Genomic DNA, 56,612 nt, shown 5'->3' with positions numbered 1-56,612 from the left:
CGCACGGCGCACTCCTCGGGGCCCGCGGCAACTCCGGGACCATCCTCTCCCAGCTCCTGCGCGGCATGGCGACCGTCCTCGCCGACGGATGTGACGGGGAACACCTCGCCCGCGCCCTCGCCGAGGCCGCGCGCGCGGCCCGGCAGGCCGTCGCCCGCCCCGTGGAGGGCACCATCCTCACCGTGGCGAGCGCCGCCGCCGAGGCGTGCGCGTCGGGCGGCACGCTCGTGGAGGTGGCCCGCGACGCCCACGAGGGGGCCGCGACCGCCCTGGCGGCCACCTCCGGCCAACTGGACGTCCTCGAACGCGCCGGAGTCGTGGACGCGGGCGGCAGGGGCCTGGTGACCGTCCTCGGCGCCCTCCTGGAGACCGTCACCGGACGGACCCCGGACCGGCCCGGGACCGCGCCGCTCCCGCCGGCCGCCCCCCGCGAGAAGTGCGCGGGCGAGGACGGACCCGCCTACGAGGTGATCTACCTCCTGGAAGCCGACGACACGGCCGTCGAACGGCTGCGCTCCCGCCTCGACGCCCTGGGGGAGTCCCTGGTCGTCGTCGGCGGCGACGGGCTCTGGAACGTCCACGTGCACGTGGACGACGCGGGCGCCGCCGTCGAGGCCGCCGTCGAGGCCGGCCGCCCCCACCGCATCCGGATCACCCACTTCGCGTCCGACGCGACGACCGGGACCACCGCCCCGGACCGGGGCCGGGAGGACGGGTACGAGGCCGGGGACGGGGAGCGGGGAGCCGTCGCGCACACCGGCCGCCCCGGCCCCGTCGACCCCACCGACCCCACCGACCCCGCCGGAGGCGCCCCCCGCGTCCGGCGCGCGGTCGTCGCCGTCGTCCCCGGCGAGGGCCTCGCCGGGCTCTGCGCCGAGGCCGGCGCGACCACGGTCCGGACCCGCCCCGGCGAACCCCCCGCCGAGGACGAGCTCGTCGAGGCCGTCCGGCGGGCGCACGCGCGCGAGGTCGTCCTCCTGCCCAACGACACCGATCTGCGCGAGACCGCAGCCGCGGCCGCCGAACGCGTCAGGGCGGAGGGCGTCCGCGTCGCCCTCGTCCCCACCCGGGCCGCCGTCCAGGGCATCGCCGCCCTCGCCGTCCACGAGCCCGACCGGCGCTTCGACGAGGACGTCGTCGCCATGACGGCCGCCGCCGGAGCCACCCGCTACGCCGAACTCGCCGTCGCCGAGCACCGGTCCTTCACCTCGGCCGGCGTCTGCCAGGCCGGCGACGTCCTCGGCCTCATCGAGGGCGACGTCGCCGTCATCGGCAAGGACCTCACCGAGACCGCCCGCACCGTCCTGGACCGGATGCTCTCGGCGGGCGGCGAGCTCGTCACCCTCGTCGTCGCCGACGACACCCCGCCCGGCCTCGCCGCCGACCTCGAACACCACGTCCGGCGCGGCTACCTGGCCGTCGACACCACCACGTACCACGCGGGCGCGGAGGCCCCGCCGCTGCTCATCGGGGTGGAATAGGCGCCGGTCCCGGGGGTCGTCCACAGGCCGCGTCCCGGTTGTCGGTCCCGTGGTGTGCAATGGAACGCGTGCCCGCGCTCGACGAACCACTCAAGAAGTCCCTCGGCCCCGCCACCGCCAAGGTCATGGCCGAGGCGCTCGACCTGCACACGGTCGGGGACCTGCTGCACCACTACCCCCGCCGGTACGCCGAGCGCGGGGAGCTGACCACCCTCTCCGAGCTGCCGCTCGAGGAGCACGTCACGGTGGTCGCGCAGGTCGCCGACGCCCGCGTGCTCACCTTCAACGGTTCCAAGGGGCGTGGCCAGCGCCTCGAAGTGACCATCACCGACGGCAGCGGCCGTTTGCAGCTCGTCTTCTTCGGCAAGGGCGTGCACAAGCCGCACAAGGACCTGCTGCCCGGCACCCGCGCGATGTTCGCCGGCAAGGTCTCGCTGTTCAACCGGCGCCTCCAGCTCGCCCACCCGTCGTACGAACTCCTGCGCGGCGACCGCGAGGAGGCCGTGGACGTCTGGGCCGGGGCCCTCATCCCGATCTACCCGGCCACCACCAAACTGGAGTCCTGGAAGATCGCCAAGGCCGTCGACGCGGTCCTGCCGAGCGCCGTCGACGCCGCCGACCCGCTCCCGGACGCCCTGCGCGAGGGTCGCGGCCTCGCCGAACTGCCCGACGCCCTGCGGATGATCCACCGGCCCCGCACCAAGGCCGACATCGCCGCCGCCCGGGACCGGCTCAAGTGGGACGAGGCCTTCGTCCTCCAGGTCGCCCTCGCCCGCCGCCGGCACGCCGACACCCAACTGCCCGCCGTCCCGCGAAAGCCGGCCCCCGACGGCATCCTCGACGCCTTCGACGCCAAACTCCCCTTCACCCTCACCGACGGTCAGCAGAAGGTCTCCGCGGAGATCTTCGACGACCTCGCCACCGACCACCCCATGCACCGCCTCCTCCAGGGCGAGGTCGGAAGCGGAAAGACCATGGTCGCCCTGCGCGCCATGCTCGCCGTCGTCGACTCCGGGGGGCAGGCCGCGATGCTCGCTCCCACCGAGGTCCTCGCCCAGCAGCACCACCGCTCCGTCACCGAGATGATGGGCGAGCTGGCCGAGGGGGGGATGCTCGGCGGCGCGGACCGTGCCACCAAGGTCGTCCTGCTCACCGGCTCCATGGGCGCCGCCGCCCGCCGCCACGCCCTCCTCGACCTGGTCACCGGCGAGGCCGGGATCGTCATCGGCACGCACGCGTTGATCGAGGACAAGGTCAAGTTCCACGACCTCGGCCTGGTCGTCGTCGACGAGCAGCACCGCTTCGGCGTCGAGCAGCGCGACGCCCTGCGCGGCAAGGGCAAGCAGCCCCCGCACCTCCTCGTCATGACCGCGACGCCCATCCCGCGCACGGTCGCCATGACCGTCTTCGGCGACCTGGAGACCTCCGTCCTCGACCAGCTGCCCGCCGGCCGCTCCCCGATCGCCAGCCACGTCGTCCCCGCCGCCGACAAGCCGCACTTCCTCGCGCGCGCGTGGGAACGGGTCCGCGAGGAGGTCGGGAACGGACACCAGGCGTACGTGGTCTGCCCCCGCATCGGGGACGAGGAGGACCGGAAGAAGAAGCCCGGGGCGTCCGCGGAGGACGAGGCGGAGAAGCGGCCCCCGCTCGCCGTCCTCGACGTCGCCGAGAAGCTCCGCACCGGCCCCCTCGCGGGCCTGCGGGTCGCCGTCCTGCACGGCCGCATGCACCCCGACGACAAGGACGACGTCATGCGCCGCTTCACCACCGGCGACCTCGACGTCCTCGTCGCCACCACCGTCATCGAGGTCGGCGTCAACGTCCCCAACGCCACCGCCATGGTCATCATGGACGCGGACCGCTTCGGCGTCTCCCAGCTCCACCAGCTGCGCGGCCGCGTCGGCCGCGGCTCCGCCCCCGGCCTCTGCCTCCTCGTCACCGAGATGCCCGAGGCGAGCCCCGCCCGGCAGCGCCTCGGCGCCGTCGCCTCCACCCTCGACGGCTTCGAGCTCTCCCGCATCGACCTCGAACAGCGGCGCGAGGGCGACGTCCTCGGCCAGGCCCAGTCCGGCGTCCGCTCCTCCCTGCGGGTCCTCACCGTCATCGACGACGAGGAGGTCATCGCCGCCGCCCGCGAGGAGGCCACCGCCCTCGTCCTCGCCGACCCGGACCTCACCGCCCACCCGGGCCTGCGCACCGCCCTCGACGCCCTCCTCGACAAGGACCGGGAGGAGTACCTGGAGAAGGGCTGACCGCCCACCGGTCCGACCGCGGCCATATCCTGAGACGTACGCACTGGACGACGCAGGACGAGGACACCGATGACCCGCGTGATCGCCGGTACGGCCGGCGGGCGGCGCCTGGCCGTGCCGCCCGGCAACGGCACCCGCCCCACCTCCGACCGGGCGCGCGAGGGCCTCTTCTCCACATGGGAGGCGCTCCTCGGCACCCTCGACGGGACCAGGGTCGCCGACCTGTACGCGGGCTCCGGCGCCGTCGGCCTGGAGGCGCTCTCCCGGGGCGCCGCCCACGCCCTCCTCGTCGAGACCGATCCCCGCGCGGCGCGGACGATCCGGGAGAACATCCGGGCGATCGGCCTGCCGGGCGCGGAGCTCCGTACCGGCAGGGCCGAGCAGATCGTGACCGGACCGGCCCCCGCCGCCCCGTACGACCTGGTCTTCCTGGACCCGCCGTACGCCGTCGAGGACGCCGGCCTCCAGGAGATTCTCCTCACACTGCGCTCGGGGGGCTGGCTGAGCGAAGATGCCCTCGTCACCGTGGAGCGCAGCACCCGAGGCGGAGAGTTCGGCTGGCCGGCCGGCTTCGAGCCCCTGCGGGCCCGTCGTTACGGCGAGGGAACGTTTTGGTACGGTCGCGCCGCCTCTACGTGCGAAGACGCACGATGACCGGACCGGAGAGCGAGGGACCCACGTTGCGCCGCGCCGTCTGTCCGGGGTCATTCGACCCCATCACCAACGGACACCTCGACATCATCGCCCGTGCCTCCAAGCTGTACGACGTCGTACACGTGGCCGTGATGATCAACCAGTCGAAGAAGGGCCTCTTCACGGTCGACGAGCGGATCGAGCTGATCCGCGAGGTCACCGCCGACTTCGGCAACGTACGGGTGGAGTCCTTCCACGGCCTGCTCGTCGACTTCTGCAAGCAGCGCGACATCCCCGCCATCGTCAAGGGCCTGCGCGCGGTCAGCGACTTCGACTACGAGCTGCAGATGGCCCAGATGAACAACGGCCTCTCGGGCGTGGAGACCCTCTTCGTCCCCACCAACCCGACGTACAGCTTCCTCTCCTCCTCCCTGGTCAAGGAGGTGGCGGCCTGGGGCGGCGACGTCTCGCACCTGGTCCCGCCGCTGGTCCTCGGACAGCTGACCGAACGACTCGCGCGGAAGTGACGCGCGGCCACCTCCGCTGACGCTCCGTCACCTGGTGTCGGACGGGCGCCGACTGCCCTTACAGTCGTCCCGTCCTACTCCGACCGGCTGTAGAGAGTGGCGAGCACCAGGTGGACGTGCAGAAGAAGCTCGACGAGATCGTGGCGACCGTACGGGGCGCCCGCTCCATGCCCATGTCGGCATCCTGCGTGGTCAACCGCGCCGAGCTGCTCGCCCTGCTCGAAGAGGTGCGGGAGGCCCTGCCCGGCTCCCTCGCCCAGGCCCGGGAACTGATCGGCGGCCGGGAGCAGATGGTCGAGGAGGCCCGCCGGGAGGCCGAGCGGATCATCGAGGCCGCCCACGCCGAGCGGGGCTCGATCGTCTCCGACACCCAGGTCGCCCGGCAGTCGCAGGAGGAGGCCGACCGGATCCTCTCCGAGGCCCGCCGAGAGGCCGAGGAGATCCGCGCCGAGGCCGACGACTACGTCGACTCCAAGCTCGCCAACTTCGAGGTCGTCCTCAACAAGACCATCGGATCCGTCGACCGGGGCCGCGAGAAGCTCCTCGGCCGCGGCCCGGGGACCGGGCCGGACGGCTACGCCGACGAGGACGCGCCCGAGTACGGCGCCGACGCGCAGACGCCGATCCACGGGGCCGACGACTTCATCGCCGCCAAGCTGGGCGCTTTCGAGGCGGTCCTCGGCAAGACCCTGGAGGCCGTCGGGCGGGGCCGGCAGAAGCTGCACGGCCGGATCGCCACCGACGCCCTCGGCGAGCACATGGCCGCCCAGGACGGCCTCGGCGGCACGGTCCACACCAGCGACGCCGACTACCTGGCCGGCCTCGCGGAGCTCTCCACGCCCGAGCCGGCCCAGGCACCGGCACCTGCGCCCGCACAGGTCCCGGACCCGCCGCGGCAACAGCCCGACCCGTACGGGTACCAGCAGCAGGACCCCTACACGTACCAGCAGGTCCAGCAGCAGCCGGACCCCTACGCGTACCCGCAGCAGGCCGACCCGTACGGGTACCAGCAGCAGGACCCCTACGCGTACCAGCAGCCGGCCCACCAGCCCCAGCAGACCGCCGCGCTCGACGAGACCAGCTTCTTCGACACGGGCATGATCGACCTGGACCAGCTGCGCCGGTACGAGCAGCAGTACGACCAGGGGCAGCAGCAGTAGGCACGGCGGCGGGAAGCGGCGCTCGGGAACGGGCGAAGGGCCCGGATTGGGCCCTGGGCGAAGCGTCCAGTATCCTGGCTCTTCGGTCACGCGTATGCCCGTGACCCGTGCTGCCCACGGTCGGCAGTTCACGAACCTTCCACGACGCAGAACGATCCGAAAGCAGGAAGAGCCCTGAGCACGCGCCTCGACCACCGCAACCCCCTCGTGTTCGACACACACGAGCTGGGGCGGCGTCCTGGTGCCCTGCAGCGGCTCTCGCGATCGGTCGAGGCCCCCGCGGCCATGGGCGTCGAAGGAGTGATCGGAGTGCCCGAGGGCGCCCCGATCGACATCGATCTCCGTCTTGAGTCGGTCATGGAAGGGGTGCTTGTCACAGGCACCGCCCGTGCGTCGGCCGAGGGGGAGTGCGTAAGGTGTCTGGAGCCCGTCGAGCTGGAGCTCGACGTGGACTTCCAGGAGATGTTCTCGTACCCCGAGTCCGACGACCGGGGCCGCTCCAAGGCGGCCGCGGACGACGAGGCCGAGGGCGAAGAGGACATGATCCCCCTCGAGGACGGCATGTTCGACCTCGAACCCGTGCTGCGTGATGCGGTGGTGCTCGCACTGCCGATGCAGCCGGTGTGCCGGGAGGACTGTGCGGGGCTGTGTTCCGAGTGCGGGACCAACCTGAACGAGAACCCGGACCACCACCACGACGCCGTCGACATCCGTTGGGCGGCACTGCAGGGACTCGCCGGTTCGCTGGGAACCGATGAGAAGGACAACATGAGCGGCAAAGCCTCTGACGGGGACGTCCGAAGCGCCGCCGAGAAGCAGGAGAAGTAGCCGTGGCTGTTCCGAAGCGGAAGATGTCGCGCAGCAACACGCGCCACCGCCGGTCGCAGTGGAAGGCTGCGGTCCCCACCCTGGTTTCGTGTGAGCGTTGCCAGGAGCCGAAGCTGCAGCACATCGCGTGCCCGAGCTGCGGCACCTACAACAAGCGCCAGGTCCTCTCGGTCTGATTGGGCTGGTGAGAGGCGCAATGTCTGAGTCCCGCAAGACGGACGACAAGACGGACCATGCCTCGTCCCACACGCTTCTGGAAGGGCGGCTCGGCTACAAGCTCGAGTCCGCCCTTCTGGTGCGTGCGCTGACCCACCGTTCGTACGCGTACGAGAACGGCGGTCTGCCCACCAACGAGCGTCTGGAGTTCCTCGGGGACTCCGTGCTCGGCCTGGTGGTCACGGACACGCTGTACCGCACCCACCCCGACCTGCCCGAGGGCCAGCTGGCCAAGCTGCGGGCCGCGGTGGTCAACTCTCGTGCGCTGGCGGACGTGGGCCGCGGACTCGAACTCGGCTCCTTCATCCGGCTCGGCCGGGGCGAAGAGGGCACGGGCGGCCGGGACAAGGCGTCCATCCTCGCCGACACCCTCGAAGCGGTGATCGGCGCGGTCTATCTCGACCAGGGCCTCGAAGCGGCGTCCGAGCTGGTGCACCGGCTCTTCGACCCGCTCATCGAGAAGTCCTCGAACCTCGGTGCCGGCCTGGACTGGAAGACCAGCCTCCAGGAGCTCACCGCGGCCGAGGGCCTGGGCGTTCCGGAGTACCTCGTCTCCGAGGAGGGCCCGGACCACGAGAAGACCTTCACCGCTGCCGCCCGCGTCGGTGGTGTCTCGTACGGCACCGGCACCGGCCGCAGCAAGAAAGAGGCGGAACAGCAGGCGGCGGAGTCCGCGTGGCGCGCGATCCGCGCGGCCGCGGACGAGCGCCTGGCGGCGGCGAAGGCCACGGCCGAGGCGGGAGCGGTCGCCGACCCCTCTCCTGCCGGGGACCGGGCCTCGGCCTGACCCTTCGTCCTGCTCGCTTTCCGAGCCTTCCGGGAACCCCGCCCCAGGGCGGGGTTCCCGTCTTTCGCGTGCTTTCCACGCGTGATCCGGACGGCAGTAGGGTGGTTCCGGCCGTCGAAGAAGTGATGAACGAGTCCGGAGGAGCACCGTGCCCGAGCTGCCCGAGGTCGAGGTCGTACGGCGCGGTCTGGAGCGCTGGATCGCCGGCCGGACCGTGTCCGAGGTCGAGGTCCTGCACCCCAGGGCCGTCCGCCGCCACTTGGCGGGCGGCGAGGACTTCGCGGCCCGGTTGAAGGGACAGCGGGTCGAGGGCGCGCGGCGGCGCGGCAAGTACCTCTGGCTGCCGCTGGCCGACACCGGCACGGCGGTCCTCGGGCACCTGGGCATGAGCGGCCAGCTGCTCGTCCAGCCGCACGACGCCCCCGACGAGAAGCACCTGCGGATCCGGGTCCGCTTCACGCCGTCCGACAGCGACTCCGTCACGGGGGCCGTCGGCACCGAACTCCGCTTCGTCGACCAGCGCACCTTCGGCGGACTCTCGCTCCACGACCAGAGCCCCGACGGGCTCCCGGACGTCATCGCGCACATCGCCCGCGACCCGCTGGACCCGGCGTTCGACGACGCCGCCTTCCAGAGCGCGCTGCGCCTGCGCCGTACGACGATCAAGCGGGCCCTCCTGGACCAGTCGCTGATCAGCGGCGTCGGCAACATCTACGCGGACGAGGCGCTCTGGCGCTCACGGCTGCACTACGACCGGCCGACCGCCACCCTGACCCGGCCGCGCTCGGCCGAACTCCTCGGGCACGTCCGGGACGTGATGAACGCGGCACTGGCCGTCGGCGGCACCAGCTTCGACAGCCTGTACGTGAACGTCAACGGCGAATCCGGCTACTTCGACCGCTCCCTCGACGCCTACGGCCGCGAGGACGAGCCCTGCCGCCGCTGCGGCACCCCGATGCGCCGCCGCCCCTGGATGAACCGCTCCAGCTACTTCTGCCCCCGCTGCCAGCGTCCGCCGCGCGTCGTCACGGTGTGATCCGGTCGCACGGACCCGGACACGGACCCGGAGCCGGGCCGGCGGTCGGGATCAGTAGCCGAAGTCCTGGGTCCACCAGGGCCCGCCGTCGCCGAAGTACACGCCGACGCCCATCGTCTTGAAGTCGCAGTTCAGGATGTTGGCGCGGTGGCCGTCGCTGTTCATCCAGGACTCCATCACGGCCGCCGCGTCCACCTGGCCGCGGGCTATGTTCTCGCCGGCCAGGGTCGGGACGCCCGCCTTCTGGGCGCGCGCCCACGGGGTGTCCCCGTCGGGGTCCGTGTGGTCGAAGAAGCCGCGGGCGGCCATGTCCGCGCTGAACGCGCCCGCCAGCGACGCGAGCCGCGCGTCGGCGGTCACCGGGGTGCAGCCCACCGTGGCGCGCTCGGCGTTGACCAGACGGAGGACCTCCGCCTCGGCGGCGTCGCTCCGGCTCGCGGTGGGGGCCGGAGCGGCCTTCCGGGTCGGGGCCTGGGTGGTCGGGTCGGGCTTCGGGGCGGGCGCCTCGGTGGTGGGGGCGGCCGAGGTCTTCGGGGCGGCCGTCCGCACGGGCTTCGGGGCCGCGGTCTTCGTGACCTTCGGCTTGGAGGACGGAGACGGGGACGGGGACGGGGTCGACGTCGGCTCGGCCTTGGGCTTCGGCTTCGCGCTCGGGGAGGCGGTGGTCCCGGAGGGCTTCGGGGTCGCCGTCTTCGTGACCTTCGGCTTCGTACCGGGCTTCGCCGACGAGGAGGCCGGCTTTTCGCCGCCGGTCCCCGTGCGCGTGGCCGCCGGGGTCTCCGTCGCCCCGCCCTGCGTGGTCAGCTGCGGGGCCTGCCGGGACGGCGCCCGGTGCTCGACCGTGTCGGTGCTGCCGACCGTGAGGGTGTCCCCGCCGGGCAGGAGGCCCGAGGCGACCGCGACCGCGCCGACCGCGACCGCCGCGGAGGCGCCGAGCAGACCGGTGCGCACAGTCCGCCTGCGGCGGTCACCCCGGTGCCGGCGGTCCGCGCCGGCCGCGTAGTCTTCTGCGGCGGGTGCGGCGCCGGAGCGACGGTGGCGTCCCATGGCTCTGCCCTCCTGCTGGTCTTTCCTGCTGACCTTTGCTGATCTTTGCGGTCGGCACCGTTGCGGTCCGGCCGTCGAACGGCACGCGCCCGAACGGGTGAGACACGTTCGTCGGGACTGTACGCGAGAGGGAAGCGGGGGGCGATGTGCTCTCCGCGCGGCATGCCCGTTAGCGTGCAGCCATGAGCGACGACGTACGGATGACCGCCTGGGTGCGCGGCCGGGTACAGGGAGTGGGCTTCCGCTGGTTCACCAGGGCAAACGCCCTGGAGATCGGCGGCCTGGTGGGCTTCGCCCTCAACCTCGACGACGGCCGGGTCCAGGTCGTGGCCGAGGGGCCGCGTGAGAATTGCCACCGTCTGCTCGACTGGCTCCACTCCGACGACACACCCGGACGCGTGGACGGAGTCACCGAGATCTGGGACACCCCGCGCGGCGGCTACGACGGATTCGCCATCCGCTGACGATCACTCTCCGACACCCTCTCCGGTGACCGGGAGGGGCGCCGTGCGAACGCGCCGTGACGGGCGTGTGAAGGGGAAAGCGCCTGGTGGTTGCCAAGAAGCGCCCGCCGTGGAAGGCTGCGCGGTGAGATCGAGCGCGACGCCCCGAGGCGCCGGGTCGAGAGGCGCCGCCGCCCCCTGAGCGGCCGCCGACTCCCCGGTCGTCCCCGTGAAGGGGGCGTGATCGTGTTGACCGTCAAACTTTTTGGTGAGACTCTGGAAGCCCCGCGCACCTTAGCTGTTGGGCAGTGGAACCGGCACAACACGTCACTGTCGAACACCGCGGGTGCGAATCCCTCACGACCCACACCGCTTCGGTCGGTCACTCATTGTGGAGGACCATCCATCATGGCAAAGGCGCTTCTCGGTTACGTCGGCGGCTCCGACCCGCGACTCCTCGCCGAGATGCGACGGCTCCAGCAGCGCGTCCAGGACCTCGAATCCGAGCTGGTACGGATCCAGTCCGAGAACGACGCGCTCGCCGCTGCCGCCGCTCAGCACCAGGGAGAGTCGCTGCTGGACAGCATCGACCTCGACGTACCCCAGGCGGAGCCTGCGCTCACCTGACAACCCAGCCCCGAGGGGCCAGGTGGGAAACACACAGGCCGGCACGGCCGGCCGCCACACAGCCGCATATGGAGCTCGACGCATGTCGGCTGAACACGCAAGGGGCGCTTCGGCGTCCCTTCTTGCTTTCACCCGTCGTTTCCCCGCGGTCCCCCTTCCTCGCCGAGGATCTGCCCCGCACGTTCGCGGGTGAAACGCGCGGGCCCCGGTAGAGTCCCCGACGTGCACCTCAAGGCCTTGACGCTCCGCGGATTCAAGTCGTTCGCCTCGGCCACCACGCTGAGGTTCGAACCGGGAATCACCTGTGTCGTGGGTCCCAACGGATCGGGCAAGTCCAACGTCGTGGACGCCCTCTCGTGGGTCATGGGCGAACAGGGCGCCAAGTCGCTGCGCGGCGGCAAGATGGAGGACGTCATCTTCGCCGGCACGACCGGGCGCCCCCCGCTCGGCCGCGCCGAGGTCTCGCTGACCATCGACAACTCCGACGGCGCCCTGCCCATCGACTACGCCGAGGTCACCCTCACCCGGATCATGTTCCGCGGCGGCAGCAGCGAGTACCAGATCAACGGCGACACCTGCCGCCTGCTCGACTTCCAGGACCTGCTCTCCGACTCCGGCATCGGACGCGAGATGCACGTCATCGTCGGACAGGGACAGCTCGACTCCGTGCTGCACGCCGACCCGATGGGCCGCCGCGCCTTCATCGAGGAGGCCGCCGGCGTCCTCAAGCACCGCAAGCGGAAAGAGAAGGCGCTGCGGAAGCTCGACGCGATGCAGGCCAACCTCGCGCGCGTGCAGGACCTCACCGACGAACTGCGCCGGCAGCTCAAGCCGCTGGGCCGGCAGGCCGCCGTCGCCCGCCGGGCCGTCGTCATCCAGGCCGACCTGCGCGACGCGCGCCTGCGCCTCCTCGCCGACGACCTCGTCCACCTCGGGGCGGCGCTCACCGCCGAGGTCGCCGACGAGGCGGCCCTCCTCGCGCGCAAGGAGGCCACCGAGACCGAGCTGCGCGCCGCCCTCGCGCGGGAGGCCGCCCTGGAGGCGGAGGCCCGCGCGCTCGTGCCCCGCCTGGAGCGCGCCCAGCAGACCTGGTACGACCTCTCCCAGCTCGCCGAACGCGTCCGGGGCACCGTCTCCCTGGCCGACGCGCGCGTGAAGAGCGCCACCACCGCGCCCCCCGAGGAGCGGCGTGGCCGCGACCCCGAGGACCTGGAGCGGGAGGCGGCCCGCGTCCGCGAGCAGGAGGCCGAGCTCGAAGCGGCCCTGGAGGCGGCCGAACGCGCCCTGGAGGACGCCGTCGCCCACCGCGCCGAGCTGGAGCGGACCCTGGCGGACGAGGAGCGGCGCCTCAAGGACGCCGCCCGCGCCCTCGCCGACCGGCGCGAGGGCCTCGCCCGCCTCCACGGCCGGGTCGACGCGGCCCGCTCGCGCGCCGCCGCCGCCCGGGACGAGATCGACCGGCTCGCCGCCGCCCGGGACGGGGCGGCCGAGCGGGCCGCCGCCGCCCAGGAGGAGTACGAGCAGCTCAGGGCCGAGGTCGACGGCCTCGACGCGGAGGACACCGAGCACGCCGAACGGCACGAGGCCGCCCGCCGCGAACTCGCCGACGCCGAGGCCGCCCTGGGCGCCGCCCGCGAAGCCCTCGACACCGCCGAGCGCCGCCGCGCCGCGACCCGCGCCCGCCACGACACCCTCGCCCTCGGACTGCGCCGCAAGGACGGCACGGGCGCCCTGCTCGCCGCCGGGCTCACCGGACTCCTCGGCCCGGCGGCCGACCTCCTCACCGTCACCCCCGGGTACGAGGTCCCCGTCGCCGCCGCCCTCGGCGCGGCCGCCGACGCGGTCGCCGCCGGGCCCTCCGCCGCCGCCGAGGCCCTCCGCCTGCTGCGCAAGCAGGACGCGGGCCGGGCCTCCCTGCTCCTCACCGGGGCCCGGGACCCGGCCCCGGAGCCGGTGGGCCCCGCGCCCGGGGGACGCCCGTACGCCGCCGACCTCGTCCGGGGGCCCGCCGACCTCATGGGCGCCGTCCGCCGCCTGCTCGACGGCGTCGTCGTCGTGGACGACCTGGACGAGGCCGAGGAGCTGGTCAGGACCCGGCCCACGCTGACCGCCGTCACCACCGAGGGCGACGTGCTCGGCGCGCACTTCGCGCACGGCGGCTCCGCCGGCGCCCCCAGCCTCCTCGAAGTCCAGGCCTCCGTGACCGAGGCCGCCGCCGAACTCGACGAACTGGGCGCGCGGTGCGAGGCGCTGGCGGCCGCGCGGGAGGAGGCCGGCGAGCGGCGCCGTACCGCCGCCGCGCTCGTCGAGGAGCTCGACGCCCGCCGCCGTACCGCCGAGCGCGAGAAGTCCGCCGTCGCCCAGCGGCTCGGCCGGCTCGCCGGGCAGGCCAGGGGAGCGGCGGGGGAGGCGGAGCGCGCCGCCGGGGCCGCCGCCCGCGCCCAGGAGGCCCTGGAGAAGGCCGCCGCGGAGGCCGAGGAGCTGGCCGAACGGCTCCTGGTGGCCGAGGAGGCCGCCGGGGAGGACGGGGACGAGGAGCCCGACACCTCCGTGCGTGACCGGCTCGCGGCCGACGGCTCCGGGGCGCGCCGGACCGAGATGGAGGCGCGGCTCCAGGTCCGTACCCACGAGGAGCGGGTCAGGGGGCTCGCCGGACGCGCCGACTCCCTCGACCGGGCCGCCCGCGCCGAACGGGAGGCACGCGCGCGTGCCGAGCGGCGCCGGGCCCGGCTCCGCCACGAGGCAGAGGTCGCCGGCGCGGTCGCCGCCGGGGCCCGGACGCTCCTGGCCCACGTCGAGGTCTCGCTGTCCCGCGCCGAACGGGAGCGGGCGGTCGCCGAGGCGGCCAGGGCCGACCGTGAGCGGGGCCTCGCGGCGGCCCGGTCCCGGGGCCGGGACCTCAAGGACGAGCTGGACAAGCTGACCGACTCCGTCCACCGGGGGGAGGTCCTCGGCGCCGAGAAGCGGCTGCGGATCGAGCAGCTGGAGACGAAGGCCCTGGAGGAGTTCGGCGTCGGGGCGGCCGCCCTGGTCGCCGAGTACGGCCCCGACCAGCCCGTCCCCCCGCCGCCCGCGGCCGAGGGGGAGGAGGGCGCCGGGACCGTAGAAGCCCGGCCGTTCGTCCGTTCGGAGCAGGAGAAGCGGCTGAAGGCCGCCGAACGGGCCCACCACCAGCTCGGCAAGGTGAATCCGCTGGCCCTGGAGGAGTTCGCGGCCCTGGAGGAGCGGCACAAGTTCCTCTCGGAGCAGCTGGAGGACCTCAGGAAGACCAGGACCGACCTGCTTCAGGTCGTGAAGGAGGTCGACCTGCGCGTCGAGCAGGTCTTCACCGAGGCGTACCGGGACACGGCCCGCGAGTTCGAGGGCGTCTTCGCGCGCCTGTTCCCGGGCGGCGAGGGCCGTCTCGTCCTCACCGATCCGGACGACATGCTCACCACCGGCGTCGAGGTGGAGGCACGCCCGCCGGGCAAGAAGGTCAAGCGCCTCTCGCTGCTCTCCGGCGGCGAGCGCTCGCTGACGGCCGTGGCGCTGCTCGTCTCCATCTTCAAGGCCAGGCCCAGCCCGTTCTACGTGATGGACGAGGTCGAGGCGGCGCTCGACGACACCAACCTCCAGCGGCTGATCCGGATCATGCAGGAACTCCAGGAGTCCTCGCAGCTGATCGTGATCACGCACCAGAAGCGGACGATGGAGGTCGCGGACGCGCTGTACGGCGTTTCCATGCAGGGCGACGGGGTATCCAAGGTCATCAGCCAAAGGCTGCGTTAGCGGCTCCGCTCGAGCTCGCATTCAACAATTGAACGCGTGAGGCACCACCTTGTTCTCCATCCACCTGGAGGGCGGGTATTGACTTCGAAACTTGAAGGCATAGTCTCTGCAACGTTGCTTTTACCTTCAAGTGGTGGGCGGCGTGAAGTTGTGCGCCACTGGAAGGGTTCGCCCCCATGCCCCGACAACGCTGCCGGAGCCACCAGGAGTCCATGTGACCAGCACTGAGCAGGCGCCCCCGCCGCCGCCCTCCGAAGGCCGCGCCGCCCACCCTGACCACCTCGGTCACGTCATCTTCATCACGGCCTCCGCCGCGATGGGCGGTTTCCTCTTCGGTTACGACAGCTCCGTCATCAACGGCGCCGTCGAGGCGATCCGCCACCGGTACGACATCGGTTCCGGCACCCTCGCCCAGGTCATCGCCATCGCGCTGATCGGCTGCGCCATCGGCGCCGCCACCGCGGGCCGGATCGCCGACCGCATCGGCCGCATCCGCTGCATGCAGATCGCCGCCGTCCTCTTCACCATCAGCGCGATCGGCTCGGCCCTGCCCTTCGCCCTCTGGGACCTCGCCTTCTGGCGGATCATCGGCGGCTTCGCCATCGGCATGGCCTCCGTCATCGGCCCCGCCTACATCGCCGAGGTCGCCCCCGCCGCCTACCGCGGCCGGCTCGGCTCCTTCCAGCAGGCCGCCATCGTCATCGGCATCGCCATCTCCCAGCTGGTCAACTACGGCATCCTCCAGCTCGCCGACGGCGACCAGCGCGGCAAGATCGGCGGCCTGGAGGCCTGGCAGTGGATGCTCGGCGTCATGGTCGTCCCCGCCCTCCTCTACGGCCTGCTCTCCTTCGCGATCCCCGAGTCCCCCCGCTTCCTGATCTCCGTCGGCAGGATCGACAAGGCCAAGGAGGTCCTCTCCGAGGTCGAGGGCAAGGACGTGAACCTGGACCACCGGGTGAACGAGATCCAGCAGGCCATGCGCCGCGAGCACAAGTCCACCTTCCGGGACCTGTTCGTCTCCGGCAGCCGCTTCAACCTGCTGCCCATCGTCTGGGTCGGCATCGGACTCTCGGTCTTCCAGCAGCTCGTCGGCATCAACGTCGCGTTCTACTACTCCGCGACCCTCTGGCAGTCCGTCGGCATCGACCCGTCCAGCTCGTTCCTCTACTCGTTCACCACGTCGATCATCAACATCATCGGCACCGTGATCGCGATGGTCCTGGTCGACCGGGTCGGCCGCAAGCCGCTCGCCCTCGTCGGCTCCGCCGGCATGGCGATCGCCCTCGCCTTCGAGGCCTGGGCCTTCTCCGCCGACCTCGTCGACGGCAAGCTGCCCAACACCCAGGGCGTCGTCGCCCTCGTCGCCGCCCACGTCTTCGTGCTCTTCTTCGCCCTCTCGTGGGGCGTGGTGGTCTGGGTCTTCCTCGGCGAGATGTTCCCCAACCGGATCCGCGCCGCCGCCCTCGGCGTCGCCGCCTCCGCCCAGTGGATCGCCAACTGGGCCATCACCGCCAGCTTCCCGTCCCTCGCGGACTGGAACCTCTCCGGCACCTACATCATCTACACCGTCTTCGCCGTGCTCTCGATCCCCTTCGTGCTCCGGTACGTCAAGGAGACCAAGGGCAAGGCGCTGGAGGAGATGGGCTAGGGGCCCCTCCCCCCTCACGGAGGACCGCCCCGGTCCGGGAGTGACGGCCTCGCTCCCGGACCGGGGCGGTCCTCGTGCGCGGCACCGCCGAACGGCGGACCGGCCCGGCGTGCGGGGGCGTGCCCCACGGGGAGTACGGGGGGCGCGGGCGGGGTGACGCCATACTGGACCCGTTATGGAACTCATCCTTGCTGTAGTCATCGCTCTGGTCGTCGCGGTCGCCGTGACGAGTGGGCTCGTGGTCAGCGGCCGCAAGAAGAAGCAGCTGCCGCCCGCCGAGCCGCCGTCCGCCCCGCCGACCATCACCGCTCCGCCCGCCGAGCCGCGCGTCGGCGAGGAGGCGGAGACACCGCGGGAAGAACCACGCCGGACGGTCGAGGAGGTCGAGCTCCCCACGGCCGAGGAGGCCACGGGGACGCCGACCGCCGTCGAGGACCCGGTCGTCGCCGAGCCCCCGGCCCCCGTGATCGAGGTCCCCGAGCCCACCGCCGGCCGTCTCGTACGGCTCCGGGCCCGCCTCGCCCGCTCCCAGAACTCGCTCGGCAAGGGGCTGCTCACGCTCCTGTCCCGCGAGCACCTCGACGAGGACACCTGGGAGGAGATCGAGGAGACCCTCCTCACCGCCGACGTCGGCGTCGCCCCCACCCAGGAGCTCGTCGAGCGGCTGCGCGAGCGCGTGCGGGTGCTCGGCACCCGCACCCCCGAGGAGCTGCGCGGCCTGCTCCGCGAGGAGCTGATCACCCTCCTCGGCCCCGACCTCGACCGCACGGTCAAGACGGAGAGCCCCGCCGACGTCCCCGGCGTCGTCATGGTCGTCGGCGTCAACGGCACCGGCAAGACCACCACCACCGGCAAGCTGGCCCGCGTCCTCGTCGCCGACGGCAAGTCCGTCGTCCTCGGCGCCGCCGACACCTTCCGCGCCGCCGCCGCCGACCAGCTCCAGACCTGGGGCGAGCGCGTAGGCGCCCGCACCGTCCGCGGCCCGGAGGGCGGCGACCCGGCGTCGATCGCCTTCGACGCGGTCAAGGAGGGCATCGCGGAGGGCGCCGACGTCGTCCTCATCGACACCGCCGGCCGCCTCCACACCAAGACCGGCCTCATGGACGAGCTCGGCAAGGTCAAGCGCGTCGTCGAGAAGCACGGCCCGCTCGACGAGATCCTCCTCGTCCTCGACGCCACCACTGGCCAGAACGGTCTGATCCAGGCCCGCGTCTTCGCCGAGGTCGTCGACATCACCGGCATCGTCCTGACCAAGCTCGACGGCACCGCCAAGGGCGGCATCGTCGTCGCCGTCCAGCGCGAGCTGGGTGTCCCGGTCAAGCTGATCGGCCTGGGCGAGGGCCCGGACGACCTGGCCCCCTTCGAGCCGGGCGCCTTCGTCGACGCCCTGATCGGCGACTGACCGCGCGTGCACGCGCACGCGTGAAGGGCCCCGCCGGGAATCGGCGGGGCCCTTCACACGTACGGCCGTCAGTAGTGCGTGCGGTGGCAGATGTACGCCAGGGTGCCGAGCAGCAGCCGCGCCTGCGGCGGCGCGCCCGCCGTGTCCAGGGTCGGGGGCCGCAGCCAGCGCACCGGACCGAGACCGCCCAGGTCCGACGGGGGAGCGGTGACGTACGAGCCGGGGCCCAGGCCGTGCAGGTCGAGATCGGCGTCGTCCCAGCCCATCCGGTACAGCAGGTGCGGCAGTTCGGCCGCCGCCCCCGGCGCCACGAAGAACCGCGCCCGGCCGGTCGGGGTCGCGCACACCGGGCCGAGCGGAAGGCCCATGCGCTCCAGCCGGACCAGGGCCCGCCGACCCGCCGCCTCCGCCACCTCGATCACGTCGAAGGCCCGGCCCACCGGGAGCAGCAGCGCCGCGCCCGGGTACTCCGACCACGCCCCGGTCGCGTCGTCGAGCCCGGCGCCCGCCGGGACCGGTTCCGCGAAGGAGAGCGGATGCGCCCCGGGAGCCGCGCACACCGCGTCCCCGCAGGAGCACTGACCGGAGACCGCCCGCGCGCCGGGGACCACGTCCCAGCCCCACAGCCCCGTGTACTCCGCCACCGCTGTGCACTCCGTGGCGCGTACGCGGCGGCGTGCGCCGGACCGCATCTCACGAATGCCGCCGATCGTGAAACCCATGTCCCCTCCAACGGGTCGAGCGCGCCGGTGGTTACGACCGGGAGTGCCTTCATCACTCGCCGTCACGCTCCGTGGCCGCGAGCGGCGCACGGTCGTGCGGGGGGTGGTGCGGGCCGCGACACGCGCCTCTCCGCGCATCCGTCCGTCGACTCCGGTTCGTCGCATGTCAAGTGAAGCGCGTTCCGCGGGTGAGGGGTTCATTCGAAGGGGTGGCGAATGGTGGCGTTTCTTGAATCCCCCTCGTAGAGGGGTGATCGTAGGATTACTTTCGGTACGCGAACCACGGGGCGCACTGCACGCGTGGGTATGCCGGTGGCAACCCGGTTTCCAGTTCGAAGGAGTGCGAACGCCGGACGGATGCCGAGAGACACGGCATTCTGATAAGGGTTCGCACGACAGGCAATCAGGTGGATGGGGGCGTTCCAGTGGGCGGCAACGGCGCAGACGGTACGACTGCCGGCAAGCGCCCGAACGAGCAACTGGGCTCGTGGTTCGTGCGCAGCGGCTGGTCCAAGGGCGAACTGGCGCGCCAGGTGAACCGCAGGGCACGCCAGATGGGCGCGCACCACATCTCCACCGACACCTCGCGCGTGCGCCGCTGGCTCGACGGCGAGCAGCCCCGCGAGCCCATCCCGCGGATCCTCTCCGAGCTCTTCTCCGAGCGCTTCGGATCCGTCGTCGCCGTCGAGGACCTCGGCCTGCGCGCCGCCCACCAGTCGCCCTCCGTCTCCGGGGTCGACCTCCCCTGGGCCGGTCCCCAGACCGTCGCCCTGCTCAGCGAGTTCTCCCGCAGCGACCTCATGCTCGCCCGCCGGGGCTTCCTCGGCTCCTCCCTCTCCCTCGCCGCGGGCCCCGCCCTCGTCGAACCGATGCAGCGCTGGCTCGTCCCCTCCCCGGCCGGCGACGCCGAGCGAGCCGCCCCCCCGGCCGACGCCCGCCGCCCGCACCGGCTCTCCGAGACCGAGCTCAACCTCCTGGAGTCCACCACCGCGATGTTCCGCACGTGGGACGCCCAGTGCGGCGGCGGACTGCGCCGCAAGGCCGTCGTCGGACAGCTCCACGAGGTCACCGACCTCCTCCAGGAGGCCCAGCCCCTCGACGTCTCCAAGCGCCTCTTCACCTGCGCCGCCGAACTCGCCGAACTCGCCGGCTGGATGAGCTACGACGTGGGCCTCCAGCCCACCGCCCAGAAGTACTTCGTACTCGCCCTGCACGCGGCCAAGGAGGCCGGGGACAAGCCCCTCGGCTCGTACATCCTGTCGTCCATGAGCCGCCAGATGATCCACCTCGGCCGGCCCGACGACGCCCTCGAACTCATCCACCTCGCCCAGTACGGCAGCCGCGACTGCGCCACCGCCCGCACCCAGGCCATGCTGTATGCGATGGAGGCCCGTGCCTACGCCAACATGGGCCAGCCCTCCAAGTGCAAGCGGGCCGTCCGGATGGCCGAGGACACCTTCGCCGACGCCGGACTCGACGGCGAGCCCGAGCCCGACTGGATCAGGTTCTTCTCCGAGGCCGAGCTCAACGGCGAGAACTCCCACTCCTACCGCGACCTCGCCTACGTCGCCGGACGCTCCCCGACGTACGCCTCGCTCGCCGAGCCCCTCATGGAGCGGGCCGTCGAACTGTTCGAGAAGGACAGCGACCACCAGCGGTCGTACGCCCTCAACCTGATCGGCCTGGCCACCGTCCACCTCCTCAAGCGCGAGCCCGAGCAGTCCGTCGTCCTCGCCGAGAAGGCCCTCGGCGTCGCCCGCAGCATCCGCTCCGAGCGGGTCAACACCCGGCTCCGCAAGACCGTCGACCACGCCGCCCGCGGCTTCGGCGACGTCGCCGAGGTCGTCCGGCTCACCGACCGGCTCGCCCAGCTCCTCCCCGAGGCCGCCGAAGCGGTCTGACCCCTCCCGCCCGGGCCCCCGAGGGCCCGCCAGGACCCCGGCCGCGCCGGACGTCCCGTACTGCCCGACTCGGCTCCCCCGCCGCAAGGACACACGGACGCCGGCGCGGCCGGTTCGCGTCCCCCGGCCCGTACCGGCCCGCCCGCCCGGTGCCGTACGGGCGGAGAGTACGCCGTTACCCGCCCGTGACCCACGTGTTCACGGTCACGTAACACGCCCCACCCCTTCGTCACGGCTCCGAAACATCGAGCGGCACCGCCGGAAACCGCGCTGCGCGAATCTCTGGCCCATAACCGGCCATCCCTCACGGCCGGCCGCTCTCCGGCCCCGCCCCGCACAGGCCGCACCGACGACGAGGAGACGCCGATGGCAGCAGCCATCACGACCCTGGCCGCAGACGCCCCCGCGCTGTCCGCCGCCAACACCGGGTTCATGCTCATCTGCTCCGCCCTGGTCATGCTGATGACCCCGGGACTCGCCTTCTTCTACGGAGGCATGGTCCGCGTCAAGTCCACCCTCAACATGCTGATGATGAGCTTCGTCAGCCTCGGGATCGTCACGATCCTGTGGGTGCTCTACGGCTTCAGCGTCGCCTTCGGCACCGACGTCGGCTCGATCGTCGGCTGGTCCTCCGACTACGTCGGCCTCAGCGGCATCGGGATCACCGAACTGTGGGACGGCTACACCATCCCCGTCTACGTCTTCGCCGTCTTCCAGCTGATGTTCGCGATCATCACCCCCGCCCTCATCAGCGGCGCCCTCGCCGACCGCGTCAAGTTCACCGCCTGGGTCCTCTTCATCACCCTCTGGGTCACGGTCGTGTACTTCCCGGTCGCCCACTGGGTCTGGGGCTCCGGCGGCTGGCTCTTCGAGATGGGCGTCATCGACTTCGCCGGCGGCACGGCCGTCCACATCAACGCCGGCGCCGCCGCCCTCGGCGTCATCCTCGTCATCGGCAAGCGCGTCGGCTTCAAGAAGGACCCGATGCGCCCGCACAGCCTCCCGCTGGTCATGCTCGGCGCCGCGCTCCTCTGGTTCGGCTGGTTCGGCTTCAACGCCGGCTCCTGGCTCGGCAACGACGACGGCGTCGGCGCCGTGATGTTCGTCAACACCCAGGTCGCCACCGCCGCCGCCATGCTCGCCTGGCTCGCGTACGAGAAGATCCGTCACGGCTCCTTCACGACCCTCGGCGCCGCCTCCGGCGCGGTCGCCGGCCTCGTCGCCATCACCCCCGCCGGCGGCTCCGTCAGCCCCCTCGGCGCCATCGCCGTCGGCGCGATCGCCGGCCTCCTGTGCGCCATGGCCGTCGGCCTCAAGTACCGCTTCGGGTACGACGACTCCCTCGACGTCGTCGGCGTCCACCTCGTCGGCGGTGTCGTCGGCTCCCTCCTCGTCGGCTTCTTCGCCACCGGCGGCGTCCAGTCCGACGCCAAGGGCCTCCTCTACGGCGGCGGCCTCGAACAGCTCGGCAAGCAGGCGGTCGGCGTCTTCGCGGTCCTCGCCTACTCTCTGATCGCCTCCGCGATCCTCGCCCTGGTCGTCGACAGGACCATCGGGATGCGGGTCGCCGAGGACGACGAGGTCTCCGGCATCGACCAGGTCGAGCACGCCGAGACCGCGTACGACTTCAGCGGCGCCGGCGGCGGCACCTCCTCCCGCACCACCGCCGCCGCCCCCGCCCCGGCCGTCACGCAGAACAAGAAGGTGGACGCATGAAGCTCATCACCGCGGTCGTGAAGCCGCACCGGCTCGACGAGATCAAGGAGGCCCTCCAGGCGTTCGGCGTCCACGGCCTCACCGTCACCGAGGCCAGCGGTTACGGCCGCCAGCGCGGCCACACCGAGGTCTACCGGGGCGCCGAGTACACCGTCGACCTGGTCCCCAAGATCCGCATCGAGGTCCTCGTCGAGGACGAGGACGCCGAACAGCTCGTCGACGTCGTCGTCAAGGCCGCCCGAACCGGCAAGATCGGAGACGGCAAGGTGTGGAGCGTGCCGGTCGAGACCGCCGTACGGGTCCGCACCGGCGAGCGCGGTCCGGACGCACTGTAGGCAACACGTGAGGAGCCGCCGGGTGACGAGCCCCGAAGTCAGTAAGCAGAACGAAGACGCGGGACCCGGCGGTTACGCGGCGGCCCGGCTGCTCCTCCTCCACGAGAAGGAGCGGTCCGGGCCGCCGCGCCGTACCGCACTGGCCCGCCTCACCGACGACTGGCTGGCCGGCCTCTTCGCCGCCGCCGCCCCGCCCCGCGGCACCGCCCTCGTCGCCGTCGGCGGCTACGGCCGCTCCGAACTCTCCCCCCGCAGCGACCTCGACCTCCTCCTGCTCCACGACGGCACCGCCGACAGGGCCGCGATCGCCGCCCTCGCCGACCGGATCTGGTACCCCGTCTGGGACCTCGGCCTCGCCCTCGACCACTCCGTCCGCACCCCCGCCGAGGCCCGTGCCACCGCCGCCGAGGACCTCAAGGTCCACCTCGGCCTCCTCGACGCCCGGCCGCTGGCCGGAGACGCCGGACTCGTCGCCGCCCTGCGCACCACCGTCCTCGCCGACTGGCGCAACCAGGCGCCCAAGCGCCTCCCCGAACTCGACGAACTCTGCCGCGAGCGCGCCGAACGCATGGGCGAGCTCCAGTTCCTCCTCGAACCCGACCTCAAGGAGGCCCGCGGCGGACTGCGCGACGCCCAGGCCCTGCGCGCCGTCGCCGCCTCCTGGCTCGCCGACGCCCCCCGCGAAGGACTCGACCGCGCCCGCCGCCGCCTCCTCGACACCCGCGACGCCCTCCACCTGGCCACCGGCCGCGCCACCGACCGGCTCGCCCTCCAGGAGCAGGACGCCGTCGCCGCCGAACTCGGCCTCCTCGATGCCGACACCCTGCTCCGCGAGGTGTACGAGGCCGCCCGGACCATCTCGTACGCCACCGACGTCACCTGGCGCGAGGTCAACCGCGTCCTCAAGGCCCGCTCGGCCCGCCCCCGGCTCCGGTCCCTCCTGGGCGGCCGGTCCGGAGCCGGCCGCCCCAGCGGCAAGCCCCCGATCGAGCGGACCCCGCTCGCCGAGGGCGTGGTCGAGATGGACGGCGAGGCCGTCCTCGCCCGCACCGCCAAACCCGAGCGCGACCCCGTCCTGCCCCTGCGGGCCGCCGCCGCGGCCGCCCAGTCCGGCCTGCCGCTCTCCCCGCACGCCGTGCGCCGCCTCGCCGCCACCGCCAAACCCCTCCCGGTGCCCTGGCCCGCCGAGGCGCGCGAGGAACTCGTCACCCTCCTCGGCGCGGGCGAGGCCACCGTCCCCGTCTGGGAGGCCCTGGAGGCCGAGGGGATCGTCACCCGGCTGCTCCCCGACTGGGAACGCGTCCGCTGCCGCCCCCAGCGCAACCCCGTCCACACCTGGACCGTCGACCGCCACCTCGTCGAGACCGCCGTCCGCGCCGCCTCGCTCACCCGCCGCGTCGGCCGCCCCGACCTCCTCCTCGTCGCCGCCCTCCTCCACGACATCGGCAAGGGCTGGCCCGGCGACCACTCCGTCGCCGGCGAGACCATCGCCCGCGACCTCGCCGCCCGCGTCGGCTTCGACCGCACCGACACCGCCACCGTCGCCACCGTCGTCCGCCACCACCTGCTCCTCGTCGAGACCGCCACCCGGCGCGACCTCGACGACCCCGCCACCGTCCGGGCCGTCGCCACCGCCGTCGGCACCCTCGGCACCCTGGAGCTCCTGCACGCCCTCACCGAGGCCGACGCCCTCGCCACCGGCCCCGCCGCCTGGTCCTCCTGGCGCGCCTCGCTCGTCGCCGACCTGGTCAAACGGGTCGCGGGCGTCCTCGCGGGCGAACCCCTGCCCGACCCCGAGGCCGCCGCCCCCAGCGCCGAACAGGAACGCCTCGCCATCGAGGCCCTGCGCACCGGCGAACCCGTCCTCGCCCTCCACACCCGGGACGAGCACACGGCCGACGCCGACGAGCCCGCTCCCGAGCCCGTCGGCGTCGAACTCGTCATCGCCCTGCCCGACCGGCCCGGCGTCCTGCCCGCCGTCGCCGGCGTCCTCGCCCTGCACCGCCTCACCGTCCGCGCCGCCGACCTGCGGGCCGTCGACCTCCCCACCGGCCTCGGCTCCGGCTCCGTCCTCGTCCTCGACTGGCGCGTCGCCGCCGAGTACGGCTCCCTGCCCGAGGCCGCCCGACTCCGCGCCGACCTCGTCCGGGCCCTCGACGGCTCCCTCGACATCCCGGCCCGCCTCGCCGAGCGCGAGGCGGCCTACCCCCGGCGCCGGGGCCTCACCGCCCCGCCGCCCCGGGTCACCGTCGCCGCCGCCGACTCCCGCCTCGCCACCGTCATCGAGGTCCGCGCCCAGGACGCCCCCGGCCTCCTCCACCGCATCGGCCGCGCCCTGGAAGGAGCGGCGGTCCGGGTCAGGAGCGCGCACGTCTCCACCCTGGGCGCCAACGCCGTCGACACCCTGTACGTGACCCGGCCGGACGGCTCCCTGCTGCCGCCGGAGGAGGCGGTGGACCTGGCGAGGACGCTGGAGGCGGCGCTGGGGTGACCCGGGGACGCGCCCCCGCTCGCCGGTTCCCGGTGGGCGGGGACGTTTTCTTCGCGGGGCCGGATACCCTGGAGGGCGATTCTCCGCCCCCGACCTCAAGGACCGACGAGCGCCGTGTTCGATACTCTCTCCGACCGCCTGAGCGCGACCTTCAAGAACCTCCGGGGCAAGGGTCGCCTTTCCGAGCAGGACATCGACAGCGCGGCCCGGGAGATCCGTATCGCCCTCCTCGAGGCCGACGTCGCCCTGCCGGTCGTGCGCGAGTTCATCCGGAACGTCAAGGAGCGGTCCCTCGGGGCCGAGGTCTCCAAGGCTCTGAACCCGAGCCAGCAGGTCATCAAGATCGTCAACGACGAGCTGGTCTCCATCCTGGGCGGCGAGACCCGCCGCCTGCGGTTCGCCAAGTCCGGTCCGACCGTGATCATGCTCGCGGGTCTCCAGGGCGCCGGCAAGACCACCCTCGCCGGAAAGCTCGGCCTCTGGCTCAAGGGCCAGGGCCACTCCCCGCTGCTCGTCGCCTGCGACCTCCAGCGCCCCAACGCCGTCAACCAGCTCTCCGTCGTCGCCGACCGCGCGGGCGTGGCCTTCTACGGCCCCCAGCCGGGCAACGGCGTCGGCGACCCGGTCCAGGTCGCCAAGGACTCCATCGAGCACGCGCGCACCAAGCTCTACGACGTCGTCATCGTCGACACCGCCGGCCGCCTCGGCATCGACCAGGAGCTGATGCAGCAGGCCGCGGACATCCGCGACGCCGTCTCGCCCGACGAGATCCTCTTCGTCGTCGACGCCATGATCGGCCAGGACGCGGTCAACACCGCCGAGGCCTTCCGCGACGGCGTCGGCTTCGACGGCGTCGTGCTCTCCAAGCTCGACGGCGACGCCCGCGGCGGTGCCGCGCTCTCCATCGCGCACGTCACCGGCAAGCAGATCATGTTCGCCTCCAACGGCGAGAAGCTGGACGACTTCGACGCGTTCCACCCGGACCGCATGGCGTCCCGCATCCTCGGCATGGGCGACATGCTCTCCCTCATCGAGAAGGCCCAGCAGACCTTCGACGAGGAAGAGGCCGCCAAGATGGCCTCGAAGCTCGCGTCGAAGAAGGGCCAGGAGTTCACGCTCGACGACTTCCTGGCCCAGATGGAGCAGGTCCGCAAGATGGGCAGCATCTCGAAGCTGCTCGGCATGCTCCCCGGCATGGCCCAGATGAAGGACCAGATCAACAACATCGACGAGAAGGACGTCGACCGCACGGCCGCCATCATCAAGTCGATGACCCCGGCCGAGCGCCAGGACCCGACCATCATCAACGGCTCCCGCCGCGCCCGTATCGCCAAGGGCTCCGGCGTCGAGGTCAGCGCGGTCAAGGGTCTGGTCGAGCGGTTCTTCGAGGCCCGCAAGATGATGTCCCGCATGGCCCAGGGCGGCGGCCTGCCGGGCATGCCCGGCATCCCCGGCATGGGCGGCGGCCCCGGCCGGCAGAAGAAGCAGGTCAAGCAGGCCAAGGGCAAGCGCAAGAGCGGCAACCCGATGAAGCGGAAGGCCGAGGAGCAGGCCGCCGCCGAGCGCCGCGAGCAGGCGCAGCAGGGCGGCGCCTTCGGTCTGCCCGGGGCGGGCCAGACCCCGAAGGACTTCGAGCTGCCGGACGAGTTCAAGAAGTTCATGGGCTGACCGAGGCGTGAGGAGAGGGGCCCGGGGCGGTACGGAACCGCCCCGGGCCCCTTCCCGTCCCCCTCACTCCTCCGCGCCGCCCGCGATGCCCGGTTCCTCCCGCTCTCCGATACTGGGGCCACTGCCGCCCCGAGGAGAGTCACGTGGCCGACCCCGCACCCCCGCGCGACCGGACCGACCAGCCCTGGCGCTCGGAAGGGGCACCGCCGCCCCCGTCGCCGAAGAAGCGGATGCCGGGCGGCTGGGGCGGACTGATCCTCACCGCGCTCGTCGTGTACCTGATCGCCAACATCGTCCTGTCGTTCTTCAACGACGGCGACGGCCCGACGATCTCGTACACCGAGTTCGACAAGCAGGTCGCCGCCGGGAACGTCACCAAGATCTACTCCAAGGGCGACGCGATCCAGGGGCAGCTGAAGGACAAGCGGCCCGTCCCCGACGGCAAGGGCGACTACACCAAGTTCACCACCCAGCGGCCCGCCTTCGCCGACGACGACCTGTGGACGCAGCTGACCGAGCAGAACGTCGTCGTCACCGCCGAGCCGGTCGTCCAGGAGCGCAGCTTCCTGGCCAATCTGCTCCTCTCGCTCGCCCCGATGCTGCTGCTCGTCCTGCTCTGGGTGTTCATCGCCCGCCGGATGAGCGCGGGCATGGGCGGCGCCGGCGGCATGCTGGGCCGCAAGCAGCCGCCCAAGCCGGTGGAGCTGGAGACCGGGAAGCGCACCACCTTCGCCGACGTCGCCGGCATCGACGAGGTCGAGGGCGAGCTCAACGACGTCGTCGACTTCCTCAAGAACCCCGACGCCTACCGGGCGATGGGCGCCAAGATGCCCCGCGGCGTGCTCCTCGCCGGACCGCCCGGCACCGGCAAGACGCTCCTCGCGCGGGCCGTCGCGGGAGAGGCCGGGGTGCCGTTCTTCTCGGCCTCCGCCTCCGGGTTCATCGAGATGATCGTGGGCGTGGGCGCCTCCCGGGTGCGGGAGCTGTTCTCCGAGGCCCGCAAGGTCGCCCCGGCGATCGTCTTCATCGACGAGATCGACACCATCGGCCGGGCCCGGGGCGGCGGCTCCGGGATGGGCGGCCACGACGAGCGCGAGCAGACCCTCAACCAGATCCTCACCGAGATGGACGGTTTCACCGGCTCCGAGGGGGTCGTCGTCCTCGCCGCCACCAACCGCGCCGACGTCCTCGACCCCGCCCTCACCCGGCCCGGCCGCTTCGACCGGATCGTCCACGTCAACCCGCCGGACCGGGGCGGCCGCGCGGCCATCCTGCGGATCCACACCCGGGAGATCCCGCTCGCCGGGGACGTCGACCTGGAGCAGGTGGCCCGCACGACCCCCGGCATGACCGGCGCCGAGCTCGCCAACCTCGCCAACGAGGCCGCGCTCCTGGCGGTCAAGCGCGAGCAGAAGGCCGTCACGCAGTCGGATCTGTCCGACGCCCTGGAGAAGGTCCAGCTCGGCGCGGAACGGCCCCTGGTGATGCCGGAGGAGGAGCGGCGGCGGACCGCGTACCACGAGAGCGGCCACGCCCTGCTCGGCATGCTCCAGCCCGGCGCCGACCCGGTCCGGAAGATCACCATCGTGCCGCGCGGCCGGGCCCTGGGCGTCACCCTGTCGACCCCCGACGCCGACAAGTACGCCTACACCGAGGAGTACCTGCGCGGGCGGATCGTCGGCGCCCTCGGCGGGATGGCGGCCGAGCAGGTCGTCTTCGGCGTGATCACCACCGGCGCCGAGAGCGACCTGGAGCAGGTCACCACCATCGCCCGGGGCATGGCGGGCCGGTGGGGGATGAGCGAGCGCGTCGGCCGCCTCACCGCCATCCCGAGCGACGCCCAGCAGGCGTACGGCCTGTCGGCGGCCCCCGCGACCCTCGACACCGTCGACCGGGAGATGCGGCGGATCGTCGACGAGTGCTACGAGGTGGCGCTGCGGCGGCTCGACGACCACCGCGACAAGCTGGACGCCCTGGCCGAGGCGCTCCTGGAGAACGAGACCCTGGAGGAGGACGCGGCCTACCGCGCGGCGGGCGTCGCCCGCCCGGCCCCGGGCCCCGAGCCGGGCGTGGGCCCGAACCCGGAGCGGCCGGGGGCGTGAGAGAGGGCGCTCTCAGGGCGTGCGGGTGATCACGTACCGGAAGACGTTCGGCATCCACACCGTCCCGTCCGGGCGGACGTACGGGGCGAGCGCCTCCTCGATCTCCTTCTCGACCTGCGAGGGGTCGGTGGCCCGGACCGCCTCGTCGAAGGCGCCCGTCGAGAGGAGCCCCCGCACCGCGCTGGCCTCGTCCGCGTACCCGAAGGGGCAGGCCACCCGGCCCGAACCGGCCGTCCGCAGCCCCGCCGCGGCCGCGAGCGCGTCCAGGTCGGGCCCGGGGCCCGCCACCGGGCGGCGGTCGGCGAGCCGGGCCGCGACCCGGAGGACCGGTTCCGTGGCGCACCGCTCCGGGGGCCCCCAGCCGGCGAGGACGACGGTCGTGCCCGGTTGAGCCGTACGGGTGACCGTCACGAGCTCCGGGAGGAGGCCGTCCGTCGCGTGGAAGGCGGTGACCACGTCGTACGGCGCGCACTCCGGCGGCTCCTCGGTGACGGCCACGTCCTCCGGGAGCCGCTCCCTGGCCAGCTCCACGCGCGCGTGGTCCCGGTCCGCGCCGGCCACCCGGGCGCCCCGCGCGGCCGCCATGAGGAGGGCCAGGCCCGAGCCGCAGCCCAGGCCGAGAACCCGGGAGCCGCCGCCCACGCCGACGCGGTCGTACACCGCCTCGTAGAGGGGGACGAGCATCCGTTCCTGGATCTCGGCCCAGTCGCGCGCGGGGTGGTGCGGGACGAGCGTAGGTGTCATGGATAAGCGCCCCAATCAGTGCTCGGACGACAGCCCCCCGTAGTCAGGGAACTCCCCTTCCGGTGCCGCGTCCAGTGGTCGGGGCGGACCGATTCGTCCGGGGGAGGGGCGGTGTGCGCCCGCGCGCGCCGACCCGGTAGTGTCCCCGCGACGCTTCGCGCCCGTTCCGGGCCCCCGGACGGAGGGGGCACGCGCTCGGGTCCTTCGGAGCCGGGGGCGTACACGGCCCGACCGCGCGCCGGGGCGTATGCGCCGCTACGTACGGGCTTGAGGCCTCCCGCGCGGCTTCTCCGCAGATCGACGCACTGGCCCTCGTCGGGACGCATCAACGGCAACTGACTGGTACGTGCAAAATATTTGGGATGCCCCGGAATGGAACCCGAGGGCGTTCCGGCTCGTTGTACCCGACGTGAGCACGACACCACCTGTTCTCGCCGCAGAGCTGGCACAGGCGTGGGCCGACATTCAGCGGCACCACCCCGAGCTGCCCGACCTTGCCGCGCCCGAATCCCTCATCGGAGAGTCCTCGTCCGCCTGCGGCGCCGAACTCTCCTTCGAACGACTCCTCCACGAGGCAGTCCACGGCATCGCCGCCGCCAGAGGCGTCCGGGACACCTCGCGCGCCGGCCGCTACCACAACCGCCGCTTCCTCGCGATCGCCGAGGAGATGGGCCTCGACCATCCCGAGGAGCCGCACGCCAGCAGCGGCTTCTCCCTGGTCACGCTCAACGCGGAGGCCAGGCGGCGCTACCGGCCCACCATCGAACGGCTCCAGCGCGCCCTCAAGGCCCACACGGTCGCCACGGCCGCCGACACCAAGCGCTCCTTCCGCGGACCGGCCGCCCGGCACGGTTCCTCGGGCGGCGGCGTGCGGGTCAAGGCCGTCTGCGACTGCGGGCGCAACGTGCGCGTGGTCCCGTCGGTCCTGGCTCAGGCCCCGATCGTCTGTGGCGGCTGCGGCAAACCCTTCCGCATCCCGGAGACGGTGGGCGCAGCCAACTGACCGCGCGGCGTGTGGCACAATGGCTAGCTGTACTCGACAGTCGCACAGGACCCCTCTCTCCTCCGGCTGACGCGTCCATCGGGCATCCGAGTACCGCAACCCCACGTGGCATCTCAAGTGCCCAACCACGTCATAGACCAGGAGACACCACTCCAGTGGCAGTCAAGATCAAGCTCAAGCGTCTCGGCAAGATCCGCCAGCCGCACTACCGCATCGTCGTCGCCGACTCCCGCACCCGCCGTGACGGTCGCGCGATCGAGGAGATCGGCCTCTACCACCCGACGTACAACCCGTCGCGCATCGAGGTCGACTCCGAGCGTGCGCAGTACTGGCTGTCCGTCGGCGCCCAGCCGACCGAGCCGGTCCTCGCCATCCTGAAGCTCACCGGTGACTGGCAGAAGGCCAAGGGCCTCCCGGCCCCCGAGAAGGCCCTGCTCGTTCCGGCGACCAAGGAGGCGAAGCGCGCCTCGTTCGACGAGTTCGCGAAGACCCTCGAGGGTGGCGACGACAAGGGTGAGGCCATCACCCCGAAGGCCAAGAAGGCCGACAAGAAGGCTGACGAGGCCGAGGCCGCGTCCACCGAGTCGACCGAGGCCTGATCATGCTCGAGGAGGCTCTCGAGCACCTCGTGAAGGGCATCGTCGACAACCCCGACGAGGTGCAGGTCGCCTCGCGCAACCTGCGCCGGGGCCGCGTGCTGGAGGTCCGGGTCCACCCCGAGGACCTCGGCAAGGTGATCGGCCGCAACGGCCGCACCGCGCGTGCGCTGCGCACCGTCGTGGGGGCCATCGGCGGCCGTGGGATCCGGGTCGACCTCGTCGACGTGGACCAGGTTCGCTGAGAAGGCCGGCAGCATCACCTTGAGTTGTGCCGGCACGGGCCGGGGAGGGCTTACGAGCCCGCCCCGGCCCGTTGTCGTACGAGCTGTGTGACAGGAGAGAGTGAAGCAGTGCAGTTGGTAGTCGCGCGGATCGGGCGCGCCCACGGCATCAAGGGCGAGGTCACCGTCGAGGTGCGCACGGACGAGCCCGAGCTCCGGCTCGGCCCCGGCGCCGTCCTGCTCACCGACCCGGCCTCCACCGGGCCGCTGACCATCGAGACCGGCCGCGTCCACAGCGGCCGCCTGTTGCTGCGCTTCGAGGGCGTCCGCGACCGCAGCGGCGCCGAGGCCCTGCGCAACACCCTCCTCATCGCCGAGGTCGACCCCACGGAGATGCCCGAGGAGGAGGACGAGTACTACGACCACCAGCTGATCGACCTCGACGTCGTCCTCGCCGACGGCACCGAGATCGGGCGCATCACCGAGATCTCCCACCTGCCGTCCCAGGACCTCTTCATCGTCGAACGCCCCGACGGCACCGAGCTGATGATCCCCTTCGTCGGGGAGATCGTCACCGAGATCGACCTGGAGGAGCAGCGGGCCGTGATCGACCCGCCGCCCGGCCTGATCGACGACCGCGCCGAGATCGTCCCCTCCCGCGAGGAGTCCGAGGACGAGTCCCGCGAGGGGGACGCGTGAGGCTCGACGTCGTCACGATCTTCCCCGAGTACCTCGAACCGCTGAACGTCTCCCTCGTCGGCAAGGCGCGCGCGCGAGGACAGCTCGACGTCCACGTCCACGACCTGCGGGAATGGACCTACGACCGGCACAACACGGTCGACGACACCCCGTACGGCGGCGGCCCCGGCATGGTCATGAAGACCGGGCCCTGGGGCGACGCGCTCGACCGGACGCTCGCCGACGGATACGAGGGCGGCGCCCGCGGCCCCGTCCTCGTCGTCCCCACCCCCAGCGGCCGCCCCTTCACCCAGGAACTGGCCGTCGAACTCTCCGAGCGGCCCTGGCTGATCTTCACCCCGGCCCGCTACGAGGGCATCGACCGCCGCGTCGTGGACGAGTACGAGACCCGGATGCCGGTCTACGAGGTCTCCATCGGCGACTACGTCCTGGCCGGCGGGGAGGCCGCCGTCCTCGTCGTCACCGAGGCCGTCGCCCGCCTCCTGCCCGGGGTCCTCGGCAATGCCGAGTCCCACCGGGACGACTCCTTCGCCCCCGGGGCCATGGCCAACCTCCTGGAGGGCCCCGTCTACACCAAGCCCCCCGAGTGGCGCGGCCGGGGCATCCCGGACGTCCTCCTCAGCGGCCACCACGGGAAGATCGCCCGCTGGCGGCGCGACGAGGCCTTCCGCCGTACCGCCGCCCACCGGCCCGACCTCATCGAGCGCTGCGACCCGGCCGCCTTCGACAAGAAGGACCGGGAGATCCTCTCGATGATGGGGTGGGCTCCCGAGCCCGGCGGCCGATTTTGGCGCAGGGTCGGGGACGTGGAAGAATAGGGCGCTGTCGTCCGTCCGGCGCGCGCCCCTGCCACAGGGGGAACGACGCCGCCAGGAGCGGAAGACGCTCCACGTCCTTCACGAACGTACCGCTGATGACCTGTGGCATCAGCGAGGAAAGAGACCTCCATGGCCTCCCTGCTCGACCAGGTCAACGCGGGTTCGCTCCGCTCCGACCTCCCCGCCTTCCGCCCGGGCGACACCGTCAACGTGCACGTCCGCGTCATCGAGGGCAACCGCTCCCGCATCCAGCAGTTCAAGGGCGTCGTCATCCGCCGCCAGGGTTCGGGCGTCAGCGAGACCTTCACGGTCCGCAAGGTCTCGTTCTCCGTCGGCGTCGAGCGCACCTTCCCGGTCAACAGCCCGATCTTCGAGAAGATCGAGCTCGTGACCCGCGGTGACGTCCGTCGCGCCAAGCTCTACTACCTCCGCGAGCTGCGCGGCAAGGCCGCCAAGATCAAGGAGAAGCGCGACCGCTGAGCCCCGGCTCCCGGCACGCGCCACGCTTCCGACTCCCCTCACAGGCAGGCCGGATAGGCTTGCCCGGCGATGGACACCGAAGCACAGCACACGGAGCGCGGCCCCTCCTCCGACGCGGATCCCGACAGGGATCCCGGCACGGAGGAAGGGCCGCGCTCCGCGCGCGTTTCCGGGGACACGGAAGACGCCGGGGACGCCGGGGACACGGAAGACGCCGGGAGCGCCGAGGACTCCGAGAGCGGGCCCTCCTGGCGGCGCACGGCCCTCGTGGGCGGCGCCTGCGTGGTCTTCCTGCTGCTCCTGAGCCACTTCGTGGCGCAGCCGTTCCTCATCCCCAGCCGCTCCATGGAACCGACGCTCCGGGTCGGCGACCGGATCCTGGTGAACAAACTGGCGTACCGCTTCGGGGACGAGCCGCGCCGCGGTGACGTCGTCGTCTTCGACGGCACCGGCTCCTTCGTGCGGGAGGAGCCCGAGGGCGACCCCGTCACCGGCCTGCTGCGCGACGCGGCGGCCGCCCTCGGACTCGCGGAGCCCGCCGAGACCGACTTCGTGAAGCGGGTCGTCGGCACCGGTGGCGACCGGGTCGTCTGCTGCGACGAGGACGGCCGGCTCACCGTCAACGGCGTCACCGTCGTGGAGCGGTACCTGATGCCCGGCGACCAGCCCTCCGCCGTGCCCTTCGACATCGTCGTTCCCCCGGGCCGGCTCTGGGTCATGGGCGACCACCGCAGCCAGTCCAGCGACTCACGGGACCACCTGGGCAGCCCCGGCGGCGGCATGGTCCCCGTCGACAGGGTCGTCGGTCGCGCCGACTGGATCGCCTGGCCCTTCGGCCGCTGGACCGGCGTGGCGGGCACGGACGGCTTCGACGCCGTACCGGCGCCACCGGCCGGTGGACACCCGACGGGGCCCGCGGGCGGCGGAGCGGGCCATGGGTAGCCGGGGCCGCCCCGCCGGCGGGGCCGGACACGCCCCCGAGCAGGGCCCCGCCCTGCCCGGACGGGCCGAACGGCGCAAGCTCGCCCGCAAGGTCAAGCGGCGCCGGCAGCGCTCCGCGATCCGGGAGATCCCGATCCTGGTCGCGGTCGCCGTACTCATCGCCCTCGTCCTCAAGACCTTCCTCGTCCAGGCGTTCGTCATCCCCTCCGGTTCCATGGAGCAGACGATCCGGATCCAGGACCGGGTGCTCGTGGACAAGCTCACCCCCTGGTTCGGCTCCCGCCCGCAGCGCGGCGACGTCGTCGTCTTCGAGGACCCCGGCAACTGGCTCCCCGAGGACGCCGCCCCGCCCGCCGACGACCCCGTCGGCCTCAAGCAGGCCAAACAGGCCCTGACCTTCATCGGGCTGCTGCCCTCGGCCGACGAGCGGGACCTCATCAAGCGGGTCGTGGCCGTCGGCGGCGACACCGTGCGCTGCTGCGGCGAGGACGGGCGGATCACCGTCAACGGCGTACCGCTGGACGAGCCGTACCTGCACCCCGGGAATCCGCCGTCCAGCATCCCCTTCGAGGTGAAGGTCCCCGAGGGCCGGATCTTCGTCCTCGGCGACCACCGCTCCGACTCGGCCGACTCCCGCTACCACCTCGACGAGAAGGACCACGGCACCGTCTCGGAGGACCAGGTCGTGGGGCGCGCCGTGGCGATCGTCTGGCCCGTCGGCCACTGGCGGCGCCTGGAGGAACGGGGAACCTTCGCCGGAGTGCCGGACGCCCGTGCGGGGTCCGATGGGGCGCTCGGTCCGTCGCATAGTGTGTCCCAGCGGAATCTGAACGGATTGCCCGGGCTCCCGACCCCTGCGGAACTTCTGCTCGTTATGGGAGTGGTGGGCCCGTCCCTGTTCCGGGACGGGCGTTCGCACGGACTGAGGAGTGGATGTGGGGGATTTGGCCGTCGGCGCACGATCCGGACACGATGAGCCCGAGGAGAGGGCCGGCGAGGCCAGGGCTGACGATGTGGCGGGTGGCAACGTGACGGGTGACGAGGTGTCGCACGGCGGCGGGACGCCGCACGACGACGAGACGGGCGGGACCGGTACGGCTCCCAGGAGGCAGCGTTCCTTCTGGAAGGAGCTGCCGCTCCTCATCGGCATCGCGCTGGTGCTCGCGCTGCTGATCAAGACCTTCCTGGTGCAGGCGTTCTCGATTCCCTCGGAATCGATGATGAACACCCTCAAGAAGGGCGACCGGGTCCTCGTCGACAAGCTGACGCCGTGGTTCGGCTCCGAGCCCGAGCGCGGCGAGGTCGTCGTCTTCCACGATCCGGGCGGCTGGCTGGAGACCGCGGTGACGCCCAAGCCGAACGTCGTCCAGAAGTTCCTCAGCTTCATCGGCCTCATGCCGTCCGCCGAGGAGAAGGACCTCATCAAGCGCGTCATCGCGGTCGGCGGCGACACCGTCTCCTGCAAGGAGGGCGGCAAGGTCGTCCTCAACGGGGTGCCGCTCGACGAGACCTCGTACCTCTACCCCGGCTCCGTGCCCTGTCAGGACTCCTTCGGCCCGATCAAGGTCCCCGAGGGCCGCATCTGGGTCATGGGCGACAACCGCCAGAACTCCCTGGACTCCCGCTTCCACCAGGAGCTCCCGGGCGGCGGCACCGTCGCCAACGACCTGGTCGTGGGCCGTGCCGTCGTCGTCGCCTGGCCGGTCACCCGCTGGGCCACGCTCCCCGTGCCCGGCATCTTCGACGACCCCGCCCTGAACAAGGCGGTGGCCGCCGCCCCGCTCGGCGCGGCGAGCGTCGCCGGAGCGCTCCCGCTGGTCCTGTGGCGCCGGAAGAAGCAGCTCGCGCGGCATACCGCCGGGTAACGGCCCGCGGGTAGTGTGCCGTCCCGGACCGTCGACAGACCTCTGGGGTGCACATGAGCGGAACCATACGGACCAAGGGCGGCCGCGGCCGCCTCGGCAGCGTGCTGTCGGGGCTGGCCGTGGCCGTCGGCTGTGTGCTCTTCCTCGGCGGATTCGTCTGGGGAGCCCTGCTCTACCGGCCGTACACCGTCCCCAGCGACTCCATGACCCCCACCCTCGACGTCAACTCGCGCGTGCTCGCCGAGCGCGTCGACGGGGCCGAGGTGAAGCGCGGCGACGTCGTCGTCTTCAACGATCCGCTCTGGAGCTCCTCGCCCATGGTCAAGCGGGTGGTGGCCGTCGGCGGCGACACCGTCGCCTGCTGCGACGCGGACGGGCGGCTCACCGTCGGCGGCAGGGCCGTCGACGAGCCGTACCTCGGGCCCGGGGTGAACGGCCGTACGGTCGCCTCCGGCCAGGAGTTCTCCGTGACCGTCCCCGAGGACAGCCTCTTCCTGCTCGGCGACGACCGGCACACCTCCCTCGACTCCCGCAGCCACCTCGACGAGGCCGGCCGGGGCTCCGTGCCCCGTTCGATGGTCGTCGGCAGGGTCGACGCCGTCGTCTGGCCCGCCAAGGGGCTCCTGGACCGCCCGACGGGCTTCGCCGGCCTCCCGGGCGGCGTCTCGCGGCCGGGGCCGTTCACGCCCCTCCTCACGATGATCGTGGCCGGCGGCGTACTGGTCCTCGCGGGGGCCGCGTACGGGCCGGTGGCGCGGCTCCTGGACCGACGCCCGGGCGACCGGCGGGCGGGGGTCCGGACGGGGGCGGGGGTATGACGGAGCGCGCGGGGGAGCCTGTGGAGGGGGTCGCGCCGGGTGCGGGGGAGCCTTCGCCGGGTGCGCGTGGGCCCGTGGTGCGGAAGGTCGCGCGGGTCGTCCTGCTCGATCCGGAGGACCGCGTCCTGCTGCTGCACGGCCACGAGCCCGAGGATCCCGGTCTCTCCTGGTGGTTCACCCCCGGCGGGGGACTGGAGGGCGACGAGAGCCGGGAAGCGGCGGCGCTGCGCGAACTCGCGGAGGAGACCGGCATCACCGGCGTCGACCTCGGACCCGTCCTCTGGACCCGGCACTGCTCCTTCCCCTTCGCCGGACGCCGCTGGGACCAGGACGAGTGGTACTACCTCGCCCGCACCCGCAGGGCCGGTGCCGCGCCCGGGCCGCAGGCCCTCACGGAGCTGGAGACCCGCAGTCTGTCGGGCCTGAGATGGTGGACCTCCGCCGAACTGTCGGCCGCCCGTGAGACGGTGTACCCGACCAGGCTCGCCGAGCTGCTCCGCACGCTGCTCGACGAGGGACCTCCGCGTGCACCGGTCGTCCTCGCCCCGGAAATCGTCTAGGGACGCGTACGGCTGGCGCACAATGGGGGGACGCACGGCTGAAGGGGAACATGCCATGAGCGCCGAGGACCTCGAGAAGTACGAGACCGAGATGGAGCTGAAGCTCTACCGGGAGTACCGCGACGTCGTCGGCCTGTTCAAATACGTGATCGAGACCGAGCGACGTTTCTACCTCACCAACGACTACGAGATGCAGGTGCACTCGGTGCAGGGTGAGGTCTTCTTCGAGGTCAGCATGGCTGACGCCTGGGTCTGGGACATGTACAGGCCGGCCAGGTTCGTCAAGCAGGTGCGGGTTCTCACGTTCAAGGACGTGAACATCGAGGAGCTCAACAAGAGCGACCTCGAACTTCCCGGCAGCTGAGGAAGGCGGCGGGAACGCCGCCGGGTGATCACTCTCACGAGTGAGGGGTATTCTCCACAGCCCCTCGGCCGTCCACAGCCCCGCACGCGGAACGCGCCACCCCGTCACAGTCGGTGACGGAGGTGGTTCGTATGAACACGACCGACACGGCCAGTGCGGCCAATGCGGCCAGTACGAGCAGTACGAGCGACAAGGCCGGCGCGACCGGTGTGACCGGCAAGGCCGGTGCCACCCGTGCGCTCGGACGGTACGGGGAGGAGCTGGCGACCCGTCGGCTCACCGCGACCGGCATGCACATCCTCGCCCGCAACTGGCGCTGCGGCCGGGCCGGCGAGATCGACATCGTCGCCCGTGACGGCGACACCCTCGTCATCTGCGAGGTCAAGACCCGGCGCCACGGTGCCTACGAGCACCCGATGGCGGCCGTCACGCCCCGCAAGGCCGAACGGCTCCGCCGCCTCGCCGACTGCTGGCTCGACCGCAGCGGCACCCCGGCCCCCGCCGGTGGCGTCCGCATCGACCTCGTCGGCATCGTCCTGCCCCGCCGAGGCGCCCCCGTCCTCACCCACGCCCAGGGGGTGGCCTGATGGGATTCGCCCGCACCTGCTCCGTCGCCCTCGTCGGCGTCGAGGGCGTCGTCGTCGAGGTGCAGGCCGACCTCGAACCCGGTGTCGCCGCCTTCGCCCTCGTCGGCCTCCCCGACAAGAGCCTCACCGAGAGCCGCGACCGCGTCCGTGCCGCCGTCGTCAACTCCGGCGCCGAATGGCCCCAGAAGAAACTCACCGTCGGCCTCAGCCCGGCGTCCGTCCCCAAGGGCGGCAGTGGATTCGATCTCGCTGTCGCCGCGGCTGTCCTCGGAGCCGCCGAGCGGATCGACCCGCGCGCCATCGCCGACCTCGTCCTCATCGGCGAACTCGGACTCGACGGACGCGTCCGCCCCGTCCGCGGCATCCTGCCCGCCGTCCTCGCCGCCGCCGACGCCGGATACCGGCAGGTCGTCGTCCCCGAACAGACCGCGGGCGAGGCCTCGCTCGTCCCCGGAGTCTCCGTCCTCGGCGTCCGCAGCCTCCGCCAGCTGATCGCCGTCCTCACCGACGAACCCGTCCCCGACGAGGAACCCACCGAGGAGGGACGGCCCGACGCCATGCTCGCCGGGCTCCTCGTCCCCGGCGCCGGCATCGGCACCGGTCTCGCCGCCGACCCCGTCGAAGGACCCGACCTCGCCGACGTCGCCGGTCAGCACCACGCTCGCCGGGCGCTGGAGATCGCCGCCGCCGGCAGCCACCACCTCCTGCTCTCGGGGCCGCCCGGAGCGGGAAAGACCATGCTGGCCGAGCGCCTCCCCGGCATCCTCCCGCCCCTCACCCGACAGGAGTCCCTGGAGGTCACCGCCGTCCACTCCGTCGCAGGCATCCTCCCGCCCGGCGAACCCCTGGTCCGCCGTGCCCCCTACTGCGCGCCCCACCACTCCGCCACCATGCAGTCCCTCGTCGGCGGCGGGAACGGACTCCCCAGGCCCGGCGCCGTCTCCCTCGCCCACCGCGGCATCCTCTTCCTCGACGAAGCGCCCGAGTTCTCGGGCAAAGCGCTGGACGCGCTCCGCCAGCCCCTCGAATCCGGGCGCGTCGTCATCGCCCGCGCCGCCGGTGTCGTCCGCCTCCCCGCCCGCTTCCTCCTCGCCCTCGCCGCGAACCCCTGCCCCTGCGGACGGCACACCCTGCACGGCGCCGGCTGCGAATGCCCGCCCTCGCTCGTCCGCCGCTACCAGGCGCGTCTCTCCGGGCCCCTGCTCGACCGGGTCGACCTGCGCGTCGAGGCCGAGCCCGTCACCCGCGCCGACCTGCTCGGACAAGGCGGCAGGGGAGAGACCACCGCCGTCGTCGCCGAGCGCGTCCGCGAGGCCCGAGCCCGGGCCGCCGCCCGCCTCGCCGACACCCCTTGGAGGGTCAACAGCGAGATCCCCGGCCACGAACTCCGCACCCGTTACCACGCCGCGCCCGGGGCCCTCGTCGAGGCCGAACGCGACATCGAACGCGGACTGCTCACCGCCCGCGGCCTCGACCGCGTCCTGCGCGTCGCCTGGACCGCCGCCGACCTGGCCGGACACGACCGGCCGGACCATCAGGACATCGCCCTCGCCCTGGAGATGCGCACCGGCGTCGCCCGCGGCGTGCCCGTCGTGACGGGGGGCCGCGCATGAACTCCGCCGCCTCCACCGCCTCCACGGCTCCCGGCGCCTTCACGGACGAACGGCTCGCCCGCGCCGCCCTCACCCGCATCGTCGAACCCGGCGACGAGTACGCCGGCCGCTGGATCCGCCGGTACGGAGCCACCGGCTTCCTCGAACGGCTCCTCCGACCCGACGACGACCGACCTGACGAAACCCGGTTCGACGAGACTCACTCCCACAACATCCGGCCCGGTGACACCCGCTCCGACGGCTCCCACCCCGGTGAGGGCCCCTTCCCCGGCACCGGACGCAAGCGCGTCGCCTCCTGGCGACTGCGCGCCGCCGCCGCCGAACCCGCCCGCGACCTCGACGCCGTCCACGCCCTCGGCGGCCGCTTCCTCATCCCCGGTGACACCGAGTGGCCCCGACAGCTCGACGACCTCGGAGACGCCCGCCCCGTCGGCCTCTGGCTCCGGGGCCCCGCCGACCTGCGCACCTGGGCCCTGCGCTCCGTGGCCCTGGTCGGCGCCCGCGCCTGCACCCCCTACGGCGCCCACATCGCCACCGACCTCGCCACCGGCCTCGCGAGAACGGGCTGGGTCGTCGTCTCCGGAGCCGCCTACGGCATCGACGCCGCCGCCCACCGGGGAGCCCTCGCCGCCGACGGCGCCACCATCGCCGTCCTCGCCTGCGGCGTCGACGTCCCCTACCCCCGAGGCCACGACCGGCTCATCCGACGCATCACCGAACAAGGCCTGGTCGCGGGGGAGTTGCCGCCAGGAGGCCACCCCACCTCCAGCCGTTTCATCCTCCGCAACCGCGTCATCGCCGCCCTCACCCGCGGAACCGTCGTCGTCGAGGCGCAGCACCGCAGCGGCTCCCTCTCCACCGCCCGCGCCGCCGCGCGGCTCGGCCGCCACACGATGGGCGTGCCGGGGCCGGCCACCAGCGCGCTCTCCGCGGGCGTCCACGAACTCCTGCGCGGCGACGCCACCCTCGTCACCGACGTGGAGGAGATCGTCGAACTCGTCGGGGACATGGGCCAGCTCGCCCCGGAGCGCCGGGGGCCCGTCCTTCCCCGCGACCTCCTCGCCCCCGCCACGGCACACGTCCTGGAGGCCGTCCCGGCCCGCGGACCCACCCCCACCACCGTCGTCGCCCACCGCGCCGGTACCCACCCCGACGAGACCCTCGCCAAGCTGTACGAACTCCACTCCCTCGGCTTCGTCGAACGGTACGGAGAGGGCTGGCGGCTGACGAACACCGCCACACAAGCGTCGAACGCGCGGCGAGGCGGTACTTGACCCGGAGCATTCGGGTGAAAAGGTGAAGCCGATGAACAATCGAGTTCCCTCGACCGCCTCCGAGGGGCCGACCCGCGCCACGGCCCCGGTTCGAAGATGTGGCCGACGGCGTCCACCCGGAGCGGCGCGATCCACCGATGTTCGCTCACCGCGACGGCTCACTCACGCTACGCTCACCGGGATTCCCTCCACGACACCCACGCCCACACCGACACACCCGACAGCAGAACGGCTCAAGGCAACGCATGCCCCAGCACACCTCCGGGTCTGACCGCGCTGCGGTGCCCCCAGCGGCCCGGGGCACCGTGCGACCGCCCGCACCGACCTCCCTCGACGAACTGTGGCGGTCGTACAAGGACACGGGCGACGAGCGGCTGCGGGAGCAGCTGATCCTGCACTACTCGCCCCTCGTCAAGTACGTCGCGGGTCGGGTCAGCGTCGGGCTGCCGTCCAACGTGGAACAGGCCGACTTCGTCTCCTCCGGCGTCTTCGGCCTCATCGACGCCATCGAGAAGTTCGACGTCGAGCGCGCCATCAAGTTCGAGACGTACGCCATCACCCGCATCCGCGGTGCCATGATCGACGAACTCCGCGCCCTCGACTGGATCCCGCGCTCCGTCCGGCAGAAGGCGCGGAACGTCGAACGCGCCTACGCCACCCTGGAGGCCCAGCTCCGCCGCACCCCCTCCGAGAGCGAGGTCGCCGCGGAGATGGACATCACCCTGGAGGAACTGCACGCGGTCTTCAGCCAGTTGTCCCTGGCCAACGTGGTCGCCCTGGAGGAGCTGCTGCACGTCGGCGGCGAGGGCGGGGACCGGCTCTCCCTGATGGACACGCTGGAGGACACGGCCGCCGACAACCCCGTCGAGGTCGCCGAGGACCGCGAGCTGCGCCGGCTGCTCGCCCGCGCCATCAACACGCTCCCCGAACGCGAGAAGACGGTCGTCACCCTCTACTACTACGAGGGCCTCACGCTCGCCGAGATCGGCCACGTCCTGGGCGTCACAGAGAGCCGCGTCAGCCAGATCCACACCAAGTCCGTCCTCCAGCTCCGGGCCAAACTGGCCGACGTCGGACGCTGAGCGACGCGGTCCGGTCGTACAGTGGAGCCGTGCCCAGGATTCGAGCGGCCTCCGTGGCCGAGCACCGGACGATGCAGCGCGGCGCCCTGCTGGACGCCGCGCGTTCCCTGCTGTCCGAGGGCGGGACGGAGGCGCTGACCTTCCCCGCACTCGCCGAGCGCACGGGCCTCGCCCGCTCGTCGGTCTACGAGTACTTCCGGTCGCGCGCCGCCGTCGTCGAGGAGCTGTGCGCCGTCGACTTCCCGGTCTGGGCCGCCGAGGTCGAACTGGCCATGGCCGCCGCCGGGACGCCCCAGGACAAGGTCGAGGCGTACGTCCGCAAGCAGCTGGAACTGGTCGGGGACCGGCGCCACCGCGCGGTCGTCGCCATCTCCGCCGGCGAGCTGGACGACGGAGCCCGCGAGAAGATCCGCGCGGCCCACGGCGGCCTCGTCACCATGGTCGTCGAAGCGCTCGCCGCCCTGGGCCGGCCCCGCCCCCGCCTGGCCGCCATGCTCCTCCAGGGCGTCGTCGACGCCGCCGTCCGCCGCCTCGAACTCGGCGCGGCCGAGGACCCCGCGGAGATCACCGAGGCGGCGGTCACGATGGCCCTCCACGGCGTCAACGGCTCTCCGGCCTGACCGCTCGAAGGAAACGTCCGGGGTTCCCCTCCCCCCTCCTCCCCGCCCCACCCCCTCCGTTTCTCAGCCCCCCAGCGGCAGCAGCCGTGACGGTCCCCTTTTCGTCAGGAGCAGGGGGTTCAGGTAGTGGTCGCCCCTGCGGAGGCCCCAGTGGAGGCAGGTTTCCGGGCAGTGGGCGCCGGGGGTGACGCGGGCGATCGGGGTGCCCGCCGGGACCGTGGTGCCAGCCGGGATCAGGGGGGTCACCGGAGAGAAGGTCGTGCGCAGCGGGGGAGCGCCCGTGCCCGGGAGGGTCAGGGTGAGGACGCCCCGGCCGCCGACCGGGCCCGCGAAGGTGACCGTGCCCGCCACCGGGGCCAGGACGGGGGCGTCCGGTGGTGCGGCGAGGTCGACGCCGCGGTGGCCCGCCGCGTACGGGCCCGGCGGGGGCTGCCAGCCGCGGACGATCTCGGGCGGCGGCGGGCCGCCCACCGGCCAGAAGGAGCCGAGGGTCAGGAGCAGGGCCGTGAGCCAGGTCGTCGTGAAGTACATGGGGGAAGGCTCCCCCGGCCGTTCGGTGCGCAGGGTCCACGGGCGGTTCCTGTGGACTGCTCACCGCTTGTGGACAGCTCCGTCACCCGGTGCCCCCGGGGTCCCGTACACTTCCTATGGCGACTCGGGTCACCGAGTCGACTTCGCACGCCCCGCCACGGTCCTCCGACGGTGGCAGCGCCTTTCGGTCCCTCGTGGGCATGGCGCGCCGGGGCGTCAGGAACACAACCGAGAAACCCAAGGAGATACGGCCATGGCCGTCGTCACGATGCGGGAGCTGCTGGAGAGCGGCGTCCACTTCGGTCACCAGACCCGTCGTTGGAACCCGAAGATGAAGCGCTTCATCTTCACCGAGCGCAACGGCATCTACATCATCGACCTGCTCCAGTCGCTGTCGTACATCGACCGCGCCTACGAGTTCGTCAAGGAGACCGTCGCGCACGGCGGCTCCATCATGTTCGTCGGTACGAAGAAGCAGGCCCAGGAGGCCATCGCCGAGCAGGCGACGCGCGTCGGCATGCCGTACGTCAACCAGCGTTGGCTCGGTGGCATGCTCACCAACTTCTCCACCGTCTACAAGCGTCTGCAGCGCCTCAAGGAGCTCGAGCAGATCGACTTCGAGGACGTCGCCGCCTCGGGTCTCACCAAGAAGGAGCTCCTGGTCCTCTCCCGCGAGAAGGCCAAGCTGGAGAAGACCCTCGGTGGTATCCGCGAGATGCAGAAGGTGCCGAGCGCTGTCTGGATCGTCGACACCAAGAAGGAGCACATCGCCGTCGGTGAGGCGCGCAAGCTCCACATCCCGGTCGTCGCGATCCTCGACACCAACTGCGACCCCGACGAGGTCGACTACAAGATCCCGGGCAACGACGACGCGATCCGCTCCGTCACCCTGCTCACCCGCGTGATCGCCGACGCCGTCGCCGAGGGCCTCATCGCCCGCTCCGGCGCCGCGACCGGCGACTCGAAGCCGGGCGAGAAGGCCCAGGGCGAGCCGCTCGCCGAGTGGGAGCGCGACCTGCTCGAGGGTGAGAAGAAGGCCGACGAGACCGAGGCCCCCGCCGCCGAGGCTCCCGTCGCCGAGGCCCCCGCGGCCGAGGCCGCCGAGGTCCAGACCTCCGCCGAGACCGAGAAGGTCGCGGACGCCGAGGCCGCCGACGCTCCGGCCGAGGCCGCCGAGCAGGCCTGACCCTTCAGGACCCAGGTCCTCGGGTGACGACGGCGGGGGCCCACGAAGCCCCCGCCGTCCTCCCGTGGACCCGCCCGATCTTTCAGACTTCGAGAGAGAAACAGACTCATGGCGAACTACACCGCCGCTGACGTCAAGAAGCTCCGCGAGCTCACCGGCGCCGGCATGATGGACTGCAAGAAGGCCCTGGACGAGGCCGACGGCGACGTCGACAAGGCCGTCGAGGCCCTGCGCATCAAGGGCCAGAAGGGTGTCGCCAAGCGCGAGGGCCGCTCCGCCGAGAACGGCGCCGTGGTCTCCCTCATCGCCGACGACAACACCTCCGGCGTCCTCGTCGAGCTGAAGTGCGAGACGGACTTCGTCGCCAAGGGCGACAAGTTCCTCGCCGTCGCCAACGCGCTCGCCGCCCACGTGGCCGCGACCGCCCCGGCCGACATCGAGGCCCTCCTCGCCTCCGAGATCGAGCCCGGCAAGTCCGTGCAGGCCTACGTGGACGAGGCCAACGCCAACCTCGGCGAGAAGATCGTCCTCGACCGCTTCGCGCAGTACGCCGACGGCTACGTCTCCGCGTACATGCACCGCACCATGCCCGACCTCCCGCCGCAGATCGGTGTCCTCGTCGAGTTCGACAAGGAGAACGCCGAGGTCGCCAAGGGCGTCGCGCAGCACATCGCCGCCTTCGCGCCGAAGTACCTCACCCGTGAGGACGTCCCGGCCGAGGTCGTCGAGTCCGAGCGCCGCATCGCCGAGGAGACCACCCGCGCCGAGGGCAAGCCCGAGGCCGCGATCGCCAAGATCGTCGAGGGTCGCGTCAACGGCTTCTTCAAGGACGCCACGCTGCTCGGCCAGCCGTACGCCCTGGACAACAAGAAGTCCGTCCAGCAGATCCTGGACGAGGCCGGTGTCACCCTGAAGCGCTTCACCCGCATCAAGGTCGGCATCTGAGTCCGGTCGCGAACGCGACGGACACCGGACCCCGGTAGGGTCTGAAGCAGTCGTCCGCGCCCGCGCAGGACGACCGCAGATCTGACGAGGAGGCCATTGCCGCACGGGATACCGCGAGGACCCAAGGCAATGGCCTCCTTCGTATGTGCACGAGGAGAGCTCCATGAACCAGGGCGCCGTACAGGGCGACGACAACAACGGCAAAAAGGCCGGCCGCTACATGCTGAAGCTGTCCGGAGAAGCCTTCTCCGGCGGTACCGGCCTGGGCGTCGACCCCGATGTCGTGCACGCCATCGCGCGCGAGATCGCGGCCGTCGTCCGCGACGGCGCGGAGATCGCGATCGTGATCGGCGGGGGCAACTTCTTCCGTGGCGCCGAACTCCAGCAGCGCGGCATGGACCGGGCCCGCTCCGACTACATGGGCATGCTCGGCACCGTGATGAACTGCCTCGCCCTCCAGGACTTCCTGGAGAAGGAGGGCATCGACTCCCGCGTCCAGACCGCCATCACCATGGGCCAGGTCGCCGAGCCGTACATCCCGCTGCGCGCCGTGCGGCACCTGGAGAAGGGTCGCGTGGTCATCTTCGGCGCGGGCATGGGAATGCCGTACTTCTCCACGGACACCACCGCCGCCCAGCGCGCCCTGGAGATCGACGCCGAGGCCCTGCTCATGGGCAAGAACGGCGTCGACGGCGTGTACGACTCGGACCCGAAGCGCAACCCCGACGCGGTCAAGTTCGACGCGCTCGAGTACGGCGAGGTGATCGCCCGCGACCTCAAGGTCGCCGACGCCACCGCCGTCACCCTGTGCCGGGACAACAACCTCCCGATCCTCGTCTTCGAACTGCTCGCCGAGGGCAATATCGCGCGCGCGGTGAAGGGTGAGAAGATCGGCACGCTCGTGAGCGACCAGGGCACCCGGGCCTGACCCGAACCGGGAACCGCCCCGCACGGGGCTGGACGACAGCCCTGCCGGTCGTACACCGTGCAGGACACAACGCGACGACACGCAGGAGCATGTGGTGATCGAAGAGACCCTCCTCGAGGCCGAGGAGAAGATGGAGAAGGCCGTCGTGGTCGCCAAGGAGGACTTCGCCGCGATCCGCACCGGCCGTGCGCACCCGGCGATGTTCAACAAGATCGTGGCGGACTACTACGGCGCCCTCACGCCCATCAACCAGCTCGCGTCCTTCTCGGTGCCCGAGCCGCGGATGGCCGTGGTGACCCCGTTCGACAAGAGCGCGCTGCGCAACATCGAGCAGGCGATCCGCGACTCCGACCTCGGCGTCAACCCGAGCAACGACGGCAACATCATCCGGGTGGTGTTCCCCGAGCTGACCGAGGAGCGCCGCCGCGAGTACATCAAGGTCGCCAAGGGCAAGGCCGAGGACTCGAAGATCTCGATCCGCTCGGTGCGCCGCAAGGCCAAGGAGACCATCGACAAGTTCGTCAAGGACGGCGAGGTCGGCGAGGACGAGGGCCGTCGCGCGGAGAAGGAGCTCGACGACACCACCGCGAAGTACGTCACGCAGGTGGACGAGCTGCTCAAGCACAAGGAAGCCGAGCTGCTCGAGGTCTGATGAACGACTCTCCCTGGGGTGCCCCGGCCGGTTTCGGCCTCGGGGGACCCCACCAGGGACCCGCCCCGGCGGGTCCCGCCCACGAGGGGCGTCCGGCGGCGCAGACTCGCCCCATGCCCATCGTGCCCGACGTTCCCGCCGACGGATTCCAGGACGGTCACGGCCGGGGGGCCGCTCACCCGAGCGGTCCCCTGTTCCGCGACGAGACCCCGCACGAGCACCCGCAGGAGCCCATGTCCAGCCCCACCCCGCCTCCGCCGCCCGCGCCGTCGGCGCCACGGCAGAAGAAGAGCGCGGGGCGGAACCTGGGCGCGGCCATAGGGGTCGGGGTCGGCCTCGGCGCCGTCATCATCGCCTCGCTGTACATCTGGGCACCGGCGTTCGTCGGGGTGATCGCGGTCGCCGTGGTGGTCGGGCTGTGGGAGCTGACCTCCAGGCTCCAGGAGCGCAAGGGAATCAAGGCGCCGCTGGTGCCGCTCGCGGTCGGCGGCGCGGCGATGGTCGTCGCCGGGTACGTGCGCGGTGCCGAGGGCGCCTGGGTCGCGATGGCCCTGACGGCGCTCGCGGTCCTGGTGTGGCGGATGACGGAGCCGCCCGAGGGCTACCTGAAGGACGTCACGGCGGGCGTGTTCGCGGCGTTCTACGTGCCGTTCCTGGCGACGTTCGTGGCGCTGCTGCTGACCGCGGACGACGGCCCGGAGCGGGTGCTGACCTTCCTGATCCTGACGGTGGTCAGCGACACCGGCGCGTACGCGGTCGGCTGGCGCTTCGGCAAGCGGAAGCTTGCCCCGAGGATCAGCCCCGGCAAGACCCGCGAGGGCCTGGTCGGCGCGGTGACGTTCGCGATGGCGGCGGGCGCGCTGTGCATGCAGTTCATGATCGACGACGGGGTCTGGTGGCAGGGCCTGGTCCTCGGTCTCGCGGTGGCGGCGAGCGCGACGCTCGGCGACCTCGGCGAGTCGATGATCAAGCGCGACCTGGGCATCAAGGACATGGGCACGCTGCTGCCCGGCCATGGCGGCATCATGGACCGGCTGGACTCGCTGCTGCCGACGGCACCGGTGGTGTGGTTGTTGCTGGCGTTGTTCGTCGGCACAGGCTGACCTGCGGTTCTTCGTACGAGGGACCCGTTGTCCACAGGACGGCGGGTCCCTCTTCGTATCTCTGCGACACTGGTAGCACCATGCCCAAGCCCGGAGAACTCACTTTCGTCGCCCCCCGCGGAGCCAAGAAGCCGCCGCGGCACCTCGCCGACCTCACGCCCGCCGAGCGGAAGGAGGCCGTCGCCGCGATCGGCGAGAAGCCCTTCCGCGCCAAGCAGCTGTCCACGCACTACTTCGCGCGGTACGCGCACGACCCCGCCGAGTGGACCGACATCCCGGCCGCCTCGCGGGAGAAGCTGGCCGGGGAGCTGCTGCCCGACCTCATGTCCGTGGTGCGGCACATCTCGTGCGACGACGACACCACCCGCAAGACCCTGTGGCGGCTGCACGACGGCACGCTCGTGGAGTCGGTGCTCATGCGCTACCCGGACCGGGTGACCATGTGCATCTCCTCGCAGGCCGGCTGCGGGATGAACTGCCCGTTCTGCGCGACCGGACAGGCCGGCCTCGACCGGAACCTGTCGACCGCCGAGATCGTGCACCAGATCGTGGACGGCATGCGGGCCCTGCGCGACGGCGAGGTCCCCGGCGGCCCGGCGCGGCTCTCGAACATCGTGTTCATGGGCATGGGCGAGCCGCTCGCCAACTACAAGCGGGTCGTCGGCGCCATCCGCCGCCTCACCGACCCCGAGCCGGACGGCCTGGGCCTGTCCCAGCGCGGCATCACCGTCTCCACCGTCGGGCTCGTGCCCGCGATGCTGCGCTTCGCCGACGAGGGCTTCAAGTGCCGGCTCGCGGTCTCCCTGCACGCCCCGGACGACGAGCTGCGCGACACCCTCGTGCCCGTCAACACGCGCTGGAAGGTGCGGGAGGTCCTCGACGCGGCCTGGGAGTACGCGGAGAAGTCCGGGCGCCGGATCTCCATCGAGTACGCCCTCATCCGGGACATCAACGACCAGGCCTGGCGCGGAGACCTGCTCGGCCGGCTGCTCAAGGGCAAGCGGGTGCACGTCAACCTGATCCCGCTGAACCCGACGCCGGGGTCGAAGTGGACCGCCTCCCGACCGGAGGACGAGAAGGCGTTCGTCGAGGCCATCGCCCGCCACGGCGTGCCGGTGACCGTGCGCGACACCCGGGGCCAGGAGATCGACGGTGCCTGTGGACAGCTCGCGGCCGCCGAGCGCTGACCTTGTACTCTGAGCTCGAACACATCTTCATAGTCATTCCGACAGGGGAGCGCCACAGCGCTGAGAGTGCGGTGCCGTCAGACCGCAGACCCTCTGAACCTCGCCCAGGTCATTCTGGGTAGGGAGTTCGGTCGTAACTCGAGCTGTTGCGCCCTGCCCGCGTCCGGTCCGCCGGACACGGGCAGGGCCGCGTCTCTTCCTGGTCCCACCCAGGAGGAAATTCAGTGAGCATCAGGAAGCAGGCCGCCGTCGCGGTCCTCGCGGCGCTCGGCGTCACCGCCCTCGCCGCCTGCGGCACCGACGACGCCCGCGACGCCGCCGGCAAGTCCGGCGCGCCCGCGCCGAAGACCGTGACCCTGGTCAGCCACGACTCGTTCAACGCCTCCAAGGAGGTCCTGGCCGAGTTCACGAAGCGGACCGGGTTCACCGTCAAGGTCCTCAAGGCCGGGGACGCCGGCGAGGCCGTCAACAAGGAGATCCTGACCAAGGGCTCCCCGCAGGGCGACGTCTTCTTCGGCGTCGACAACACCCTGCTCTCCCGCGCCCTCGACAACGGCATCTTCGTGCCGTACGGGGCGAAGGGCCTGGACCGGGTCCCGGCGGAGTACCGCCTCGACAAGGAGGACCGGGTCACCCCGATCGACTCCGGCGACATCTGCGTCAACTACGACAAGAAGTACTTCGCCGACAAGAAGCTGGCGCCGCCGGTGACCTTCGACGACCTGGCGAAGCCGGCGTACAAGGACCTGCTCGTCGTCGAGAACCCGGAGCGGTCCTCCCCGGGCCTCGGCTTCCTCCTCGGCACGGCCGCGAAGTACGGCGACGACGGCTGGCAGGACTACTGGAAGAAGCTCAAGGCCAACGGCGTGAAGACCGTCGACAGCTGGGAGCTCGCCTACAACCAGGAGTTCTCCGGCTCGGCCGGCGGCAAGCAGGCCAAGGGCGACCGGCCGCTGGTCGTGTCGTACGCCTCCAGCCCGCCGGTCGAGGTGCTGTACGGCGAGCCGCAGCCGAAGGTCGCGCCCACCGGCGTCTCCACCGGCACCTGTTTCCGGCAGACCGAGTTCGCGGGCCTGCTGAACGGGGCGAAGAACCCGGAGGGCGGCAAGGCGCTGATCGACTTCCTGATCTCGAAGGAGTTCCAGGAGGACATGCCGCTCCAGATGTTCGTCAACCCGGTGGCCAAGGACGCGGCCCTGCCCGAGCTGTTCACGAAGCACGGTGTGGTCGTGGAGAAGCCGGAGACGATGGAGCCCGGGAAGATCGCCGAGAAGCGCGACGCGTGGATCCAGCAGTGGTCCTCGATCGCCCGGTAGGCAGGCGTCCGGCGCCCGGCCGCCCGGTGGGGAGGAGGGACGCGCGCGGGAACGCGGCGCGGCTCGGGCTCATGGCCCTGCCCGTCGCGTTCTTCGCGGTGTTCTTCGCGTGGCCCGTCGTGTCCATCGTGGACCGCGGGCTGCGGCCCGACGGCGACTGGAGGTTCGGCCGGATCGGCGCGACGCTGAGCCGGCCGGACATCCTCGACGTGCTCGGCTTCACCGCCTGGCAGGCCCTCGCCTCCACCGGCCTCACCCTGCTCGTCGCGCTGCCCGGCGCGTACGTCTTCGCCCGCTTCGACTTCCCCGGCAAGAGCGTCCTGCGGGCCGTGGTCACGGTGCCGTTCGTGCTGCCCACCGTCCTGGTCGGCACGGCGTTCCTGGCCCTGGTCGGCCGGAACGGGCTCACCGACGAGCTGTGGGGGCTGCGGCTCGACACGAGCGTGTGGGCGATCCTGCTCGCCCACGTCTTCTTCAACTACGCGGTCGTCGTCCGGACCGTCGGCGGCCTCTGGTCGCAGCTCGACCCGCGCCAGGAGGAGGCCGCCCGGGTCCTCGGCGCCTCCCGCCTCACGGCCTGGCGGACGGTGACGCTGCCCGCGCTCGTCCCGGCCGTGTCGGCGGCGGCCCTGATGGTCTTCCTCTTCACCTTCACCTCCTTCGGCGTCGTGCAGATCCTCGGCGGGGACGCGTACACGACCTTGGAGGCGGAGATCTACCGGCAGACCGCCCGGCTGCTCGACCTGCCGACGGCGGCCGTGCTCACCCTCGTGCAGTTCGTCGCGGTCGGCGCGATCCTCGCCCTGCACGCGTGGACGGTACGGCGGCGGGAGACCGCGCTGCGGCTCGTACCGCCGGAGCTGACCGCCCGCCGGCCGCGCGGCGCCGGGCAGTGGGCGCTGCTCGGCGGCGTCCTCGTCTCGGTGGCGCTGCTCATCCTGCTGCCGCTCGGGGTGCTCGTGGAGCGGTCCTTCGCCGGTCCCGGGGGGTACGGGCTCGGCTACTACCGGGCGCTCGGCTCGCTCGACGAGAGCGGGACCTTCCTGGTGCCGCCCCTGGAGGCGATCGGGAACTCGCTGCGGTACGCGGTGGCCGCCACCGCCGTCGCGGTGGTGATCGGCGGGCTCGCGGCGGCCGCGCTCACCCGGCGGGCGGGGCGGCTCGTCCGGGGCTTCGACGCGCTGCTCATGCTGCCGCTGGGCGTCTCCGCCGTCACCGTCGGCTTCGGCTTCCTCATCACGCTGGACGAGCCGCCGTTCGACCTGCGGGCGAGCTGGATCCTCGTCCCCCTCGCGCAGGCCCTCGTCGGCGTCCCCTTCGTCGTCCGGACGATGCTGCCGGTCCTGCGCGCGGTGGACGAGCGGCTGCGGGAGGCGGCGGCCGTGCTCGGCGCCTCGCCTTGGCGGGCCTGGCGGGAGGTGGACCTGCCGCTGGTGCGGCGGGCGCTGCTGATCGCGGCCGGGTTCGCGTTCGCCGTCTCGCTCGGCGAGTTCGGCGCGACCGTGTTCATCGCCCGGCCCGACAGCCCGACGCTGCCGGTCGCGGTCGCCCGGCTGCTCGGCCGGCCCGGCGAACTCAACTACGGCCAGGCGATGGCCCTCTCGACGATTCTGATGGTGGTGTGCGCGGTGTCCCTGCTGCTGCTCGAACGGCTCCGCACCGACCGGACCTCCGGGGAGTTCTGATGCTGAGACTCGACGGGGCGACCGTGCGGTTCGGGGCGCGGGCCGTGCTCGACGCCGTGGACCTGGAGGTCGCCGACCACGAGACCGTGTGCGTGCTCGGCCCCAGCGGCAGCGGCAAGTCGACGCTGCTGCGGGCCGTCGCGGGCCTCCGGCCGCTCGACGGCGGCCGGGTGTTCCTCGACGGCGCCGACCAGACCGGGGTGCCGACGCACCGGCGGGGCGTCGGGCTCATGTTCCAGGACCACCAGCTGTTCCCGCAGCGGGACGTCGGCGGCAACGTCGCCTTCGGGCTGCGGATGCGGGGGGACGGGAAGGCCGAGCGGACCGAGCGGGTGCGGGAGCTGCTCGACCTCGTCGGTCTGCCGGGCGCCGAGCGGCGGTCCGTCGCCGCCCTCTCCGGCGGCGAGCAGCAGCGGGTCGCCCTCGCCCGGGCGCTCGCGCCCCGGCCCCGGCTGCTCATGCTGGACGAGCCCCTCGGCCAGCTCGACCGGGGCCTGCGGGAGCGGCTCGTGGTGGAGCTGCGGCAGCTCTTCGGGCGGCTCGGGACGACGGTCCTCGCCGTCACCCACGACCAGGGCGAGGCGTTCGCGCTCGCCGACCGGGTGGTGGTCATGCGGGACGGGCGGATCGCCCAGTCGGGGACGCCCGTCGAGGTGTGGCGCCGCCCTGCCTCCGAGTTCGTCGCCCGCTTCCTCGGCTTCGACAACGTGGTGGCCGCCCGGGTCACCGGGACGGTCGCGGAGACCGCCTGGGGGAGGGTCCCGGTGCCGGAGGGCTCCCCGCAGGGCGAGCGGCGGCTCCTGGTCCGCCCCGGCGGAGTGCGCCCGGTCCCGGTGGCCGGGGACGTGCCCGCCTGGACGGTGGAGTCGCGGACCTTCCGGGGCAGCCACGTCGTCGTACGGCTCCGGCCGGCCGGCGGCCCGCCCCTGGAGGCCGAGCTCCCGCCGCGGGACGCGCCCGAGGAGGGCACGGAGACGGGGATCGTCTTCCGGCCGGAGGACGTGGTGGTGCTCGGGGACGACACGCCGTAGCGCCGCGGGGCGCGCGGCGGACCGATGAGTTCCGCCCGCCGGGGGAGTCTCTCGTACGTACGGCGTCCCCGCCGCCCGCACGTCCCGCACGGGAGGCACACCATGGCCCAGCTGCTCAGAGTCCAGAACTTCAACGTCTCGTCCGACGGATACGGCGCCGGGGAGGGCCAGAGCCTCGAACGCCCCTTCGGGCACGCGGACCCGGAGGCGATGTTCGCCTGGGCCGGCGCCACGGCGAGCTGGCCCCGGCGCACCGACCCGGGCGGCAGCCGCGGCCTCGACGACTACCTGACGCGGGACTACGGGCGGAACATCGGCGCCGAGATCATGGGCCGCAACAAGTTCGGGCCCCAGCGCGGGCCCTGGCGGGACCACGAGTGGCGCGGCTGGTGGGGCGACGAGCCGCCGTTCCGCACGCCGGTGTTCGTCCTGACCCACCACCCGCGCCCCTCGTTCGCCCTCGGCGCCACCACGTTCCACTTCCTCGACGCCGACCCGGCCACGGCCCTCGCGGCGGCGCGGGAGGCGGCGGACGGCAAGGACGTGCGGCTCGGCGGCGGGGCCGCCACCGTCCGCGCGTTCCTCGCCGCCGGTCTCGTCGACACCCTGCACGTCGCGGTCTCACCGATGGAGCTCGGCTCCGGGGCGCGGCTCTGGGAGTCGTCCGACGAACTCCTCGACCGCTACCACCGCGACGTGGTGCCCAGCCCGGGCGGCACGGTCACGCACCACCTGTTCTGGCGGAAGTGAGCCCGGACTCCTGTCATCCCTTCAGCGGCAGCGCCGCCAGCTGTGCCACCGCCCACGTCAGGGGCAGGAAGACGGCGAGCAGGACGCCCGTGCGCAGCAGGGCCGCCTTGCGGAGGGCCCCGGGCGGGGCGCCGACGCGGAGGAGGGCCTCGGTGACGGGGGCGCGGCTCTGCCGGGACTCCAGGGCCGCGGTCAGGAGCGTGGCGCCGGTGCAGGCCAGGACCAGGGTGGCGCCCAGGCCGGTGAGCGGCCCGAACGCGTCGGGGCCCGTGTGCGACGCGTACAGCGTGGCCGCCGCGAGCAGGCCCGAGAGCACCGCGCAGACCACGCCGAGCGGCCGGCCGACGCGGCGGGCCTCCGCCGTCAGGACGCGGCCCGCGAGCAGCCGGACGGCGCCCGGGCGGACCGCCTGGAGGAGCCTGCCGCAGCCGTGGACGAGGCCGGGGCCCGCCGTCGCGAGACCGATCGCGGTGAGGACCCAGCCTGCCAGGACGGCCGCCGGGCTGCCGTCGAAGCGGCCCGGCAGCGGAAGGCCCTCCCCGCCGCCGCTCCGGCCCGCGTACGTCTCGACGGCGAGGCCGATCGCGACCAGGGCGACGCCCCACGGAAGCCCGGAGGGCATGCTCTCGTCGGCGCCCGCCACGCCCTCCGCCTCCTCCGGCGCGGTGCGCGCGGCGCGCGGACGCAGGGCCAGGGCCGCGGCCGCGGTGGCGGTCACGGGGACGACCGCGAGCAGGGTGAGGACGGCCGCGAACGGCACCGGCCGGCCGGCGGCGAGCAGCCCGGCGGCCGCCCCGTCGAGGGGCAGGCCCGTGAGGTCGCCGCGCAGGTGCAGGTAGAGCAGGAGCGCGACCGCCGAGCCGAGCACGCAGGTGACGGCCGTCGAGGCGGCGGCGAGCAGGGTGAGCCGGGCCGGCCCGAGGCCGATCGCGGAGAGCCCGGGGCGCGGCCGGGTGCCGGGGTCGGTGCGGGCCACCGCGACCGCGAACTGGACGGTGGCGGCGAGCGGCAGGACGCACCAGAGGAGCCGGAGCGCCGGGGCCGGGGACTGTTCCGGGTGCCCGAGGGCGTGGCCGAGGGTGCAGAGCAGGAGGAAGCCCACCCCGGCGGACGCGGCGGCGACGAGCAGCCGGCGCGCCAGGACGAGGGGGTGGGTGCCCCGGGTCAGACGGAGAGCGAGCACGCGGCGACGCCCTCCGCCCCGGTCGCCGGGGGTACGGCGCCGGCCCGGCGCCCGTCGAGGAGCGCGACCGTGCGGTCGGCGAGCGCCGCGACCTCCGCGTCGTGCGTGGCCAGGACCACGGTGATGCCGTGCGAGCGGGCGGCGGCCGTCAGGGTGCGCAGCACCTGGGCGCCGTCGGCGCGGTGCAGGGAGGCGGTGGGCTCGTCGGCGAAGAGCACCTGGGGGGTGGTGACGAGGGCGCGGGCGATCGAGATCCGCTGGCACTGGGACCGGGTGAGGGCGCGCGGACGCTTGCGGGCGCAGGCCCCGGTGTCGAGCCGGTCCAGCCACTCCAGGGCGGCGGTCTTCGCGGCGCGGCGGGAGACCCCGCGCAGCAGCAGGGGCAGGGCGGTGTTCTCCCAGCCGGTGAGCTCGGGGACGAGACCGGGCTCGTAGCCGATCCAGCCGAAGCGCTCGCGGCGCAGCCGTTCGCGCTGGGCGGGGCCCAGGGTGTGCACGGGGCCGCTGTTGAACCAGACCTCGCCCTCCTGGGGGACGAGCTGGCCGGAGAGGCAGCGCAGCAGCGTGGTCTTGCCGCTGCCTCGCGGGCCGGTCAGGGCGAGGATCTCGCCCTCGCGGACGCCGAGGGAGACGCCGCCGAGGGCCTCCGAGCCGCCCAGGGAGCAGTGCAGGGAACGCGCCCAGAGCACGTCGTTGTCCGGTGGGGCCATCGCGTACACCTCTGTCGATCCGATCGGTGTCCCCCCGTACGGAGGGGATTTCCCCCGTACGGGCGAACGAAGGACGGGCCTGTCGGTCACTCGGCACCGTAAGTATTCGGATCGGTTCGTAGGGACAGCACACGGCCCGGGCCGCCGCCATCCACTCGGATGGCGGCGGACCCGGGCCGTGGGGTCACGCCGTGAGGGCGGCGTGAGGTTCCGCGGGGGCCGCCGGCTCGGTCAGAGCTTGGTCCACGCCTCGGTGAGCACCGAGCGCAGGATGCCCTCGATCTCGTCGAAGGTGCCCTGGTCGGCGATCAGCGGCGGGGCCAGCT

Annotated in this window: 53 protein-coding genes and 1 riboswitch (1 of these 54 running past the window's edge); of the genes, 47 read left to right on the top strand and 6 right to left on the bottom strand. The window is 72.7% G+C overall.

Annotation, left to right across the window (positions count from 1 at the left end; all coding sequences use genetic code 11):
- The 9 genes from ACFY7E_RS29495 to mutM all read left to right on the top strand — a co-directional run.
- Positions 1 to 1,481 carry the 3' portion of a DAK2 domain-containing protein gene (locus ACFY7E_RS29495; RefSeq protein WP_389490132.1) on the top strand. 250 nt of this gene lie to the left of the window's left edge, so only the last 1,481 of its 1,731 coding nucleotides appear in the window; the start codon falls outside the window, past its left edge; it ends in the stop codon at positions 1,479 to 1,481.
- A 59-nt stretch (positions 1,482 to 1,540) separates the two neighbouring features.
- Complete coding sequence (gene recG / locus ACFY7E_RS29490) at positions 1,541 to 3,733, top strand: ATP-dependent DNA helicase RecG (RefSeq protein WP_389490130.1); 2,193 nt, start codon at positions 1,541 to 1,543, stop codon at positions 3,731 to 3,733.
- 69 nt (positions 3,734 to 3,802) lie between these two features.
- Positions 3,803 to 4,387 carry a 16S rRNA (guanine(966)-N(2))-methyltransferase RsmD gene (gene rsmD / locus ACFY7E_RS29485; protein WP_389490128.1) on the top strand — a complete coding sequence of 195 codons (585 nt, stop codon included), beginning with the start codon at positions 3,803 to 3,805 and terminating at the stop codon, positions 4,385 to 4,387.
- Positions 4,388 to 4,413: 26 nt separating this feature from the next.
- Entirely contained in the window at positions 4,414 to 4,893 is a 480-nt protein-coding gene (coaD, locus tag ACFY7E_RS29480; protein WP_389490184.1) for a pantetheine-phosphate adenylyltransferase, read from the top strand.
- A gap of 110 nt (positions 4,894 to 5,003) precedes the next feature.
- A complete protein-coding gene (locus ACFY7E_RS29475; RefSeq protein ID WP_389490125.1) occupies positions 5,004 to 6,053 on the top strand; it encodes a cell division initiation protein in 1,050 nt (349 codons plus the stop codon).
- Between the two features lie 174 nt (positions 6,054 to 6,227).
- The gene (locus tag ACFY7E_RS29470) at positions 6,228 to 6,881 is read left to right on the top strand and encodes a DUF177 domain-containing protein (protein WP_125662753.1); all 654 of its coding nucleotides are present in this window, start codon (positions 6,228 to 6,230) and stop codon (positions 6,879 to 6,881) included.
- 2 nt (positions 6,882 to 6,883) lie between these two features.
- The gene (gene rpmF / locus ACFY7E_RS29465) at positions 6,884 to 7,057 is read left to right on the top strand and encodes a 50S ribosomal protein L32 (RefSeq protein WP_015036448.1); all 174 of its coding nucleotides are present in this window, start codon (positions 6,884 to 6,886) and stop codon (positions 7,055 to 7,057) included.
- Between the two features lie 20 nt (positions 7,058 to 7,077).
- Positions 7,078 to 7,884 (top strand): ribonuclease III, encoded by an 807-nt coding sequence (gene rnc, locus ACFY7E_RS29460; protein ID WP_389490123.1) that lies wholly within the window; start codon positions 7,078 to 7,080, stop codon positions 7,882 to 7,884.
- Between the two features lie 148 nt (positions 7,885 to 8,032).
- A complete protein-coding gene (mutM, locus tag ACFY7E_RS29455; RefSeq protein ID WP_389490121.1) occupies positions 8,033 to 8,920 on the top strand; it encodes a bifunctional DNA-formamidopyrimidine glycosylase/DNA-(apurinic or apyrimidinic site) lyase in 888 nt (295 codons plus the stop codon).
- A 51-nt stretch (positions 8,921 to 8,971) separates the two neighbouring features.
- Here the strand turns inward: mutM and ACFY7E_RS29450 are convergent, their stop codons facing one another.
- Positions 8,972 to 9,967 (bottom strand): CAP domain-containing protein, encoded by a 996-nt coding sequence (locus tag ACFY7E_RS29450; protein ID WP_389490119.1) that lies wholly within the window; start codon positions 9,965 to 9,967, stop codon positions 8,972 to 8,974.
- A gap of 182 nt (positions 9,968 to 10,149) precedes the next feature.
- On the opposite strand from ACFY7E_RS29450, the gene ACFY7E_RS29445 reads away from it, so the two are divergent.
- The 5 genes from ACFY7E_RS29445 to ftsY all read left to right on the top strand — a co-directional run bounded on the left by ACFY7E_RS29445 (position 10,150) and on the right by ftsY (position 17,855).
- Positions 10,150 to 10,431 (top strand): acylphosphatase, encoded by a 282-nt coding sequence (locus ACFY7E_RS29445; protein ID WP_030690661.1) that lies wholly within the window; start codon positions 10,150 to 10,152, stop codon positions 10,429 to 10,431.
- 387 nt (positions 10,432 to 10,818) lie between these two features.
- Positions 10,819 to 11,037: a hypothetical protein gene (locus ACFY7E_RS29440; protein ID WP_030220558.1), complete on the top strand. Its 219-nt coding sequence runs from the start codon at positions 10,819 to 10,821 to the stop codon at positions 11,035 to 11,037.
- 222 nt (positions 11,038 to 11,259) lie between these two features.
- Entirely contained in the window at positions 11,260 to 14,805 is a 3,546-nt protein-coding gene (smc, locus tag ACFY7E_RS29435; RefSeq protein ID WP_389490116.1) for a chromosome segregation protein SMC, read from the top strand.
- A 214-nt stretch (positions 14,806 to 15,019) separates the two neighbouring features.
- A complete protein-coding gene (locus ACFY7E_RS29430; protein WP_389490113.1) occupies positions 15,020 to 16,453 on the top strand; it encodes a sugar porter family MFS transporter in 1,434 nt (477 codons plus the stop codon).
- A gap of 175 nt (positions 16,454 to 16,628) precedes the next feature.
- Positions 16,629 to 17,855: a signal recognition particle-docking protein FtsY gene (gene ftsY / locus ACFY7E_RS29425; RefSeq protein ID WP_383446129.1), complete on the top strand. Its 1,227-nt coding sequence runs from the start codon at positions 16,629 to 16,631 to the stop codon at positions 17,853 to 17,855.
- Between the two features lie 68 nt (positions 17,856 to 17,923).
- Here ftsY and ACFY7E_RS29420 read toward each other — a convergent pair whose 3' ends face one another.
- Complete coding sequence (locus ACFY7E_RS29420) at positions 17,924 to 18,577, bottom strand: bifunctional DNA primase/polymerase (RefSeq protein ID WP_389490110.1); 654 nt, start codon at positions 18,575 to 18,577, stop codon at positions 17,924 to 17,926.
- Between the two features lie 425 nt (positions 18,578 to 19,002).
- Between ACFY7E_RS29420 and ACFY7E_RS29415 the strand changes: the two genes are divergently transcribed.
- From ACFY7E_RS29415 to ftsH, 6 genes are all read left to right on the top strand, one after another.
- Complete coding sequence (locus ACFY7E_RS29415) at positions 19,003 to 20,478, top strand: hypothetical protein (RefSeq protein WP_389490107.1); 1,476 nt, start codon at positions 19,003 to 19,005, stop codon at positions 20,476 to 20,478.
- A gap of 366 nt (positions 20,479 to 20,844) precedes the next feature.
- A complete protein-coding gene (locus ACFY7E_RS29410; protein ID WP_389490104.1) occupies positions 20,845 to 22,194 on the top strand; it encodes an ammonium transporter in 1,350 nt (449 codons plus the stop codon).
- Positions 22,191 to 22,529 (top strand): P-II family nitrogen regulator, encoded by a 339-nt coding sequence (locus tag ACFY7E_RS29405; protein WP_053644524.1) that lies wholly within the window; start codon positions 22,191 to 22,193, stop codon positions 22,527 to 22,529. The genes ACFY7E_RS29410 and ACFY7E_RS29405 overlap by 4 nt, the downstream gene beginning before the upstream one ends.
- Before the next feature lie 22 nt (positions 22,530 to 22,551).
- A complete protein-coding gene (locus tag ACFY7E_RS29400; protein WP_389490101.1) occupies positions 22,552 to 25,020 on the top strand; it encodes a [protein-PII] uridylyltransferase in 2,469 nt (822 codons plus the stop codon).
- A gap of 114 nt (positions 25,021 to 25,134) precedes the next feature.
- On the top strand, positions 25,135 to 26,688 hold the full coding sequence (gene ffh, locus ACFY7E_RS29395) for a signal recognition particle protein (protein ID WP_383446534.1): 1,554 nt from the start codon (positions 25,135 to 25,137) through the stop codon (positions 26,686 to 26,688).
- 143 nt (positions 26,689 to 26,831) lie between these two features.
- Positions 26,832 to 28,790 (top strand): ATP-dependent zinc metalloprotease FtsH, encoded by a 1,959-nt coding sequence (ftsH, locus tag ACFY7E_RS29390; RefSeq protein ID WP_389490099.1) that lies wholly within the window; start codon positions 26,832 to 26,834, stop codon positions 28,788 to 28,790.
- A gap of 12 nt (positions 28,791 to 28,802) precedes the next feature.
- On the opposite strand, the gene ACFY7E_RS29385 is transcribed toward ftsH, so the two are convergent.
- A complete protein-coding gene (locus ACFY7E_RS29385) occupies positions 28,803 to 29,534 on the bottom strand; it encodes a class I SAM-dependent methyltransferase (protein ID WP_389490097.1) in 732 nt (243 codons plus the stop codon).
- 409 nt (positions 29,535 to 29,943) lie between these two features.
- Between ACFY7E_RS29385 and ACFY7E_RS29380 the strand changes: the two genes are divergently transcribed.
- The 17 genes from ACFY7E_RS29380 to ACFY7E_RS29300 all read left to right on the top strand — a co-directional run bounded on the left by ACFY7E_RS29380 (position 29,944) and on the right by ACFY7E_RS29300 (position 43,079).
- Positions 29,944 to 30,537: a hypothetical protein gene (locus ACFY7E_RS29380; RefSeq protein WP_030223094.1), complete on the top strand. Its 594-nt coding sequence runs from the start codon at positions 29,944 to 29,946 to the stop codon at positions 30,535 to 30,537.
- Between the two features lie 155 nt (positions 30,538 to 30,692).
- Complete coding sequence (gene rpsP, locus ACFY7E_RS29375; protein WP_030690646.1) at positions 30,693 to 31,136, top strand: 30S ribosomal protein S16; 444 nt, start codon at positions 30,693 to 30,695, stop codon at positions 31,134 to 31,136.
- Between the two features lie 2 nt (positions 31,137 to 31,138).
- The gene (locus ACFY7E_RS29370) at positions 31,139 to 31,378 is read left to right on the top strand and encodes an RNA-binding protein (protein WP_383447305.1); all 240 of its coding nucleotides are present in this window, start codon (positions 31,139 to 31,141) and stop codon (positions 31,376 to 31,378) included.
- A gap of 108 nt (positions 31,379 to 31,486) precedes the next feature.
- A complete protein-coding gene (rimM, locus tag ACFY7E_RS29365) occupies positions 31,487 to 32,056 on the top strand; it encodes a ribosome maturation factor RimM (protein ID WP_389490094.1) in 570 nt (189 codons plus the stop codon).
- On the top strand, positions 32,053 to 32,874 hold the full coding sequence (gene trmD, locus ACFY7E_RS29360) for a tRNA (guanosine(37)-N1)-methyltransferase TrmD (protein WP_389490091.1): 822 nt from the start codon (positions 32,053 to 32,055) through the stop codon (positions 32,872 to 32,874). The genes rimM and trmD overlap by 4 nt, the downstream gene beginning before the upstream one ends.
- A gap of 129 nt (positions 32,875 to 33,003) precedes the next feature.
- On the top strand, positions 33,004 to 33,354 hold the full coding sequence (gene rplS / locus ACFY7E_RS29355) for a 50S ribosomal protein L19 (RefSeq protein WP_015036473.1): 351 nt from the start codon (positions 33,004 to 33,006) through the stop codon (positions 33,352 to 33,354).
- 69 nt (positions 33,355 to 33,423) lie between these two features.
- Entirely contained in the window at positions 33,424 to 34,296 is an 873-nt protein-coding gene (gene lepB / locus ACFY7E_RS29350; protein WP_389490088.1) for a signal peptidase I, read from the top strand.
- Complete coding sequence (gene lepB / locus ACFY7E_RS29345; protein ID WP_389490086.1) at positions 34,289 to 35,272, top strand: signal peptidase I; 984 nt, start codon at positions 34,289 to 34,291, stop codon at positions 35,270 to 35,272. The genes lepB (ACFY7E_RS29350) and lepB (ACFY7E_RS29345) overlap by 8 nt, the downstream gene beginning before the upstream one ends.
- Positions 35,241 to 36,161 (top strand): signal peptidase I, encoded by a 921-nt coding sequence (gene lepB, locus ACFY7E_RS29340; RefSeq protein ID WP_389490182.1) that lies wholly within the window; start codon positions 35,241 to 35,243, stop codon positions 36,159 to 36,161. Before lepB (ACFY7E_RS29345) ends, lepB (ACFY7E_RS29340) begins: the two co-directional genes overlap by 32 nt.
- 53 nt (positions 36,162 to 36,214) lie before the next feature.
- Positions 36,215 to 36,979, top strand: a complete 765-nt coding sequence (lepB, locus tag ACFY7E_RS29335; protein WP_389490084.1) for a signal peptidase I — start codon at positions 36,215 to 36,217, stop codon at positions 36,977 to 36,979.
- Positions 36,976 to 37,539 (top strand): NUDIX hydrolase, encoded by a 564-nt coding sequence (locus tag ACFY7E_RS29330; RefSeq protein ID WP_389490082.1) that lies wholly within the window; start codon positions 36,976 to 36,978, stop codon positions 37,537 to 37,539. The genes lepB (ACFY7E_RS29335) and ACFY7E_RS29330 overlap by 4 nt, the downstream gene beginning before the upstream one ends.
- A 55-nt stretch (positions 37,540 to 37,594) precedes the next feature.
- Complete coding sequence (locus tag ACFY7E_RS29325) at positions 37,595 to 37,903, top strand: DUF2469 domain-containing protein (RefSeq protein WP_005311352.1); 309 nt, start codon at positions 37,595 to 37,597, stop codon at positions 37,901 to 37,903.
- 131 nt (positions 37,904 to 38,034) lie between these two features.
- Positions 38,035 to 38,490: a YraN family protein gene (locus tag ACFY7E_RS29320; RefSeq protein WP_389490080.1), complete on the top strand. Its 456-nt coding sequence runs from the start codon at positions 38,035 to 38,037 to the stop codon at positions 38,488 to 38,490.
- The gene (locus ACFY7E_RS29315; protein WP_389490078.1) at positions 38,490 to 40,103 is read left to right on the top strand and encodes a YifB family Mg chelatase-like AAA ATPase; all 1,614 of its coding nucleotides are present in this window, start codon (positions 38,490 to 38,492) and stop codon (positions 40,101 to 40,103) included. Before ACFY7E_RS29320 ends, ACFY7E_RS29315 begins: the two co-directional genes overlap by 1 nt.
- Positions 40,100 to 41,377: a DNA-processing protein DprA gene (gene dprA / locus ACFY7E_RS29310; RefSeq protein ID WP_389490076.1), complete on the top strand. Its 1,278-nt coding sequence runs from the start codon at positions 40,100 to 40,102 to the stop codon at positions 41,375 to 41,377. The genes ACFY7E_RS29315 and dprA overlap by 4 nt, the downstream gene beginning before the upstream one ends.
- A 245-nt stretch (positions 41,378 to 41,622) precedes the next feature.
- Positions 41,623 to 42,459, top strand: a complete 837-nt coding sequence (gene whiG, locus ACFY7E_RS29305; protein ID WP_030690634.1) for an RNA polymerase sigma factor WhiG — start codon at positions 41,623 to 41,625, stop codon at positions 42,457 to 42,459.
- Between the two features lie 53 nt (positions 42,460 to 42,512).
- On the top strand, positions 42,513 to 43,079 hold the full coding sequence (locus ACFY7E_RS29300) for a TetR/AcrR family transcriptional regulator (protein ID WP_389490180.1): 567 nt from the start codon (positions 42,513 to 42,515) through the stop codon (positions 43,077 to 43,079).
- 63 nt (positions 43,080 to 43,142) lie between these two features.
- Here the strand turns inward: ACFY7E_RS29300 and ACFY7E_RS29295 are convergent, their stop codons facing one another.
- Positions 43,143 to 43,610 (bottom strand): murein hydrolase activator EnvC family protein, encoded by a 468-nt coding sequence (locus ACFY7E_RS29295; protein ID WP_389490074.1) that lies wholly within the window; start codon positions 43,608 to 43,610, stop codon positions 43,143 to 43,145.
- Between the two features lie 253 nt (positions 43,611 to 43,863).
- Between ACFY7E_RS29295 and rpsB the strand changes: the two genes are divergently transcribed.
- From rpsB to ACFY7E_RS29245, 10 genes are all read left to right on the top strand, one after another.
- Entirely contained in the window at positions 43,864 to 44,796 is a 933-nt protein-coding gene (gene rpsB, locus ACFY7E_RS29290) for a 30S ribosomal protein S2 (RefSeq protein ID WP_389490072.1), read from the top strand.
- Between the two features lie 108 nt (positions 44,797 to 44,904).
- Positions 44,905 to 45,741 carry a translation elongation factor Ts gene (tsf, locus tag ACFY7E_RS29285; protein WP_389490070.1) on the top strand — a complete coding sequence of 279 codons (837 nt, stop codon included), beginning with the start codon at positions 44,905 to 44,907 and terminating at the stop codon, positions 45,739 to 45,741.
- A gap of 163 nt (positions 45,742 to 45,904) precedes the next feature.
- A complete protein-coding gene (pyrH, locus tag ACFY7E_RS29280; RefSeq protein WP_030217948.1) occupies positions 45,905 to 46,669 on the top strand; it encodes a UMP kinase in 765 nt (254 codons plus the stop codon).
- A 94-nt stretch (positions 46,670 to 46,763) separates the two neighbouring features.
- Positions 46,764 to 47,321: a ribosome recycling factor gene (gene frr, locus ACFY7E_RS29275; RefSeq protein WP_383441537.1), complete on the top strand. Its 558-nt coding sequence runs from the start codon at positions 46,764 to 46,766 to the stop codon at positions 47,319 to 47,321.
- The gene (locus ACFY7E_RS29270) at positions 47,321 to 48,424 is read left to right on the top strand and encodes a phosphatidate cytidylyltransferase (protein WP_389490067.1); all 1,104 of its coding nucleotides are present in this window, start codon (positions 47,321 to 47,323) and stop codon (positions 48,422 to 48,424) included. The genes frr and ACFY7E_RS29270 overlap by 1 nt, the downstream gene beginning before the upstream one ends.
- Before the next feature lie 80 nt (positions 48,425 to 48,504).
- Positions 48,505 to 49,611: a 23S rRNA (adenine(2503)-C(2))-methyltransferase RlmN gene (gene rlmN, locus ACFY7E_RS29265; RefSeq protein ID WP_125661713.1), complete on the top strand. Its 1,107-nt coding sequence runs from the start codon at positions 48,505 to 48,507 to the stop codon at positions 49,609 to 49,611.
- Between the two features lie 33 nt (positions 49,612 to 49,644).
- A riboswitch (TPP riboswitch) is annotated at positions 49,645 to 49,754 on the top strand.
- Between the two features lie 81 nt (positions 49,755 to 49,835).
- Positions 49,836 to 50,927, top strand: a complete 1,092-nt coding sequence (locus ACFY7E_RS29260) for a thiamine ABC transporter substrate binding subunit (protein ID WP_389490065.1) — start codon at positions 49,836 to 49,838, stop codon at positions 50,925 to 50,927.
- A gap of 71 nt (positions 50,928 to 50,998) precedes the next feature.
- Positions 50,999 to 52,612, top strand: coding sequence for an ABC transporter permease (locus ACFY7E_RS29255; RefSeq protein WP_389490062.1), 1,614 nt, complete (start codon positions 50,999 to 51,001; stop codon positions 52,610 to 52,612).
- Positions 52,612 to 53,643: an ABC transporter ATP-binding protein gene (locus tag ACFY7E_RS29250; protein WP_389490060.1), complete on the top strand. Its 1,032-nt coding sequence runs from the start codon at positions 52,612 to 52,614 to the stop codon at positions 53,641 to 53,643. Before ACFY7E_RS29255 ends, ACFY7E_RS29250 begins: the two co-directional genes overlap by 1 nt.
- Positions 53,644 to 53,745: 102 nt before the next feature.
- Positions 53,746 to 54,393 (top strand): dihydrofolate reductase family protein, encoded by a 648-nt coding sequence (locus ACFY7E_RS29245; protein ID WP_389490058.1) that lies wholly within the window; start codon positions 53,746 to 53,748, stop codon positions 54,391 to 54,393.
- Between the two features lie 13 nt (positions 54,394 to 54,406).
- Here the strand turns inward: ACFY7E_RS29245 and ACFY7E_RS29240 are convergent, their stop codons facing one another.
- Together ACFY7E_RS29240 and ACFY7E_RS29235 are read right to left on the bottom strand one after the other, a co-directional pair.
- A complete protein-coding gene (locus tag ACFY7E_RS29240; protein WP_389490056.1) occupies positions 54,407 to 55,576 on the bottom strand; it encodes a hypothetical protein in 1,170 nt (389 codons plus the stop codon).
- Entirely contained in the window at positions 55,558 to 56,286 is a 729-nt protein-coding gene (locus ACFY7E_RS29235; RefSeq protein ID WP_389490053.1) for an ABC transporter ATP-binding protein, read from the bottom strand. Before ACFY7E_RS29235 ends, ACFY7E_RS29240 begins: the two co-directional genes overlap by 19 nt.
- Positions 56,287 to 56,612 lie beyond the last annotated feature (326 nt).

This window comes from Streptomyces sp. NPDC012825, assembly GCF_042900925.1.
Classification (GTDB): Bacteria; Actinomycetota; Actinomycetes; order Streptomycetales; family Streptomycetaceae; genus Streptomyces.
This window is presented reverse-complemented; position numbering and strand designations above follow the sequence as displayed.

Bases quoted from the DNA above. Each gene is read 5' to 3' on its own strand.
- dprA (WP_389490076.1), top strand. From the start codon at position 40,100: ATGAACTCCGCCGCCTCCACCGCCTCCACGGCTCCCGGCGCCTTCACG.
- ACFY7E_RS29320 (WP_389490080.1), top strand. From the start codon at position 38,035: ATGAACACGACCGACACGGCCAGTGCGGCCAATGCGGCCAGTACGAGC.
- ftsY (WP_383446129.1), top strand. From the start codon at position 16,629: ATGGAACTCATCCTTGCTGTAGTCATCGCTCTGGTCGTCGCGGTCGCC.
- tsf (WP_389490070.1), top strand. From the start codon at position 44,905: ATGGCGAACTACACCGCCGCTGACGTCAAGAAGCTCCGCGAGCTCACC.
- ACFY7E_RS29250 (WP_389490060.1), top strand. From the start codon at position 52,612: ATGCTGAGACTCGACGGGGCGACCGTGCGGTTCGGGGCGCGGGCCGTG.
- rlmN (WP_125661713.1), top strand. From the start codon at position 48,505: ATGCCCAAGCCCGGAGAACTCACTTTCGTCGCCCCCCGCGGAGCCAAG.
- ACFY7E_RS29440 (WP_030220558.1), top strand. From the start codon at position 10,819: ATGGCAAAGGCGCTTCTCGGTTACGTCGGCGGCTCCGACCCGCGACTC.
- ACFY7E_RS29270 (WP_389490067.1), top strand. From the start codon at position 47,321: ATGAACGACTCTCCCTGGGGTGCCCCGGCCGGTTTCGGCCTCGGGGGA.
- ACFY7E_RS29405 (WP_053644524.1), top strand. From the start codon at position 22,191: ATGAAGCTCATCACCGCGGTCGTGAAGCCGCACCGGCTCGACGAGATC.
- ACFY7E_RS29245 (WP_389490058.1), top strand. From the start codon at position 53,746: ATGGCCCAGCTGCTCAGAGTCCAGAACTTCAACGTCTCGTCCGACGGA.
- ACFY7E_RS29410 (WP_389490104.1), top strand. From the start codon at position 20,845: ATGGCAGCAGCCATCACGACCCTGGCCGCAGACGCCCCCGCGCTGTCC.
- whiG (WP_030690634.1), top strand. From the start codon at position 41,623: ATGCCCCAGCACACCTCCGGGTCTGACCGCGCTGCGGTGCCCCCAGCG.
- lepB (WP_389490088.1), top strand. From the start codon at position 33,424: ATGGACACCGAAGCACAGCACACGGAGCGCGGCCCCTCCTCCGACGCG.
- ACFY7E_RS29385 (WP_389490097.1), bottom strand. From the start codon at position 29,534: ATGACACCTACGCTCGTCCCGCACCACCCCGCGCGCGACTGGGCCGAG.
- rsmD (WP_389490128.1), top strand. From the start codon at position 3,803: ATGACCCGCGTGATCGCCGGTACGGCCGGCGGGCGGCGCCTGGCCGTG.
- ACFY7E_RS29420 (WP_389490110.1), bottom strand. From the start codon at position 18,577: ATGGGTTTCACGATCGGCGGCATTCGTGAGATGCGGTCCGGCGCACGC.
- recG (WP_389490130.1), top strand. From the start codon at position 1,541: ATGGAACGCGTGCCCGCGCTCGACGAACCACTCAAGAAGTCCCTCGGC.
- lepB (WP_389490086.1), top strand. From the start codon at position 34,289: ATGGGTAGCCGGGGCCGCCCCGCCGGCGGGGCCGGACACGCCCCCGAG.
- ACFY7E_RS29445 (WP_030690661.1), top strand. From the start codon at position 10,150: ATGAGCGACGACGTACGGATGACCGCCTGGGTGCGCGGCCGGGTACAG.
- ACFY7E_RS29315 (WP_389490078.1), top strand. From the start codon at position 38,490: ATGGGATTCGCCCGCACCTGCTCCGTCGCCCTCGTCGGCGTCGAGGGC.
- ACFY7E_RS29295 (WP_389490074.1), bottom strand. From the start codon at position 43,610: ATGTACTTCACGACGACCTGGCTCACGGCCCTGCTCCTGACCCTCGGC.
- rpsB (WP_389490072.1), top strand. From the start codon at position 43,864: ATGGCCGTCGTCACGATGCGGGAGCTGCTGGAGAGCGGCGTCCACTTC.
- lepB (WP_389490084.1), top strand. From the start codon at position 36,215: ATGAGCGGAACCATACGGACCAAGGGCGGCCGCGGCCGCCTCGGCAGC.
- pyrH (WP_030217948.1), top strand. From the start codon at position 45,905: ATGAACCAGGGCGCCGTACAGGGCGACGACAACAACGGCAAAAAGGCC.
- rplS (WP_015036473.1), top strand. From the start codon at position 33,004: ATGGCCTCCCTGCTCGACCAGGTCAACGCGGGTTCGCTCCGCTCCGAC.
- ACFY7E_RS29370 (WP_383447305.1), top strand. From the start codon at position 31,139: ATGCTCGAGGAGGCTCTCGAGCACCTCGTGAAGGGCATCGTCGACAAC.
- ACFY7E_RS29450 (WP_389490119.1), bottom strand. From the start codon at position 9,967: ATGGGACGCCACCGTCGCTCCGGCGCCGCACCCGCCGCAGAAGACTAC.
- ACFY7E_RS29255 (WP_389490062.1), top strand. From the start codon at position 50,999: ATGGCCCTGCCCGTCGCGTTCTTCGCGGTGTTCTTCGCGTGGCCCGTC.
- ACFY7E_RS29325 (WP_005311352.1), top strand. From the start codon at position 37,595: ATGAGCGCCGAGGACCTCGAGAAGTACGAGACCGAGATGGAGCTGAAG.
- ACFY7E_RS29235 (WP_389490053.1), bottom strand. From the start codon at position 56,286: ATGGCCCCACCGGACAACGACGTGCTCTGGGCGCGTTCCCTGCACTGC.
- rnc (WP_389490123.1), top strand. From the start codon at position 7,078: ATGTCTGAGTCCCGCAAGACGGACGACAAGACGGACCATGCCTCGTCC.
- ACFY7E_RS29330 (WP_389490082.1), top strand. From the start codon at position 36,976: ATGACGGAGCGCGCGGGGGAGCCTGTGGAGGGGGTCGCGCCGGGTGCG.